Below are 57,671 nucleotides of genomic sequence, written 5' to 3' on the forward strand. Positions count from 1 at the left end.
GCGGATCACTTCTATCCCAACCATGAAGCGGTTGATTTCTATCACAGGTACAAAGAAGACATCGCGCTGTTTGCCGAAATGGGCTTCAAATGCTTCCGGACTTCCATTGCCTGGACACGCATTTTTCCCAATGGCGATGAAAAAGAGCCCAATGAAGCCGGGCTGCAGTTCTATGACGATATGTTTGATGAGTTGCTCAAAAACGGCATCGAACCTGTGATCACCCTTTCTCATTTTGAGATGCCGAACCACCTGGTGAAACACTACGGCAGCTGGCTGAACCGTGAGGTTGCGGACTTCTTCGTAACCTTCAGCCAGGTCGTGATGGAGCGTTATAAACACAAGGTGAAATACTGGATCACCTTCAACGAAATCAATAACCAGCGCAACTGGAAACTGCCTATCTGGGGTTACTGCAACTCAGGCATGATCTACAGCGATCATGGCAATCCGGAACAAGTGATGTATCAGGTGTTACACCACCAGTTTCTGGCCAGTGCACAAGTGGTAAAACTGGGCCATGCCATCAACCCGGATTTCAAAATCGGCAGCATGATTCACATGATGCCGCTCTATCCGGCCACCTGTCATCCTGATGACGTGCTGCTGGCGCAAGAGCTGATGCGTCAGAAATACCTGTTCAGTGACGTTCAGATAAGGGGCTATTATCCCAGCTACCTGCGCAAAGAGTGGGAACGCAAAGGCATCGCGGTTGAAATGCAGCCCGGTGATGAGGCCATTTTACGTGAAGGTTGCGCCGACTATCTGGCCATCAGCTATTACATGACCAACATAGTGTCGGCGAAGAAAGACCCAGACGGCGAAACCACTTCCCTGTTTGAAGACAGTAAGCTGAACCCTTACCTTCCGGCCTCTGACTGGGGCTGGCAGATTGATCCCGATGGCCTGCGCGTTGCGCTGTCTGATCTGTACGAACGCTACCAGAAACCTATCTTCATCGTCGAAAACGGTTTTGGCGCCATTGATCAGGTCGAAGATGATGGTTCGATCAATGACGACTACCGGATTGATTACCTGAGTGCGCATATCCGGGCGGTTAAAGAAGCTATAACGATTGAGGGCGTTGATGTCATGGGATACACCCCGTGGGGCTGCATCGACTGCGTGTCTTTCACTACCGGGGAATACCGGAAACGCTACGGCTTCATTTATGTCGATAAACACGATGACGGCAGTGGCACCATGGCACGGTCGAAGAAAAAGAGTTTCTTCTGGTATCAAAACGTCATCGCCACCAAGGGTGAAAGCCTGTAACGACGGATAAAGCATTCTAACAACAGCTAAAGTTCGCTACACTCGCCATCCGGCCGCGGCTTACTGCCCGTGGCCGGATGATAAAGAGGACAGGCAATGGCAACCATAAACGATGTGTGTAAAGCAACAGGCTATTCCAAGGCCACAGTGTCACGTGTTTTAAATGGCACCGGGCAGGTAAAAGCCGCCACCCGCGATGCTGTGCTTTCTGCCATGCAAGCTCTCGGCTATCAGCCCAATGCACTGGCGCAGGCGCTGGCAACCAATACTTCGAATACGATTGGCCTGGTCCTGCCCCACTTTCAGAGCAGCTATTTTGGCAGCATTCTGCACCATGCCGAGCAAAGCACTCAGCAGGCCGGTAAAAAGCTGTTAGTGGTCAACAGCCACAACACAGCAGACGGTGAACAGGAAGCCGTTGCCACCTTAGCCAATCAGCGCTGCGACACGATATTGCTCTACAGCCGCCATCTCAGCGTTTCAGATCTGGCTGCTCTGCAGCAGAGTGTGCTGCCGCCTTTGATCATCCTGAACCGTCAGCTTGAAGATAACACCCTGCACAGTTTTGGTTTGGATCAACGCCAGCTGGCAGAAATTGCGATGCAACATTTGCTGTCTCTCGGTCATCGCCACATTGCTTGCATTACTTCCCCACTGGCAAGCGAAACCGGTCAGATCCGCTATGCGGTGTATCAGCAAATGCTGGAGCAACAGCAGATAACCATGCAGCCCGGCTGGGTTCATGAAGGGACAAATACCCTGGCAAGCGGTTATCAGGCCGTGGAACAGCTCCTCAGCAGCCAGCAGAGCGTCAGTGCCATTTTTGCCTGTAACGATGACATGGCAATCGGTGCCATTCGTGCCTTGTTCGATCATGGTCTGCGCGTGCCACAGGATGTCTCTGTGATGGGTATTGATAACGAACCTGCAGCCGCTTACGCCATTCCCAGCCTGACCACCGTCTCCTTGCCGATTGTTCAGCTCACTCAGGATGCCATGACACTGGCGATAGCCTTAGCCAATAAACAGCACACCCCAACGCGGCACCAGACCTATAGCGGGGAACTGGTACTGCGTGAATCGACGCAGGCCCTGACATCGGCGAGCTAATCGTACTGAGTGCGACATCTGGTTTAACCGTCTTTCTTTAGCAAAGCAAATTCTGTAGCCAAGCTGATTCTGTAACCAAGCAGGGCAGATATCCTGCTTGCTGGGGCCCAGTATCGAGTTAAGGCTGAATGTTAAACGTGGAAATCACCGGCAGGAAGATGGCGAACCCAATCGTCCAAAACCAGCCAAATGGCTTATGCCAGACCTTTAAGTTGCAGATGACACTATCGTCTGTGTTTTTTGTTATTTTCATCTCGTCTGCCATACGTCAAACATCATTGCGCTGTTCTGCCGATGCCGTTTCATCTCTCATTTGACTGGACGTCAGTGTGTATCGCTTTATTTCATAATAATCGGGGCGCTTATCTGTAGCAGGCAATGCACCTTCAAAAGAGGCACGTGATGGATCAATGCCAAGTGCTGTTTTGATAGCCCTATATCTTTCCTCATCCAAATCTTCCAATCCGAAGACGATTCGGACATCCAGATTGCTGGCACGGTAGACCTCAATAATTTGTTTCATCATCTCCGTTAATTCAGGCGCTTTGGCATCCTGATCGAATTTTTTTAATCGATATTGAGCGCCAGTTTGATATTCAGACTGACTATCCAGATCAAACCGACTGGCTTGTGGTTCGAACTCAAGCTCAAACCAGCCGTATTGAGTCATTGTCGTGCCATCTCTTTCTTCCTCAACAGGCTTTTCGTAATACAAAATCACTGCATCGCGATCTGTCATCGGGTGGCTGGTCTGGCGCCACAGAAAAAATCGCCGAACTCGAAAAGACCACTGACGCTCCCTTTTTCGCCATACCATTTCTTTCTTTCGTAATACGGACCAAAGGCTCAGTAAAGCGGTCAGGTACTGAACCGGAAAATAAGGAAACAGCACAATCAATACAACAGATGCCAGGAAAAAGACCAAACCAACTGGCCTGTGCCAGACACTCAAGTTACAGGTGACGATATCGTCGTATTTATTTTTTTGCATTGCTATACCAACCCCACAATTCAAAAGACAGCGTCACTTTCGCTGCACTGCCGATGCGATTCAACTTTTCCAGCGCTTCACCGTGACACTTGGTACGCTGAATAATGACTTGAAATAACCCACTCAGAAAACCACTTTCAGGAAGCTTAATCAAAATGAAGGCGACTGGATGAAGCCATTCATTGATTCATATTCCTCAATACGAACGATATTCAGATGCGACATCTTCTTTTAACTGCCTCAGATGCGTCCGATAAACAAATACGCTCGTGAGAACCGACTGGGTTTGACTTGTTCCCACAGGCGATTTGAAACCGTTCTATGGCTTTCCATTGAACAGGCAAGCATAGAACGCACTCAGATCCAGCAATTCTGCTGTCCCGCTTTCGTTTTCACTGACACTTTCGTTTCACTGAAAAAGCAGGGCAAATGCCCTGCTTGCCAAGATCCAGTAGTCGTTAAGGCTGGATATTAAACGCGGAAATCACCGGCAGGTACATGGCATTAGCAATGTATTTATGGGTTGCCGTAGTGGGATGCGTCACTCCCCAGAACACATACTTATCCGAACCATGATACGCACATTCATCGGTAAAGCTGTGGCTGTACAGATAGTCCGCCGCGGAATTGCGATTGATATCCAGACAGGCATCTTTGGCATTGGTAAAACCGTGTGATGCAGGATTTGTAGTGATCTGGTCAAACAGTTGGTGCGCATCAAACAACACCACCTTTACGCCTTGGTCCTGATAACGTTTTGCCTCGGCCTTTATGAAAGCGTTAAAGGCCAGAATTTTCGCCTGCACCTTGTCGATCTCTTCCTGCGTCGCGTACTTAAACTGCGGCGCACGGGTGGCATCCGGTAAGGTCATCAACAGAATATTGCTCGCACCAGATGCCGTTAAACGTTGCATAGCCGTGCTGTAATCTGCTTTGGCCTCTTCCACCGTGCGGTCGTAATTCATGAAATCATTCAGCCCGAACTCCAGCGTAAACAGGGTATTGGCCGGATGGTAATTCTGAACAAGCTGCATGTACGTCAGATACGAGCTCACCTGCTCAGTGACTCCCGTAAGCGCGACATACTGATTAGAACCGGCTGCACCGCCCACTGCCCAGTTGTACAGCGGCAGATTCAGGCTTTCTGCCAGATATTCCGTCCAGACAAAGCCGTTAGAAAAATGGCCGAGGAACCAGGAATTGCGGTTCGGGAACACCCACTGCGATGCATTGAACAGGTTGCCGGTATCCGACAAACTATCACCAAACGCGACCACTTTGTTGATGCCCATCGAGATACCCAGATCGTTGGTCCAGATAGAATGGTTATAAGACAGGCTGTTATCGGCAGCAAAATAGGTCATGTCAGCCGTTTCATGACTGACCCCCAGGGTTTCCGCACAGCGCGCTTTGATCTCAGACTGCGGGGTATGGGTATAGAACATGTTCTTAAACGATAAGGATGACCACCAGTAACCCTTGAGCTGGTAATACTCGCCCTTTTCATCTAACGCCCACTCCCAGCTTGTGGCAGGATCATCGTGAGTCTGCGCCGGACGATACCAGCAACGGACATAAGTATAAGTGTTGCTGCCCTGAACCTGCTCAATCTGCGCCGTCGACAAAGGCTGAGCATAAAGATGGTGTGAGGCAGGCGCTTCTCCACTTTGCGCAGCAGCGGTAAAGGGTAACAGCATGAGGAGTAATAATTTTTTCATAATGAGCCATACGTTATTGGTAAGAGGTATGACCTATAGTTAACGGTATCGGAATCTGTCAAAGTTGCACTGAAACTACGAGCAATAAAATGGAACCCGGTTCAAACCGAGGTGAATTTGTAAACGATTTCTGGCGCCAGGCTTAATGGGTGCCAGCACTGGAAAATGTTAACTGACTGATTTATTTACACTTACCTTTATCATCATGAATAGTTAAATGTAACCATATCGAAAGCGCATTGAAATTCACTCAAACATTCACTTTCGCAGTCGATAGCTTCAAATTTTTCTATCATTGGTGCTGTAGCAGTCACATATGTAAATGTTGTCACTGTTTTCCCAATCAATGCATTTAGTCCTACCACACACATCAAAATCCCAATGTGTCCAGTTTCACTTTGTTTTACATATCCTTGTACTGTTCTCATCTCTCTCAGTAAGTACGTTTTTAAATATTCCAGCTTTGGACCTGGCTCTTGCAGGACATCCTGAAAGAACTGCAAGTTTACCGAAGCGGGAGAGCCGGAATAGGAAGGTGTTTTATTTTGTGACGAAGTCTGCCCCATTCCTTTTATCGTATTCATGGCTCGTACCATTTCAGGACCGCTAACCAGATACGCCCCGCCAAGATAATTTGTTTTTCCCAGAGTTTGTTGAATCTCTGAAAACAGCCTCTGCGCTTGTTCGAAAGCAGAAAAGACTGCAGATTCATTATCAGGAGAAGTTCCTTCAGGTAAAAATGCCAGTAACAAATTTTCGAAGCATGAGTGTAACCAGACCCCGCTATTAGCCGGAGTAACACAATGTGCTATTGATGTATTCATTGTTCTACCTTTTTAACCCACAATATGAGGTGGCTTTATTATGGTTTGATGTATTGCAGAGAGTAAGCATCATGATAAAATTCCAATTTATCTCTCGCAATGCAAGCACAAATACGCTTTATACAAATAAGCATGGCTTGACCAGATAAAGACTATGCGCTCAGATACAGCAGAATAAAGAGCGCACAATTAATCCGAAATAAAATTTAACACGATTTAAAAATCGTACCACCACTCTTTTCAAAAAAGCTTAAGGTTGATATAAATAACCCACTTTTGTGTAATTGACATTATAACTAAATTTCTGCTCATCACTTTTACATTTATGCTTAATTAAAACTGAGGCAGATTTCGCTTCGGTATAAGCGTAAATAACCGTTGTAACAGGAATATCTAAACCAGGAGTCAGAGCAAGAAGAGTAATCGTCGTACCAAAATTTTTCGCTTTATTATCATTTCCTGCCGCAGCCTGAGTGCCAGCCATTGCATTGTTCAGGTAATCCATCATGGGGTTGACACTACCACCCACACCAGATAGAACACTCTGAAAAAAGCTCTCATTGGCATCTCTGATAGTCCCGTTACCAGAAAGATTTGCAAGGTTTGAACTCGTTTGGGCCATGCCGTTCACATTGTTCATTGCTTTTGTCATCGCAGCTTCGTCTTGAGTATACAAACCGTCCAGTACTGATTGTCCGCTCGTATCTTTCACTGCCTGTTTTATCTTATTTGGCAGGCTTAATGCACTCAAGAATGCGTTTGCCATAATTTTATTCTGCGTGTCTGTCCATGAATTAAATTTAAAATAAAAAATGTAATCACTACCTTCAGTGTGAATCCAAGAACCGTCGCTTGAAGCAGGCGTTTCTAAGAATTTTATACCATCAATGGTTTTTATAGCAGTCATGTTCTTCTCCAATTTAATGTCGTAATCTGTTCGAACTGTCAATAGCTTTTTCAATCCAGCGTCCTAAAAAAACAAGCTCAACAGAATCATAAAAATGATTCAAACAAGCCTTGCTAGGACTCTTGCAACAACAATACCTATACAGTCGCATAACAAACATAGTGCATGAACTTATTATGTCCAGATCAATCACAATATTAGATGTGAATATTTTCACCGACATATTTACTGCTATTCTGTTAAGTTACCATTACTCTCTAATTTAATTGGTTATTTCCGCCTTTAATCATTATTAAAACAAGAACAACCATGAAAAACTTTTAATCTTTCATAAATACCATGACATGAAACACAAAATAGCCAAGAAACTGAAAACAAAGGAAATTTAATATTAACATCAAATTTCACATACTGACCTAGAATAATAAATACGGCATTCAATAAGACAGCATCTGAAAGTTACATCCTATTTCAGTAAATTATACAGTACAGATCACAGCATATACATTGGCTGAGGTAGTAGTTGGTTTGGCAGCACTACGGAAATTTCGATCTCGTTAGTCGCTATCAATTTAGTTGTGGCAAAACGGATTGAGTGGCGAAACTGAACAATGAGTATGCCTTTTTCGGTTTGTGTTCAAATACTCCGACCATAAAAAAACGGCAGTTTTCACTGCCGTTCTGATTAATGCGCACCTATTGTGCAGCCCAACATCATCATTCAAGCGTTTTCTGCAAGGCCACTTTCAGCTCTTGTTCGGCTTTCGCAATCACTTTTTCGGCCTGTTCACGTTGCTGGCGGCCTTCTTTGACGCGGGATAACGTGTTGTTCAGCGTTTCTATTGTCAATTGGTTAACCGCCTGCAGGGATTCGAGATCCAGGATACCGCGCTGATAGTTTTCAGCAATTTGCTCTTCCAGCACTTTCAGGTGTTCAGCGTTTTTCACGTACTGTTTGTTGGTGTAATCCTTCACAGTGCGGGTGACTCTCAACGCCTTTTCTTTCTCGTAGTTGGAAATCGCAATCAGGAACTGGCGCTTCCACAAAGGAAAGGTGTTATGAACGATATCCTGGATATCTTCCATCAACATTTTATTGCCTTCCTGCGACAAACGGATCTGCGGCGCGGTTTGCACTGCAGCAAGCCGGGTGAGCTCCAGATTATGAACCCGTTTTTCCAGTCGCGCGACGGCCTGACTGGCATCACGGTATTTCTGCGCTTCCAGCGCATCGCCGGATTGAACAGAGGCCGCGTGCAAGGCTGGTAATATATCCACGTTCAACTGATTGAGTTTGTATTTACCCGCGGCAATGAAGTGCTCCAGGCCTTTGAGCAACTCAAGGTTGTTATCGTACAGGCCATCCAATTGCGTGATATCGTGCGCCAGTTTCACTTCCTGCGCTTCCAACTGCTGCGATAGCTGCTCAAGCTGCTGTTTGACTGAATCAAAGCTGCGGGAGAACTTCTTGAAGGAATCAAACAGTTCGCCAATCAGCGGCAGGTTCGCCAGAAAGCTATTGCCTTTGAGGCGGTCAAACGCGGCGCTGTCCATCGACTCCACCATAGATTGCAGGATTTCTCCGGCATCCCCGGTATCACGGACCCGAACTTGTTCAAGCACGTTATCGGAAAACGCGGTGATTTTTTCCAGCGCTTCTTTACCAAAAGTGATGGTTGCAACAGCGTCGAAAGGATCAAAGCTGTCAGACAAGGCAACGATTTCAGGTGTCACTTCCAACTCCAGCAAGTCGGCTGGATTAGCTGAGCGGACAGGCTGCGGCTCCGGGTTCACAATGTCATTCATGTTTGCTCTCCTTAACTCGGCTGATGACAAGGAAAACGCTGCCACAGCTCTTCAAACTGTTGCTCGAACGCTGTCAGAAAACGGCGGTCATCCGTCAGCGTAATGTCTTCCTGATTGTATCTGGACGCACTGCGTGTCCAGTTGAAACTGCCGTTGATGAGCCGGGTGCCATCAAACACGGCAAACTTATGATGCATATGATAAGCCGTGGTATCAATTTTCACGGCGACGCCTTTACGTGCCAGATAATCAATATCACTGCCAGCGTCATTGAGCTTGTCGTTATCGGTGATCACCCGCACTTGCACGCCACGTTCATGCGCTGCCAGAATGTGTTTGGTCAGTTCATCATCCGCAATCGTAAAGACACAAATATCCACTTTACTGCGCACCTGTCGCAGTTGCTCAATGATGCCGCCCGCACAGGCACGCCCCGGTGAAAACCAACTGGTCGCGACTTGTGCAATGGCAGAGCTGCGGGTGTTATCAAGCACTTTCACTACCCGTTCCAGCCAGCGAAGTACAGCAAGGGGCTCTGCCCCTTGCTGTATGGCTTGTTGCGCCAGTTTGAAGCTCTGGTTGCGCAAAAAAGAACGCTCATCATCCGATAAACCCACTTCCACCAGTGAAACCTGTAATTCACGCCGCTCGCTGTCGTCCAGCCGGCCATCTTCAAGCGACGCTGTCAGCCAGTCGAGCCACTGTTGCTGATTCATTGCAAATCCTCCAGTTTTACAGGTTGAGCGAACCGCGCAACATGCTGATTCAGCATCGCTAATTGCTGAACGACTTGTCCGGCACGGTCACTTTCATCACCCATCATTTGCTTGCGCTGATAGGCCTGTTTGATGTCTTCCCAGCGGGCTTGCTGTTCAGCGCTCATGTTGCCGCGCAGTTCTGCCAGCTTGAGCAGGTTTTCTTCTGTGCCATTGGCCAGCGTCTGCGCTTCGCCCTGATAGTGATCCTGAAGCAAGGTATTGAGCTCATCATCCGTCATCACCGAAGCGATTTTCTCAGCCAGCTTATTCATGTTCCGGTAAGAACCCTGCAACTTAAATGGCGGCTCAACACGGTAATCGTCTGCCGTTGCTGCCGACAGAATGTACTGCTGATTCACCTTCAGAACCGTCTGCTGAACCAGCATCAGTTTCTGCAGCGTCGCCACAATTTCGTTGGCTTCGGTTGATGAATACGAGTGCGACATATCGCTCAGCGCAACGCCATCCCCTTGTGCCATTTTGACAAAACGATACAGATCGTTCAGATCGCGGGTTGCCAGTGGCGCCAGAACCGGATTAGAGGTGAGTGAGTTCTCAATAAAGCTCAGCTCAAACGCATATTGCTGATCCGACAGCATGTCACCCAGGTTATAGATATCGGCCCGGTTGGCCAGCATGTCCGGAATCCGGAACGCTTCACCGGTTTCGGTATACGGGTTCCCGGCCATGACCACAGCGAACTTCTTGCCGCGCATATCATAGGTTTTGGTTTTCCCCTGCCAGGTTCCTTCAATCCGTCGGGTACCGTCACAGAGTGAGATGAATTTCTGCAGCAGTTCCGGGCTGGTGTGCTGAATATCATCCAGATACAACAACACATTGTTGCCCATTTCGAAGGCCAGATTGATCTTCTCGATTTCACGCGCTGAGTTCTGATCCGGCGCATCGGCCGGATCCAGCGAGGTGACCTGATGGCCAATCGACGGGCCGTTGACCTTCATGAAGACCAGTCCCAGCTTATGCGCCACGTATTCGATCAGGGTTGTTTTACCGTAGCCCGGCGGAGAAATCAGCAGCAGCATCCCCATCAGGTCCGTCCGCTTCTTGTCGCCGACTGTGCCCATCTGCTTGGCAAAATTGTCGCCAATCAGGTGCAGGTAGCTGTCGCTGATCAGCTTGTTACGGACGAAAGAGGTCAGCGGCCGCGGTTTGAACTCGCTCAGCCTGAATTGATCTTTGGCCTGATTCAGTAATGCCGTCCGCTGACTCAGATAAGCCTCAAACTGAGGAAACACTTCGCTGCGATGATGTTCACAACGCTGGATGAAATCATCCAGTACCAGGGTTAATGTGCCGCCTTCAACCCGATCGTGCTCGCCCAGCAGTCCCTGCACAGGACAAGCCAGTGAGAAGTCCACCGGACTCAACAGCCGATCGGAATGCGTTTTACACACCGCAATCGCGGCGGCTTCCACCACAAACGGCTGACCGTATGATTTCTGGGCCGTATAAGCCATCAGCCATTGCTGATGATCGGCAAAGGCAACATCCAGCGCCAGTTGCTCGCCGTTCCAGCCCAGACTGCGACGAAATTGCAGGTAATCTTCACTCAGTTCAAAGCCATCCTGACTGACTTCAATCCGCACATCCGTACCCGCCAGTAACCGAATCAGGTAATCGCTGCTTTCCATAGCAGCCTGACCCTGCACCGACTCGGCCAGAGTGTGCTGCAGCGACAAGAATGCATCCGCAGAATTCAGGTGCTCTTTCAGCAGCTGTGCATTTTTCGCTTTTTCCTGCCAGCGATGCAGTTCCGTTTCCTTCTGCATCATCAGCCACAACAACGCATTGGCCCGCGCACGCTGGCTGAATCGCAGCAATCCGGCCTGTTCAAAGGTCGGCAGCACATCCTGCAAAATCAGAGCGGCATCGTGATCGTGGATCCCTTTGACATACCCTTCTTTGTAGCGCGGCGCAGAAAAATGCTGAACCAACTGCAACAAGGATTTGTCACGGCTAGCCTGATAAAGCTGAGCAAGCGACAGATCATCAGCTTTGTTCATGGCACTGTGCAGCATCAGGTACGCCAGGTATTCACCGCGATAAACCGCCTCACTTTCAGACGACACATCAAGGCGCGCGATTTGCTGCAGAGACAGGAAATTTTCATCTGCAATAGGCTGATAAAAATCGGTACCGGAAATATGCGTACAAAGCTGTTTGTTATGCTCCACCAGGCTCAGATCAAGCGCCTGTTGGTTGACACTGAACTTATGACGACCCAACCGCAGTACTTTGCCGCCATCTTCGAAGATATCCTGATTATCACGAAGCGAACGCAGCGACTGGTCTTGCAGCGATTTGAGCTTAGCATCCAGACTGTCTGCCTTGACGCTGTCGCCCAGATCACGAATCGACTGCGACAGCTGATGCAGTTTGAGCACCATGGCGTCGGTGGCGAAATAACTGTTCAGCGCTTTCACATCATCAAAGCGGGACACCCGTTTTTCGACGCTGCCCATGGTGACATTGGCAGCCTGCATCAGGTTCTGTACCCGGCGCTGCTGCGCTGCAATCAGCTGTTGCTTGTGATTGTCCAGCGTCGACTGAATCTCATCGCGCTTGGCGTAAATCTCCACCAGAAACTGATCGAAATCTGCAAAACGGGACTCCAGTTTGTCCAACTGACCAACCAGTTTCGCCAATTGTGTATCACACTCATCCGGCGTGGTCGCCTGCTCCATCGCACTGCTGACCGACTGGCCCAGCAGTTTGAACTGGGCACTGAACTCGGCCTGAGCCTCGTTACTTTGCAGGCTCTGTGATTTGTTTCTCAGCCTGGCCGAGACCGCATTCAGCAACGACGAGACTTCGGTGGTTAAGTCCAGAATCCGGGTCGACTGGGTCGGATCATCGGTTTCAATGTCTGTGACTTCTTCAGACACCAGCTGCAAGTCTGCACGCAGCGTGTCCACCTGCTGCTGAAGCGCCTGAATGTCTGCGGTCTTGCTGACATCCGCCAGCGAAGTTTCTATCTCGTGAATCTGTTGCTTAAACGGCTGATACGCCTTTTCTTCCTGTAACAATGCCAGCAGCTGCTGGTTCAACAGCTCACGGTGCTGCTGCAGGTTATCAAGTAAAGCATCAACACTGCCGGTATCCATATAATGCTGCTGACGCAGCGCCATGGTGGCACCCACCTGCGCTTTCAGCTCTGACAGCAGGGACAGCAGGACATTTGCCTGCTCTTTGGGGGCCAGTTTGATCTTCGCAATCAGGTTGGTTACGACCTGCTGATGCTCAGCCAGGCTCTCTTCAGCGTGACGCTGCATCTGAAGAACTTTGGCAAACTCATCAATGATCTTGTTTGCCGTGTCCATCAGACTGTTAATCACTTCCCCCATGCCCAGCGCATAATGATGATTGAGCCAGTGATAGTGATCCAGCGTGGTCTGACACTCTTTCAGCAGCACTTCAAAAGCAGCCTGAGTGACTTCTTCTGTTTGAGCCAGCTGGCAGATAGACAACACGGACGACAGCGCACGAACCAGTTCGGCATTACCCAGGTTAAACAGCGGGCTGGTGTTGTCAGCACTGGCATTCTGCGCGGCATAGTGTTCCGGGGTAGAAAACGGCGTATCCCAGATTCGCAGCGGGTGAATGGTTGACGCTTCCGCATTTTCAGACAACTGGAATACCAGCATCCGGCCATCGGGATAGAGGCTGAATCCGTGGCTCTCCATAGGTGCCGCAAACTTCTTCTCAATCATGTTATAGGTGAAGCCAACGTAATGGCCTTCGAGCATGTTGAAAAAGAAATACAGGATATCTTCACCGTTGGGTGAGGCAATTTTCTGGAAGAACTTCAGGTGCTGCCACGGCATGTCAAACTGCTTGCTTTCGCCGTTTGCCAGCACAAAGCCGTGAGAATAAAGCACACCATGATCTTCCGGCAGTGCTTTGGCACTCAGCCCTAACGCATCAGCCCGGGCAACTGACTGGTTGATCGGGTTATAAATAAAATAGCGCGAGTGCTTCTCACGGTGCGGTTTGATTTTTAACGCGATCAGCTCACCAATAAAGGCATATTCAATGAAAGCATCGGCGACACTCTGGTGCGGATCGTCGACCGATTCGCTGTAGATCCCTCTACCGTCATCCGTGTTGTCTTCCACCTTGATGGTCAGATCGCCGCCAATGCATTCGACAAACAACTTGTCGCGGATCGACACATGCGGATGAGCTCCGGCAACCTGATCGTCACGAGTTGTGGCAATCCACTCAAAGTCATGCTGCTGAACGTTTTCCAGCTGTTTGTTACCCAGCGAATCAATATATTCAATTGAGTTTGCATTGAGCTGGAAACGGAAGACTTTGCGGTCTTCAGGACGCATCCCAATCTGGAAGGCAATGTACAGAATGCTTTCCTGACGCGAGATCTGTGTCAGGCGGGCATCGCTGTAGTAAGTAAAAAGTTCGGTGAATTCGTGCAGAAAACGGGCATCCGTCAGAAAACTGTTTTCCAGCGGCAAAGGTTCGATGCGGAACGTGCCGTCCTGCTCGTGTAATTGATATAAACCAAAGACATCCTCTAGGGCCGGAGATGATTTCAGGCCGACATGTACCTGATAACCGAAGAGAAGTTGCTGATTGACCTGCGCCATATCGATGGGAATGGAGCGGGCTTGTGTCTGGACATTCGCTTTACCGACCAGTTGGCTTTCTTGACCGCCAAAGATTGTCTGACGATTCTGATTAAAGGCTTGAGACAGGGACTTGAGCTGTTTACCTTGCTGAAATAGACGGGATTTCAGTATTTCGTACGCCCCACCCTCGCTCACCGCTTGTTGAGTTGTTTCGGACATGCAATTACCTAATAAATCCCGCCTCCTAAGAGGCGGGAAGCGTGGGATGATTGACGTAAATTACAGTTTGTCTTCTGAGTGAGAGCTCAGTGTACTTTGAATTTTATTCAGTAATTCTGATGCACCACCCTGTGAATTCAGCAGACCGGCCAGCGCCACGTTACTCAGATCACTGCTTTTCAGATCTGTGTTTTCCAGGATGTCTTTGATATCCTGAGGCATGCTGCGCAGACCTTCAACATATTCAGAAACCAGTGGATTCAGTACTTTAGACTCGGCAAACTTCGCATCCATTGAAGCGGCATCCATAATGGTACGACGGATTTGCTCCATGCCTTCGCCACCGAACAGCTTGATGTCCGCCTGAGACAGGGCCTGGGCCAGCGCTTTCGCGTTCTCACCCACCACAGATTTCTGCGCGTCGATACGGGCGATTTCCAGCTCTTTATCCTGTTGCAGCTTCATCACCCACTTATCATGCTCACGTGTGTGCTCATCGTACTGCTGAGCCGCTTCGAAGCGAGCAGTCTGCGCTTCAGCTTCCGCCAGACCTTTCGCACGCAGTGCCTGCGCTTCCGCTTCGCCCGCACTCTGCAGTGCGAAAGCTTCCGCTTCACCCACTTCACGAATCGCCAGCGCACGCTCGCGTTCCACTTCAATTTCAGCCAGACCCGTTGAGCTGATCACTTCTTTCTCAGCTTTCGCCATACGCTCTTTCGCTGCGGCTTCACGCTCTTTCGCGATAAATTCAGCTTCAGCACGTTTGGTCGCTACGATCTGGTCAGCTTCTGCTTCACGGGTCTTCACAGCCAGTGCGTTTTCAGCATCACGGGTCTTAACCTTCAGCGCAGCGTCATTTTCAATCAGCAGACGTTCCGCTTTCTCGCGGGCAGCGTCTTTCTCTGCACGGGCAGCAACCAGCAGCTCCAGCTGTTTCGCTTCTGCAATCGCTTCGGCTTCAGTCAGAGTGACACGTTTCTGACGGTTCACTTGTTCGTGAACACGCAGGTTCTCCGTTTCTTCCTCTTCGCGAGCAATCTTACGTTCAATTTCAACACGTTGAGAACGCATTTCCGCCACAGCTTTGAGCGATTCTTCCACTGTGGTCTCTTTGTGCATTTCTTTCTCTGCCACTTCCGTTGCAGTACGGACTTTCTCGGTTTCAACGGAACGGTTCAGCTCTTCCTGCTGGATTGCCACCTGACGCTGATTGGTAATGCGCGTCATTTCGACTTCCATCTGAACACTTTCGCGTTTCTTGGCAACTTCTTCTTCAGTTTCCAGTTTCGCCAGTTGCGTCACGCGTTCATATTCTTCACGCTTCTCGGAAGACAAAGCTTCTTCCTGCGCTTTGATAATATCAATTTCACGTTTCGCACGAGCAATGCTTTCCTGCTCCTGCTTATCCAGTTGCAAACGGTTGGCTTCCGCTTCAACATTTTTCTTCTTGATGGTTGTGCGCTCGTCCTGACGAATCGCATTGGTTTCGGTATTCTTATGCGCAGTGATCATGGAAATCTTGCGAATACCTTCAACGTCCAGGATGTTGTCCGGGCTGTGCGCGTCCAAAGAAGTCTGATCAATTTTATCGATTACAACGTCATAGATTTTAAAGCCATCCATTTCGCTGCCGATCACTTCAACCACAGCATCACGGAAAGTACGGCGATTAGTCAGCAGTTCTTCAAATTCAAACTGTTTGACGGCCGTTTTCAGTGCTTCAGAAAACTTGGGCTGGAAATGTTCTTTCAGGCGTTCAATATTCGATGCTTCATGGGCAGTAAACAGCTTGGCAACACGAACGATATCTTCTTCTTCGTGGTTCACACCGATATAGAAATCCACTTTCAGGTCGGCACGGATATTATCGCGGCAGTGCAGACCTTCGTACTCTTCGCCTTCCTGATCTTTACGACCGCTGCGAATCACAGAAATCTTCTTACGCGTGATATCCATATATTCGTGCTGGTTAATGACCGGCCAGACAAAGGTACCGGTCAGAGAAGCACGGGTGGCATGCAGACCATTGACGATCAGTGCATCACCTTCCCCTCGGACTTTTTTATATCTGGATGTGAGAAAAATTAAAATCAGTAAAAATATACCGACTCCAGCACTAATAAAGATAACGCTTGGAGAGATTTGCATAGCCAACTCCTTATGCTTAGCTATTTTTCGCTACTATATAATGATTTGTTGTTTTATCTTGAGAAACGATGATCACTTCATCGCCATATTCCATTGATATCTCCGGCTCGATCACCCGGACATCAAGTAAGAATTCACTGCCGTTATGCTGCACGACAACTTCACCCCGGTTCTGGTTCACCAAACTGCTGTGAACCCGGCCTTTCAGGCCAATAAAATCAACCTTGGCAAAGCTTCTCTTTTTATCAAACAATGGTGCCAAAGGTTTGAGCAACCAGGCGGCAATGAAAAGAGCCAGATAAGCCGTAAATGGAATTGACACGACTTCGACAACCATCATCCAACTGGCTTCTGAGACTGCATTCAGCGCTTGCACCAGATAAAAAGAGACAATGGTTCCGACAAAGAAACTGACACACAAAGCCACCATTAATGGCACTTTCGACAGAATCGGCGGCAGAATCAAACCCGCACCCGGAATATTCTCTGCATCAAACAGATCAACATCCGGTGCGACACTTTCAACAATGTTGAATACCAGATCCACCAGCATGATGACCAAAAAGATGACAAAAGGAACGAAAAAGACATTCGTTGGAAAAGAGAGCAATATCGAGATCATTTCTTGAATGGTCATGCATACCAACTAATTTATAGAGTTATCAATTTAAATTTATTTCAGGAAACCAGTCACATCTTGCGACCGTATATAAGGAAACGTTAAACAAGGTTTCTGGAATTTATCATCCCCTTTCTTTGCCGACAATGAGTTTTCCCCAATAAGGATGAATTGAAACATGAAGTCGTGAATATGAATAATTCACAACACCATCGGGCATTGTCAGAAAACAGGCTTATTTCTCACTTTTGTTGCTGTTAATTTCACGCTATAGACTGTGATTCTGACAGGCTGGTTACTCCTTCAGATCCGTATCAAAATTTCCCTGTTTGAACCCGAATCTGAAATTCACTTTTCCGTCAGAAAAAATATCTTTCCTCAAATCTCGTTGCTGCAAAACTGCGCAGGAACTGGAGGTGTAATTTAAAAATGAGGGGTATATATGAAAATCATGAAACTGATAAATTTGTTATTTTCTTAGTGCACCGCTCTATGTTATGTCGGACCAGGATTATAGCAACAGAGCGAAAAGGCGGTCATTTCAGCAAAAATCGAAGGCTGAAGTCAGCACACTAGTCAATCGTAGGAAAGGTTCGATACTCATCAACTAGACCATTTTTGATGAAAAATACGAGTAAGTATCCTTCACCATACTGGCTGTGAACATTTCCGCCAATGAAATAAGCCAGATCATGATCGTACTCATGATACCCGGTTGGCTCACCAAGCAAATCAATCAAGGTTTCGCTTTTCATTCCGGTAACGCTATATTCTTTGAGAAAAGAATAAACCATCGTCCCTCTGGTTGATTCATCTGCTTCGCTCCAGGCACTCTGGCTGAACGCTTGATCACCTAAGGTTAAAAATGCGTCATTACTTTGCTGCTCAGAGCATGCTGAAAGAACCAGTGCTGCCGTTAGAAGGTAAATTTTTTTCCACATATAACTACCTATTGAATAATCATCAGTTCGCCACCTTGAAGAGCAGCCATACATGCATTGGAAAGAGAGCTATCACTTCCACCTCTTGCTCCGATACGCAGCCCGACATCGTTGTTATGAAGATCCATTTTCTTCTCCATAAAGGGGTTATCCGGGCTGGATTCATGAGCATTTGTGAATCGCTGCGCATTCATATATCCCAGATCGCGAGCCATAAGAGCAGACCAGAAGCAATGTCTGAATGCATCCGACGCATCGTTTCTGCCATTCTTTCTTACCAAATTCTCGATTTGCTTGAGGCGCAAGGCTATCAGTAAAGGGTTTAGTGACACTTTAATCATAATAGCCAATCACTTATCAAGAATTAACATCGGGGTTTTGGTAACAGGAGTCAAACATAGCTGATTAGTAAGATATGGAGAAACTTTAGGGGGCTAATGATTTTTTGCACCAAGTGATTTAAGGCTATTTCGAGTTAAAAATAAATAATATCGTATATATTATTACATCAATTGATCGTGAGCAATAAATTATCTATAACAAACCACGCCAAAAAGCTTTCAGCTCAATTTCTAATCCGTCTATATCGATTCCGTGATTACCTTTACTCATCGCTGTGATCAAGCCATCTTGATGGTTATCACGGATGTCTATAAGAATTTCCTTAGATTTCTCTTTCAAGATATCACGCATATCAAAGCCAAGCAGAAATGCTGTTACGAATTCGACTTTATATCCCAAATCACTTGGGATGTAGTCTTCCCACATCCGATCAATGTGGATAAGCTGATATTTACTGAGTAACAGATAAAAATCACTGGCATCTTTTGGGTTCTCATTACCCCGCTCCCACCAGGCTATCAATTTCATTAGTGCAATTCCTGGTAACGAGGCTACATGAAAAAGAAGATCATCGTATTTTACTTGAATAGAGGATTCATATGCTTCACTGAATCCAACGACCGACATTGTTTCAACATGTTTTGGTGGCCACTGTATGCGCCTTTCAGAATCTTCCAACGTACCAAAAGGCAGAATGTCTACAGGCAATCCTGATTGCGGTTCGGTAAGCCGATGTGCAATATCCGTTGCAATCAGGCCAGATGCAATTAGCTTTCCTCTCATTTCCTCATACTGAGACCAACTATCAACAAATATCGCTGTATCAATATCTCGTGTTGCCCGACCAGGTGTGTGACCAAAAATGCCGTGCAATACAATATCTCTGGCTGTAGCACCAGCAATAAAGTAAGGGATACTCAAAGCATCCGCTGCTTTAACGACAGTGGACAAAGCTTTTAAAAAATCATTATTGAGGGAGTACTTTAATTCGTAAATATCGTTCATTGATTAACTCCGCAACTTCTCGGTTTCTGCCATCATGTGAAGCTAGCAAGTCTCCGATGGTTAACAACGCATGACCTTTCTCGCTTATCTCAAGCTCATTTCCCCAAAAAGGTTTAGTCACATACAGCATTGGTGAATCCTTCGTACCTAATGGATACCTTTGCATCGCTTCTGAGCTATATAACAACAACTCTTGAGGATTTAGGTACTCAGTAAGTTGCAAAGCCGCAACTTCTCCTCCCCATAACTGGCTATCTTTCAATGTGATTTCATTCCAACTTGAAGGCGGTGGATATGGAATGGTGACTCTCTTAGGAATAATCGTTTTTCTGTAACTAATTAGCCATTCATACAATAACTGGTCAGCATCGAGCAAACGGCGTGACTTTTTGGCCTGTGGCATGTACCGGTTGTTTATTAAATACTGTATTGCCTTGTTGACCATGCCTAAAGAAACCCCTGCCTTTAACGCAATTTCCTGATACGTTGCGTACAAGAGGTTTGGTTCAGAGTACAGCGCAAATACACACTTTACGATTCCAATACTCATGGTATTGCTATGCGTTGATACCTCAGCTTTGTTACCTAGTCTCTCGATCAATACGTATAGATTATCTTGAACGATCCTTACGCTCCCACTGCCATCGATATAGTTAATACCTAACTTATCGCATTCGCCTTTGAGAAATTGAGACAAAGTATTGGTAATCAACATCCCCGTTTGAGCAGACTGTTCGGAGTAGGTATACAGTGACTCTTTACGATGTACCTGCTTGATCTTCACAGGAAAATATCGCGTATTATCACCAAATTTGAGTGTTAACGTGCCGTCTATGTCATCGTAAGAATATGCCGTGTACTGTGGTTCCCAACTTTCAGGAAGTTGCTTTAAAATTTGATCAATGGTGATTTCAACACTTTTCATAAACCTGACCACTTTCACGATTATCAAATATTTCATGATTCATGAAAATAACTATAATCGTGAAAATAAACCATGTAAAGCACTCAACTGCATTGGTGTGAGAATCGCTACCTATCTCAAACGAATTAACTTATTGGATGTTCATCAGCTAGCTTACAGCAGAGGTAAGCATTGCTGATAAGGAGCCCAAGCAGAAAGACTGATTTATATTCGGAAAAGAAAAACGGCTTACAAGCGTTAGCCTGTAAGCCGTTGATTTTGATGGTGCCCCGGGCCGGACTTGAACCGGCACAACGCGAACGTCGAGGGATTTTAAATCCCTTGTGTCTACCAATTTCACCACCAGGGCACGCAATTCTGGATTGCGATGGGTTAGACACCATCTTTAGTACCGGCAGCTTGCCGTTACTATAAAATTTGGAGCGACACACGAGGTTCGAACTCGTGACCTCAACCTTGGCAAGGTTGCGCTCTACCAACTGAGCTAGTGTCGCAAATGGAGGCGCGTCCCGGAGTCGAACCGAGGTACACGGATTTGCAATCCGCTGCATAGCCACTCTGCCAACGCGCCTTAAACTGATGAACCGATTCGGTTATCGTTTATTACCATGACCGCTTCGTCGTTAGCCTCCGTTGCGGTACGGGATGCATTCTACGCAATGGAGAGATCGAGTCAACTGCAAAATTCATCATTTTGAACTGAGTGATTATTTTGCGTTCAAAACCTGTCTTTCTTCTCGTTTTTTGCCCGTTACGGTATGAGCGTTTGTTGGGTTTTCAGCGCTATAAGAGGGAGTTAGCCCCCTCTGCTGATGAAAACAGCCACCCGACTTTTTTCAATTTACCGATTTTACTGCCACCCGCTCTTACACCATGTCACCTGGCCTCTTGTCATTTCCTTGCAAAAAGCAGAAAATAGCGACCCAGATCACATTCCGATATTGTTATGCGCCGTTTCATCCTTTGCCTTTTTCTTCTGATGGGTTCCTTGCTGGCAGGCTGCACGCCCAGCCTGCAGGATAGCGCTCATCTGCAGGTTCGCTTTCTGACTCAGTTGCCGCCTTCGCCAAGTCAGGCTGATCTTGATCATGTCACCCTGCCCAGCCGTGATGGCATCACCTTTTATTCTGCGCAAAATCCGAATGTGGAACGTCAGCCGTTTTCCTATATCACAGCCATTACTTCTGAAGTACGGGAATACAAAGATTCGGTGAACCTGCTGCCACAGGCGAATTATCCGGTATTGGCGAGCAACATTGATTTTGGGCTGAAGCAGAGTGAGACAGGTGTTTATGCCTATAACCGCTATAAAGGCCGGGCGGACGCGCTGATTCGCTGGTATGGCAATACGCAGGTGGCGTATCTGGCGTTAATCAATCCGTATCATGATCAAACTGACAGCTTGCAGGAACAGGATCTTGAGTTACTGCGCAACAGCGTCGACCGTCTGCAAGTCAAAGGTATCAAAAACATCGTGTTATTAAGCCAGTATCCGGCCAGCGTTTCACCTGTCTTGCTGCAAGCCATTCAGGGCGTTGATGTGGTCATCAGTACTGGCGAACACAGCCAGACACAATTGGCCAAAAACACTTGTATGGCTCAGTTCTCCCAGAATCGGACAGATAACTTAGCCCTGGTGTTTGATACCAAAGGGCATCTGACACAGTGCCGCTTCGATTCATCAGGTTCGGCAACATAACAAAAAATGCCACCCCGTTCACGGAGTGGCACACAACTCAAACAAGAATGAAAGTCGTGACTTAGTCGCGAACCAGCTCGACGGCTTCGCGCACCAGACGACCGATCTCATCCCAGTCGCCGTTGTCGATCAGTGCCGGTGACACCATCCAGGTCCCGCCGCAACAAAGCACACGATCAACGGCCAGGTAATCGCGAACGTTCGCTTTGCTGATCCCGCCGGTTGGCATCAGGCTGACGTCAACATAAGGTGCCAGCAGGGATTTCACCATGTTGATACCACCAGACGCTTCTGCCGGGAAGAATTTCAGAAAGTTCAGACCCAGCTCCAGCGCCTGTTCAATCTGGCTTGGGTTATTCACGCCCGGCACCACAGCAATGCCTTTTTCCTGACAATAGCGAACCGTGTTCGGGTTCAGGCCCGGTGCCACAATAAACTCTGCACCGGCAGCTTGTGCGCGATCAACCTGCTCGGCATTCAACACAGTGCCGGCACCAATACACAGCGACGGATACGCTTCATGCATCAGACGGATCGCTTCCGCCGCAGCGTCGGTACGGAAAGTCACTTCGGCGACAGGCAGGCCATTTTCAACCAGGGTTTTCGCCAGAGGAACGGCCTGTTCAACACTGTTGATCTGAATAACAGGAATGACTTTAAATTGTTTCAGTTTTTCAATCAGGGATTGAGACATTAACTTCTAGCTCCTTACATAATGTCTGTCATAGCTTCAGACGGAATAATCGCGCCTGGGTGTTGAATAACGATTGCGGCCAGTTGATGGCCCAGCTCAGCGGCAACACTGGCGGTTTGCCCGCTTAAGCGTCCCGCCAGGTATCCGGCAGCGAATGAGTCGCCGGCAGCACAGGTATCCACCACATTGCCGACCGGATTGGCCGCTACTTCGCAGGCTTCGGATTGATGGTTTTGCAAACCGGTCACCACCACGCAGGGTGCAGCGCCGCGTTTGATAACCACCTCATTGCAGCCCAGATCGCGGCACCGTTCGATCACGTCACTCTGGCCCCACACTTTGTGATCGTCGTCTTCTGTGATCAGAGCAATATCAACAAATGGCAGCACCTGTTTGTACCAGTATTGTGCCTGTTTCGCCGTCCACAGTTGCGGACGGAAGTTATTATCGAAGACGACTTTGCCACCGTTGACTTTGTGCTTTTCCAGTAAGGTGATCAGAATGGCTTTGGCTTCTTCAGCCAGAATGGCCAGACTGATACCACTGATATAAAACACATCAAACTCTTTGTTTACAATTGACTTTTCCAATGGCGTGACGTCAGAAGCGAAATAAAACTTCGCCGCACTGTCATTGCGCCAGTAATGAAAATGACGCTCGCCATTAGGTTCGGTTTCAACCAGATACAAACCGGGTAACTTGTCTTCCAGACGTCGAACCAGCCGCGTATCTATATATTCTTCCTGCCAGGCAGACAACATATCCTGACTGATATTGTCTTTTCCGAGCGCTGTCGCATAGCTGACATCCAGTCGGCGGGAACGCCCTAAACGCGACAGATACAGCGCCGTATTTAAGGTGTCTCCCCCAAACGTACGACGCAGTGGCTGGCCGCTTAACTCGACCATACATTCACCAAAAAATGCGATTTTCACACTGGTACCCTTCAATGAGATTGAACACTAGAGCCAGCAAACCTTCTGCGTTGAGGACTGCTTACCGACACCAACAGCACAGGTTAACCGCTTCTAATTAAAGCCTAATTCATGATGCAGGCCTTGGTTCATCACAAAGACCTGCATTTTTACAAGTTTCAGCTAATTATTTCGCACAAGCTGCTTGAGTACCGATGTCCTTCTGAACAGTGTTTTCCATCGCTTCACGTTCTGCATCCAGAATGGCTTTCGCCTGAGCTGGCGTTACCTTGTTGGCAGGTGTGACCAGGCTGACGACAACACCGGCTGCCAGCGCGGTGATCACAGAAGGGATACAGGGGTTACCCCAGTAAGCACCCCACTCGGCATTCAGGATAATGGCAAAGGAGGCCGCCGATGCACCAGCCAGTGTCGCCAGCGCGCCCTGCCAGGTGTAACGTTGCCAGAAGCGTCCCAGCATGCCGCAGACAAACATGCCTGACATCACGGTCGAAATCATTTTGGTGATATAGCCGATAATGTCATTGGAGGTCAGGGCAAACAGCAGCGCCATGCCAATCACGATCACCAGCGACAGGCGTGAGTACAGCACCATTTTGTCTTTGGAAGGCACTTTGCCGGTGAACAGGATGAAGACATCGCGCAGCAAGATAGACACCCCGGCGATGGCATCCGAGCTGGCGCTGGACATAGTGGCTGACAGACCGGCAATCAGCACGACCATGCCAATACCGACTGGCAATACCGTTGCTGCAATGTACGGGAAGGCATAATTGGCGTTATTCAGCTCGGGATTGATCGCATGGGCTGACATACCAATGATGGCCGGAATGATAGAGAAAAACAGATACAGCACACCGGACATCACGAAAGAACGCCGGATAGTAGACACATTCTTGCCGGAATAAATACGCTGGCGGAAGGACGGCGTGGCTAAGATACCCACACCCACCACAGTGGCCAGAGACAGTGCAGGCAGACCGCCCAGTTTATCAATACCCAACAGGCTGACAGCGGCAGGGTCCATGGCTGCGTACAGATTTTCCAGCCCACCGATTTGATTGACTGACAGCACCGCCATCAGGATAAAACCGGCAAACAGAATGACGGCCTGGATAGTATCTGTCCACACCACAGCGGTATACCCACCTATCACCACATAAATTGTAAAGGCGGCAGCGATAATGATTTTGGCGGTGTTCAGGTCGATATCGGCTATCCAGGCCAGATACAGACCACCACCCAGAATATGGGTGCCGAGCCAGCCGATACAAGCGATGAAGATCAGCAATCCGACCACGTTTTTGACCGCTTTGTTAGCGCCCACGTAATAAGCCAGTTCTTCGCTCATGGTCATGAAGTTCAGCTTACGCACCGGCGCAAACCACCAGGCGAGCAGCAGGATACCCAACGCACCGCCAATACCGTAAAGCGCACCGGCCCAGCCATTGTTATAGCCGAAACCCACAGCCCCCATACTGGAACCGGTACCGACCATAGTCGCCACTGTTGTCCCTAACATCAGGAATAAAGGGAGACCGCGTCCGCCCAGCAGGAAATCTTCACCCGATTTCTGCGAGCGGGACACAAACCATCCCAACCAGATCATAAACACCACATATGCACCGAATCCGGTGAGAAAGAGTGTACTGTTCATTCCATACCTCTTATAATCCGTCATTGCTTTTATTTGCTTGGGGATAAACCTGCTTGGTTATCCCATGTATTACTGAATTGAGCTTTCATTTCAGTAATTTGCTTTTTACGGGCTGGTGCATTGCCAGCCCTTTTTCTTTGTCTCTGTCTGATATATTCCAGCTCAGAGTGATTGTTTTTGCGATATTTCAGGCTTCAGCGTTTCCGATAAAGCTCAGCCAATTAACGGCGATCTTCACGGTAGCAAGTCACATCCACTTCGACTTTCACATCGACAACCAGATCGCACACCATGCAGATACGCGCCGGCGGATGCTCGCCAAAAAACTCTTTGAAGACTTTATTGAAAGACTGGAAATAGCGTGAATCGGTCAGCACCACTTTCACATGCACCACATCTTCCAGGCCGTAACCGGCTTCAGCCATGATATCGACACAGTTCTGAATCGCCAGACGCGACTGATCAACAATGCCGCCTTCAACCACTTCGCCGTCTGTCATCGGCGTCTGCCCGGACACATACAAAAATCCGCCCGCCTGAGTTGCACGTGCAAAAGGCAAATGCTGACCGCCGGTTCCTGTTCCGCCTTCTACGCCATAACGAATGATCGCCATATTTCTTCTCCAATAATGTTCACTGCTAAAAATTCGGTGTGAGTCAGGATTGTTGTCTGGTCAGAAAACGACCATGACGTTGCGGGCTGACCCGGCCCTGCCGGTAACTTATCTGTCCGTTCACCATCACCAGCTCAATGCCTTCTGCGGCGGCAATCGGGTTTTCGAAACTGGCTGCATCCTTAATGGTGTCCGGGTTAAACAGCACCAGATCAGCATGCGCGCCTTGCGCAATCACGCCACGGTCTTGCAGGCCGAAACGCTTTGCCGACATACCTGTCATTTTGTGTACCGCCTGCTCAAGAGAGAACAGCTTGCGCTCTCTGCTGTAATAACCCAGCACGCGGGGGAATGCGCCCCACAACCGCGGATGCGGGTGCGGATCATTGGGCAGACCGTCTGAACCCACCATGGTCAGGCGATACTTCAGTACACGCTCAACATCGGCTTCATCCATACAGTGATACACGGCACCGGCAGGTTGCAGGGCTTTGGCCGCCTCCATCAGCGGCAGGCCCATGTCATTGGCAATGTCTTTAAGCATGGTGCCCGCGTATTGCGGGTGCTTTTCAGTCCAGGTGATAAAGATGTCGATGTCGTCTGTGACCTGATTCAGATCCAGAGTTGATGAACTGGCGGAATACGGATAGCAATCACAGGCAACATCCTGGCGCTGAGCGGCCGATTCCATTCGCTCCAGCACTTCGACCGTCCGTCCCCAGTTGCCGGCACCGGCACATTTAAGATGAGAAATCACCACAGGCACTTTGGCGTGCTGGCCGGTACGAAACGCTTCATCCATGGCATCAAGGATCTGTTCAAACTCAGTGCGCATGTGGGTGGTATAGATACCACCGAATGCCGCCAGTTCTTCCGCCAGCGCCATCACTTCCTGCGTTGGCGCCTGTTTAGCCGAGGCATAAGCCAGACCGGAGCTCAACCCTAACGCACCGTCTGCCATCGCCTGCTTTAACTGCGCTTTCATTGCAGAGATTTCCTGCTTGCTGGCAGCACGGTACAAGTCATCCATCACGTTATTACGCAAAGTGGTATGGCCGACCAGCGCCGCGACATTGACCGCCGGCTGCGCCTGACGTACGGCGTCTGCGTAAGCGGCAAATGTCGGGTACTTGAAGTCCTGTTGTTTGCCCAACAGGTTCATGGGATCTGGCGGATCCCCGGCCAGAGTCGCAGGAGAAGCACTGATACCACAGTTACCGACAATCACAGTGGTGACACCCTGGCTGATCTTCGGCTGGCAGTCGGGAAAACGAATGACATTGGTGTCGTCATGGGTATGGACATCAATGAAACCCGGAGACAGGGCCAGATGCTGACCATCAATGATCTGAGTTGCCTCACACCCAGCCAGATCACCAATGGCGGCAATGCGGCCATCCTTGATGGCCAGATCAGCCTGATACGCCTCGGCACCTGTGCCATCAACAATGGTGACATGGCGGAATGCGGTCTCAAAATGCATGCGTTTTCCTTCTCTTTGTATGCTTGGATACCACCATGCCGGGATACATCAGGCTGGCGGGCTAGTCTCCCAACGGCTGGCGATCATCGCCGCCCCTGTGGCTGTCTAACGCCAGTTTCAGCCGGCGCAGCCTGTCGCGGGAGCGACGCTTCTGGCTCAGTGCCAGTTCAGTCGACAGCACATCAATCAGTGCCATCATGGCGTACCGCGAGGCCGAGGGCTTATAAATGAAGTCGGTTTCATCCGTGACCAGCGGCAGCACCACATCACTGACCTTTGCCAGCGGTGAATCCGGTGCGGTTATGGCGATCACCTTCAGCCCGTACTGCTTGGCAATAGACGCCGGTTCAACCACTTCAGACGTATAACCTGTGACTGACAGTGCAACCATCACATCTTTGCTGTCGGCCGTTGAGGCCACCATCCTGGCTAACAGACCATCGTTGTAAGCACTGACGGCAAAGCCAATGCGGAACAAGCGAAACTGCAACTCCTGAGACAGGATGGTAGAGCCGCCCCCCATCCCGATTGACAACACCTGACGGGCATTAAGCAGCATTTCAACGGCTCGGGCGACATCCGCCTCGTTCACTATTTTGCGGTTGATGTTGATGACGTTCTTAATCGACTCATACACCCCCTGGATCCCCGATTCATCCGGGCTCTCATGGATGAATCTCTGTCCTACCGCCAGTGACTGGGCCAACTTCATTTTCAGGTCGCGCACATTTTTACAGCCCACCGCTTTGGCAAAGCGGGTGATAGTGGCTTCACTGACGCCGGCTTCTTCAGCCAGCTCTGTGATGCTGGCAGACGCTGCACCACTTAAATCGTCCATCACCAGGCGGGCGACTTTTTTTTCTGCTTCTCTTAATTGAGGGAAGCACTCTGTAATTCTGGACACTATGTCCACTTCAATGGTCACGGCTGCCTTTCCTCTATGGGGTGAATACTAGTAAGACGGGCGGTAACAAACAGTGAGAAACCGCACAATTCATCTCGCATTGTTTGATAGTTTCTAACATCAGGCATACTATCATTACGCCACAAGTCATACGTGGCAAGGCCTAAAGGCTATGTTAGGAGAATAACCAATGCCTCAAGCAAACAAAAAGCATGTTAGTAAATACCAAGAATTCGATCACAAAAACTTTCCTACAGGCACCAAAGGTGTGTGGGTAGATGAAAAAAGTGACGGTCAATACAGCCTGATTAACGAGGAAATCTGCCTTCCTGCTGCCGTGATCCGGAAATCGGCTATCCACAATAACCTGAACTGGATGCAGCAGTTCGCCAATCATCATCAGGTGAAATTGTCGCCGCACGGTAAAACCACAATGACACCGGCGCTGTTTTCAGAGCAGCTGGAAGCCGGTGCCTGGGGAATTACTGTAGCCACTCCCGCTCAGGCCGAGACAGCGGCAATGGCGGGCGCCAGACATATTCTGATGGCCAATCAGTTAGTCGGCAAAGCCAACATGGCACTGATTGCTCGGCTGATGCGCCAGCACGGCGCACAATTCTATTGCTGTGTCGACTCCTGTGAAAACGCCGCTCAGCTGAGCCACTTCTTTTCAGATGCGTCTCTCACGCTGAATGTGCTGATTGAATACGGTGTACCTGGCGGGCGGTGCGGGTGCCGTAATCACGAAGAAGTGGAGACACTGGCCGGCTTCATTCAAGCCGCCAAAGGTCTGACTTTGCACGGGCTGGAGGTTTACGAAGGTGTAATCCACGGCGCGGATGCTGAAGATAAGATCCGGTTATTTCTGCGCGATGCCGTGATGCTGGTCGAGCAACTGGCCGAGAAAAAACTGATCACAGTCGACAGCCCGATTGTCACAGGGGCAGGTTCTGCCTGGTACGACATTGTGGCAGATGAGTTTTCATCCCATCCGCACTTAAATGCCATCATACGTCCGGGTTGTTATCTGATCCACGACACAGGCATTTATCAGGATGCTCAGCAGCAGGTCATGTCCCGGGCGAAACACAATCAGGGCTACGCCTGTGAACTGGGCGGCGATCTGGAGTCTGCCCTTGAACTGTGGGCCTATGTATTGTCTGTGCCTGAAGCCTGCAAAGCCGTGATCGGCATGGGTAAACGGGATGTGGCTTTTGATGCCGGGCTGCCCCTTGTCGAGCGCGGATTCCGCGACGGCCAGCCGCTGAATGTGCAGGGACTGGAAGCCACCGCGATCATGGATCAGCATACCTTTGTTAATGTGCCGGCCGATTGCGATCTGAAAGTCGGAGATATTCTGGTGTTCTCGACCTCACACCCCTGCCTGACCTTCGACAAATGGCGTTATATCTGTGTGGCTGACGACACAGATTGCGTCACTCACTTAGTCGATACCCGCTTCTGATTTCTGTTTCTTATGCCTGCCTCAGGTTATAACGCCACAGCCATCCTCAGGATGGCTGTTTTTACGTCACACCTGCGCCGATGCCATGCTGTGTCGATGCCATGTATCGAAAATAGAAGACGCGTCAGCAAGCACTCAGCGACCTAATTTACCCACAATATAGTCGGCAAACAGGCTGACTTTAGCCGGAATATGGCGCGTTGCCGGGTACAGCATCCACAAATCACCTGTGTAAGCGGTTTCAAATTCCCAATCCGGCAAGACCTGTATGATGCTGCCATTGGCGATGCCAGCTTCTGCCACAAACACCGGCAGACTGGCTATGCCTATACTCTGCTCCGCCGCTTCCAGCCGCACACGGGAATGGTTGGCCCGGTAGCGGCCGGTAACAGGCACGGTCAAGCGGCTTTCGCCCTGCCTGAAGCGCCATTTTGAGTCTGCATCGTTTTCGCCCAGCGAAATACAGCTGTGCTGCGCCAGCGTTTTGGGGTGGGTCGGCGTCCCTCTGCGACTCAGATAATCCGGTGACGCGCAAAGCACATGATCAATCGGCATCAGGCTGCGCCCTATCAGTCCCTGTGGCGGCTGGCGGGTTATTCTGAACAGGATATCAATCTCCTGCTCAATCAGATCCAGCGCCTGATCATCCAGCACCAGATGCACATCTATGTCCGGATACAGACTGAGAAATTCCGCGACATAAGGATGAATCAGCGAATGCGCAACGGCTTTGGGCGCGGCCACTTTCACCACACCGCGGGCAGAGCTGTCCTGGCTTTCGCAAAGTGCTAACACCTCTCTTGCGGTGTCATCCAGTTGCAGACAACGCTCGTACACTGTCCGGCCGGTTTCACTCAACCGCAGTTTGCGTGTGGTGCGCTGCAACAAGCACACCCCCAGTTGCTGCTCCAGCTGCTTGATGGAGCGACTGACCGCAGAAGGCGACACGCCCAGCAACCTGGCGGACTCGGAAAAGCTGCCGGTTTTCACCACAGACACAAAAATCGCCATATCCTGCATTAAGCCAATGTGTTTGTTACCGCTCATGCCGCCTCTGATTAATGCGCTCTGCGCAAAAGTTATTTGAATTGATGATGGATTATCATGTAGTACAGCCACTATTACAATGGATGACAGACAAGCGGACAGGGAAGCACAACATGACAACACAAGCCTTATACCTGGATTCACATGCCCTTCACTGTGAGGCCGAGTTACTCGCCTGCTATCAGGAAGGCGAACACTGGATTGCCGTGCTGGACAAAACCGTCTTTCATCCGCAAGGCGGTGGCCAGCCCGGCGACACAGGCCGCATTACCACCCATTGCGGTGAACGGGCACAGGTACTGCACACCAAAAAAGCAGATGACATTATCCAGCATGTGATCAGCCAGCCGCTGCCAACCGGCACAGTCACTATTGCTATGGATAAAGAACCCAGAAATACCCACAGCATACTGCACAGTCTGGGTCACCTGATTGGCAATATCGGGCAGCAGAATGGCTGGCAGCCCGAAAAAGCACATCACTGGCCTAACGAGTGCCGGGTCGAATTCTCGCCCCGTGATCATGTGGTCGAGCTGGACGAACACACCCTATTACAGCACCTGACCCGCCTGATTGCGGCCGATCTGCCCATGCGCTCGCACACAAAACCGGATGGTACACGTTGGGTTGCCTTCGGTGATCTGATGGCATGGCCCTGCGGCGGCACCCATGTCGCGACCACCAGCGAGATCCCGGCGAATATCCAGGTTTCAACCAAGCTGAAAAAAGGTAAGCTTCAGGTTCGCTATCAGATTGCTGATAGGGGCTGAGTCTAACAAGCATAAGGATATTGCTGATGTTAAGTGAATACTGGCCTGAATTTATTTCTCTGGCGCTGATCCATTTTATGGCCGTTGTCGCCCCCGGTCCCGACTTTGTCATGACAGTACGCCAGAGCCTCAGGTTTGGCCGCCGACACGGTATAGTGACCGCCTTCGGCATTGGCGCGGGGCTTTCCGTTCACGTGCTCTATACCTTGCTTGGCGTCAGCGCCATTATGCACACCTCAGAGTGGCTATTGATCGCCGCCAAACTGCTGGGCGCCGCGTACCTTGTGTATCTCGGTGTGCAATTAAGCCGCAGCAAACCGGCCACCAGTGACGCCCCGGCAGTCGATGCAACACCAGAATCCGGCCATCAGACCCTGCGTCGCGCGTTTGGCATAGGTTTTCTGACCAATGCCACCAACCCGAAAGCCACGCTGTTTTTTCTGGCCATTATCACCAATGTGGTCAGCCTGGATACGCCACTGACTATTCAGATTTTCTATGGTGTCTGGATGTGTGCCATTACCGCCTTGTGGTTTGTTCTGGTCAGCCTGTTGTTTTCCGCCGAAAAAGCCCGGCTGTGGTTTCACCGCCAGATGCACATCATTGAGCGTACTTTAGGCGTGGTCCTGATTGCCTTCGCGGCAAGACTGGCCTTCGTGTAAAAAGCGGCAGACAAACAATCCCTTAGTATTTAACCCCTGATTACATCCTCCGGGATTACACTCGCGGTCAGAAGGTGTATCATTCGCCCCGAAATAACGACCAATCCGGCTAATATGCCGGTTGGTATTAGACGTGCAGTTCGTCCGTTACTGGCTGTCAGCCGGGAAGGCCAACAACAAGCATGCATACACCTTGGGCTCATAAAAGAGGATTGATATGGCGTTTATTGATTTCGTCCAGGCAGGTCTGTTCAGTCTGGGCGTGCTGGCCGTTGCTCTGGCGGGAGGCTGTTTATTCAGCATGCTGACCGTTCAAAAAGAAGAAGTAGATTGTATCGTTGAAAAGCGCGTCGAATACGGCGTTTTTGGCGGGGCTTGTATTATTTTTGCCAGCCTGATTGGCTATGCCCTGTCGTAATCATCTGCAAACTGCGTGACAAGACAACGGGCTACCTGCGTAGCCCGTGCTTAAGCACTGAAAAACACCCCTTCACTCGCCTTGATACAGCTCTAGCGGCAAACCATCCGGATCACTGAAAAACGTAAAGGCTTTTCCTGTCAGTTCGTCAATACGAACCGGTTCAGTCGCAATGCCCTGCTCATTGAGCCATAGTGCCACAGCCTCTACCGATTCAACGGCAAACGCAAGGTGCCTGAGCCCCTGAGCTTCAGGATAACTCGGCCTGGGCGGAGCGTCGGGAAAAGAGAACAGCTCAATCTGACTGCCGTCCGGCAGGGCTAAGTCGAGCTTCCAGGACTGACGGGCTTCACGGTAATGTTCAGAGACGATATCCAGCCCGAGCAGATCAACGTAAAACGCTTTCGATCTGGCATAGTCAGAACAGATGATCGCTGTATGATGGATCCCTTTCAACATCAGCCCGCTCCGTTGAGGCGGAAATGCCAGTTTTCAAGCTCACCGGTATTCAGGCGTTTCTCAACCGTGTTGCGCCAGCTGACCGACAGCGCCTCACACTCTAGCAGCATGCGCAGTTTGTCCAGATTCATCGGGTCATTAAAATACCAATCCAGCACGCGTTTCACCGTGAACCTGTCTTCTCCTTGCTTGATCAGCACCAAAGGTTCATCGCTGCTGACATATCCCGGTGTGATCACCCGGTACAGCCAGCCGCAACGTCCTGTCTGCTGCATAACTTCAGAGAACTCCGGCAATTCCCAGCGACGGCTGAGCTTAAAGCAAGGAGAGCGGGGCTGGCTGATTTCTATCACCGCCTCGCCCCACTGATAGCGATCACCCAGCCGCACATTCTCTTCCGTCATTCCCTGGGTGCTGATGTTCTCTCCCACCCCGGGCGCCGGCCAGTCACGGTCCGGGAACTGCTGCTGCCAGAACGCATAATGTTCCAGCGGATACTGATGCAGTGCTCTTTCTGTGCCGCCATGAAATTTGGGCTCTGCGCATTCATCCCCGTCCAGTCCGGTTGCTGAGAGGTACAGTTTGCCGCTGACCGCCTGCTTGGCCATTGCGGTCCTGATGCCGTATCTCTGCGCCACATTACCGCTGTACAGGCCTGCCAGTGATATGGCCGTATCGAGCTGAATCAATGACTGAACTCCTTTCCATTCAGCCGGACTGTGGTATTCAGGCTGTTAGCAATAAAACAGTTGTCGTGCGCTTTCTGGTGCATTTTTTCCAGCACCTCAGGTGATACCTCTGCGCCATCCACAAATGTGATGACAGGATTGAGATCGATAGCGGCCACTTTGGTTTTTCCGGCGTCGTTCTTACCCAGTTCAGCCGTGACATTGTCCTGATAGCTGGCAACTGGCAATCGTTTGAGGTGAGCAATGGCCAGGAAAGTCAGCATGTGGCAGGAAGACAAAGCCGCCATCAGGCCTTCTTCCGGGTTGACTTTATCGGCACTGCCTTTGAAATCCGGCGCCGACGAAGCATTGAGAGATTGCCCGCTGCCAAACTGGATCTGATGATCCCGGCTGAATTCTTCACCCGGCTGACTGTTACCCTGCCAGGCGACTTTGACGTTAAAACTCATACCGACCTCCTACTGAATGGTTAATCAATAAAGAAAAGGCCCCCAACGGGAGCCTTACCTATCACAATTCGAAATCACCAAGCGCATCGGCTTCAACCTGCCGCTCTAAAAAAGCGACCAGATCATCGTGACCCCCGATATATTTACCGTCCAGGATGATTTGCGGCACAGTGCGTACTGTGGTATTCGCCACTTGCTCGATAAAAGCAATCATCTCGGTTTTTTCCAAATTCTGCCCCAGTACCAGAGTTGTGTAGTCAGTACCGCGATCATCCAGGATAGCTTTTGCTCTCACACAGTAAGGACAGTTTGGTTGGGTAATGACCAGATTCTGAAACTGGTGTAATTCTTCAATAGTCATGCGGACGTTCTCTGTTTGGTACCGGGAAAAACGGTAAGATAATGCAAAGCGGCACAGGAGTAAAATCTCACTGCCCGGCTTGCTGATTTTATCCGCTTTCAGGCACGAATTTGGATTGGAATCCTTCTGCGACCAAAGCTGCCATGGTAAGCCGTAAACCGTCCTGCCAGATGAAAACCGCAATGCTGGCAGCAGCCGTTCTCGGTCAGGGAGTAATCGCCCAGAGCATACCAGTTGCGTGAAATCACCCGCTGTCCGCAACCCGGGCAATAGGTGCTGTCACCAGCCTGATCGAAAATATTACCGACATAGACATAACGAAGACCAGCCTCCAGCGCAATCCGTCTGGCCAGCAGGACAGTGGCAGGCGGTGTCGGCGGCGTATCCATCATTTTAAAATCAGGATGAAAGGCGCTGAAGTGTAAAGGCACATCCGGGCCAAGGTTGTCCATCAGCCAGCGGGACATCGCTGTAATTTCGGCCGGGCTGTCATTCTCGCCCGGAATCAGCAAAGTGGTAATTTCAAACCACACACGGGTTTCGTGGCGAAGGTATAACAGAGTATCGAGCACAGGGGCCAGATGGCCGCTACAGATTTTATGATAAAAGTGCTCAGTGAAGGCTTTCAGATCGATATTCGCGGCATCCATCTGGCGGTAGAACGCCTGCCGGGGGGCATCGCAAATATAGCCCGCACTCACCGCCACGCTGTGGATACCATGAGCATGGCAGGCTTGCGCGCAATCCATGGCGTACTCCATGAAAATAACAGGATCGTTGTAGGTGAAGGCTATAGAATCACAGCCGTACGCCTTGGCCGCCCGTGCAATCTGCTCCGGCATGGCCGTTGCGCCTAAAGTATCGATTTCACGCGATTTGCTGATGCTCCAGTTCTGACAAAATTTACAGCCCAGGTTGCAGCCCGCCGTACCGAATGACAACACTGAGCTGCCGGGATAGAAATGATTCAGCGGCTTTTTCTCAATAGGATCGATACAAAAACCGCTCGAACGCCCATAACTGGTCAGCACTATCTGACCATGTTCCGCCATGCGTACAAAGCAGGCGCCGCGCTTACCCTCGCGCAACCGGCAGTGCCGCGGGCAAACGTCACACACCACCCGGCCATCATCCAGCTGATGCCAGAATTCGGTTGGCCAGCTTTCAGCTGAGCCGTTTCCTTTTACAATCTGCACTGTCGGTGCCGGTGTTCGTTGTGCCATGGCGGTGATTTCTGTCCGGTTGGGTTGCTGACAATGGTCCGGTTGGGTTGCTGACAATGGTCCGGTAGCTGTTCTGGTAACAGTTCTGGTAACAGTTCTGGTAACAGTCCGGTCATTATTCCTTCCTATACTTAACTATAGTTGGTGGCGCTCTGTTCTTGCCTGCAAGCAGTGCGTTGCCTTGTTGCAGTAATTACCAAGACAAAGGCCAGACAATGACCATTCGCGCTCCCGCCGTGGCTGGACGGTTTTATCAGGCTTCACCGCTCGGGCTAAGGAAACAGATTCAGCAATGGTTTGCTGAACCCTGTGACGCTGAGCTGATGCCAAGGGCGCTGATCGTGCCGCACGCGGGCTATATGTTCTCCGGAAAAGTGGCGGCCAGTGCTTTTCTCTGGCTGAAAAAAACGCACAGCCCGTATCGCAAAGTCATTTTGATTGGCCCCAGTCATCATTATGCGTTTGACGGTTGTGCCCTGCCTGCTGACCAGTATTTCGCCACACCGTTAGGTGAAGTCAAAATCGACTTACAAGGTGTTGAAAAGCTGTCGCATTTGAATGATATTGAGTTATCAGATCACATACACGAACTGGAGCATTGCCTGGAAGTACAGCTACCCTTCCTGCAAAGCTGCCTTTCTGCGTTTACCCTGCTGCCTATTCTGACCAGCCGCATTGCACCATCCCGGCTGGCACAGATTATCGATCCCCTGTGGCAGGACGACACCCTGCTGGTGATCAGCAGTGATCTGAGCCATTACCACCCCTATGCAGATGCACAGGATATCGATCATCGCACACTGAAAGTGATCGAAACGTTCGACCCCAGTCTGACACCGCAACAAGCCTGCGGCTCGACCGGGATCAACACCTTGTTATTACTGGCGAAGCAAAGAGGCTATTTCTTAACACAAATAGAATACAAAAACTCCGGCGATACAGAAGCCGGAGATAAGGAGAGAGTCGTTGGATATGTCAGTTACCTCGTGTCCGCCACCACCAAAACCGGCCCTGAATAAAGGGGAAATGACCCAACTGCTGGATATTGCCAGAGAGGCCATTCGCAGCCATTTCTCTGAAGCACTGCCGCGACCACCACAACTGGATTTATACAACCGCAAATTGCTCGCCAATGGCGCATGTTTTGTCACCCTGGAAGTCGACGGCGAACTGCAGGGCTGCCTGGGGACAGTGACCGCCAATGAGCCTCTGGTACTTGAAGTGCATAATAAAGCCAGAGACAGCGCCTATCAGGACAGACGCTTCATGCCGCTGACCGAAGAGCAGCTCAGCAGCCTGACCATAGAGATTTCTGTGCTTTCCGATCCTAAACTGCTGCAGGTCGATTCCGAAGAAGCGCTCATCGCCTATCTTGAAGAGCACAAAGTGGGGGTGATCCTGACTGAGCACCATTCGCAGGCGGTCTTTTTACCCCAGGTATGGGATAAACTGGCCTCACCGGCTGCCTTTATCAAAGCACTGAAGCAAAAAGCAGGCTGGCCGATCAACCACTGGTCACCCAATGTCAGAGTGAAAACCTTCACCACGACACAAATCAAAGGGAAGTATTTTTCCCAGTTCGTATAAACGGCCCTTGCCAAACGGATACCACGCCCGATGCTGGCACATACCAGCATCGGGTTTATCTGGAACTGATTTACCTGGCAATATTTTACCTGATTATAATTTCTGGCTACGGCCTACTGACCAAACTGGTAACTCAGTGTCAATGTGACCTGGCTGACATCGTTGATATCAATGAAATAACGATTGAATTTCCCTCCGACCCGCCATGCCGGAGTGATGCGATAATCCAACCCGGCGGTCAGATACGGATCGACTCCCCAGTCAGATGAGCTGATTGTCTGCCCCTGAAACGTACTGCTGTAATCTGCTTCCCAGCGGTAAACACCGCCACCGATTAAAAACCGAAAATCATTATCAGACACCACAGGATAACGTATGTCCAGCGCCACCCCCGAGGTCAGCACAGGCGTAGCCTTAACCACACTCTGATGATAGCCATCAGACACAGCACTAGCTGGTTTGAGTGTGGCCTTGCCGTCCCCCTGATCCAAATAACGGGCCGTCAGTAACCAGTGATGACGGGTTTCATAGCCCACACCCAGTGACACAGCCGTATCACTGTCATCTTGTGAAACAAGGGTATCCGCAGGCTGAGTATGTCGCTCGCTGGCTTCACTCACGCCCAACTCAGCATCGACAAACCAGGCTGCCTGGCTGTTAAAGCTGATCAGCGCCAATACCAGCGCAAGCAGCCGTCCGCCCCAGCGCCGCATGACTCCCAGACCGCCGAGTAATACCAGCATCAGGGCAGTGACAGTCCCTCCTGCCCGGTTTTTCACCACCATGCCTTCACTGAGTGTTGTGGTAACGCGTGCCTGAGCGCTGGCCTCCAGGCCGGTCGCATCCTGAATGTGATAGGTAATGATACTCTCTCCTTCATAACCTGCTTCGGGCGTAAATGTCAGGCTCTGATCTGTGTTTATCGTCACCGATCCTCGGTTTGCCACTGCAGCCACCACTGTCAGACTGTCACCGTCTGCATCTGTGTCATTATCCAGCACAGCAATGACCACGGCCGTTTTATCATCAGTCTGAACAATATCGTTCACCGCAACCGGGTAATCACTGTTCAGCACTGTCACTTTAGCTTGTGCAATAGCTGTACCGCCTGTCCCGTCTGAAATGCTGTAACTGATGGTCGCGACACCGTAAAAACCATCGGGGGCGGCATAGTGGATCTGATTAGACGTCAGATTCACAACGCCAAAATCCACCGACGCTGCCATCACAGACAAGGGATCATTGTTGGCATCTGTATCATTGGCCAGCACATCTATCATTGTGTTCCCGTTCCGATTAAGCAATACAGCGTCATCCACCGCCGATGGCGACAGATTAGCACTCAGCGGTACGCCAACACCGCCCGGATCCATGACACTGCCATTGGCCAGGCCGTCATCATCATTCGGGCCACCGTCTTGTATGGTTAGCTGCACGCACCAGTGCCCTTCCTGTAATCCTGCCCGCCACTGGCTATCACCCGGAGGCGGACAGTAACCCGCTTCCCCCTGAGCAGATGACACAAAGTTTTGCGCATCTGTGACAAAATTTTTCCAGCCCTGACTCTCTGTGAATTTACGATAAACCGCGTTTGCCGGTATGGGTAAGCGTTGCGGCAGTACCACCTGATAACTCTGACCAACTATCGGTAAACCATGAGCAATAAAGTCAAACACACCGCCAGTATTTTTGACCTCGGCATCTGGCGGGATTTCACTGTCCAACAGCTGTACGCCTCCCATCTGATTAGCTGCAACCGTCGCGCCTTTGCGCAAACACACTCCTGGGTCGCCTTCCAGCAGATAGCGGCCAGATACCAAGGCCTGCTCTTGTATGACGTTACAGTCTGCCGCCATATCCAGATAATCCGGGATGCCGTCGTTATCAGAGTCAATGTAGCCTTCCAGGTCGTCAGGCAGCAGATCGCCATCGCTGTCCTCACCGCCTAACTGCGGCAACTGAGCAACGGCCTCCAGATAAATATGTTCAATCACAGACTGAACAGGTGTACCGTTATCCGTAACAGTCAGTTTAAGGCTGTACACACCCTGCGACAGCGCACCCGGCACAAAGATAAAGTGTTCATCATCTGTGCTGATATTGGCTATCGCACTGTCACTGGCTTCCCACAAATAGTTATGGTTGTCTGCACTGTTCACATCTGTGACTTGTGCACTCACAGTAACCTGACCGCCAGAGATAGACACAATGTGCCGGGAGTCACCATCCTGAGTAATCTCAGTGCTCACCCTCGGTGCTAAATTCTCTTCAGAGATAGTCAGTGTGTAATCTGACTTACTGCCAAGATTCAGCGTGGGTGGTAAAGTGACTTCCAGTGTCTCCGGCCCTTCGGGCATACCATCGTTCAGCACATCGAACTCAATCGTAGCACTAGTGCCTTGCTCAATCTCAATCACACCGTCAAGCAAGGTGTGATCACCCGCATCACTGCTGCCTGACACAGTATAAGGAATAGTTACCGGGTAATCAGGCGCAGGACCGTTGAGGTGAACGCTGATACTATGCGTCGTCCCTTCTGTGGTGTGGTCATCTTTAGAGAGTGTGATCAATGGATGCAGAACAACCTGCTGGCTGGCCTGGGTCTCATTGCCTTGCGCATCCACCGCCCGCCAGTAAACTGTATGTCTTCCCGGCTTAAAGACAGGTGCCTGATCAACCAGAGAGACAGCCAGTGGCCTGCCTTGGCTGTCTTTGGCTTTGGCTACGCCCAGGTTCACTCTGGTAAACAGACCGGTTGCGTTCAGCTCAATATCAACTGGCGGTTGAATCGTCGGAGGCTGGCTGACCGCCGACTCAATAACCACTGTCACCTGACCAATGTGCTGGCCCCCTCCACCATCACTGACTCCATATTTCAGAGAAAACGTGCCCTGCTGTGTAGTGGTCAGAACTGCCTGACCATTTTGTATGGTGGCTGTCCCTTTCACCGCCGTCACCCAGAGCAGGTTCAGCAGATCCTGATCGATATCCGTGTCGTTACTCAGCACATCCAGTACATAACGGCCCGACGCGCTGGCTTTAAAGTGATACGAATCAGAAACAATCACTGGCTGATCATTCACCGGTGTCACAGCAAGCGAAACAGTATAAATACCGGATAGCGCTTCGCCGTCTGTAACCTGATAACTGAAGCTGTCGACACCGTTAAAGTCGGCATGTGGTGTATACAACCAGCTGCTGCCCTGCGCACTCAGGTTACCGTGCTGCGGCGGATTACCCACCAGCAGACCCAGTGCTGTGCTGTCGACATCTGTCATGGCCGGGGCAATACTCAGGCTGGTATCTTCGGCCAGAGTAAGCGTCAGGTTTTCCCCTTGCGGTGCATCGTTGACATTAATCACACTGATACTGAAGGCTGCCAGAGAGGCCGATTCACTGCCGTCGCTGACGCTGATAACAATGCCGCTGCTGCTGCCGACATGGCTGTTATCCGGTATGCCGGACAGCTCACCTGTCTGCGTATTAAAGCTGGCCCAAACCGGCTTGTTCTCAATGCTGAAGGTCAGCGTATCCGCATCCATATCGGAAGCTTGAGGAGTAAAGCTGTACTGAGTGTCTTCAGACACCTGATCCTGAGGCTGCCCGCTGATAACTGGCGCATCGTTAACGTTGTTGACTGTCAGGGTGAACGGCGGCAGCGCTGCGGTTTTATCGCCATCAGTAACGCTGATCACTATGTTGCTGACACTACCGACGGCGCCATTATCTGGTACGCCATACAAACGTCCGGTCTGGGTATCGAAACTCGCCCAGTCAGGCAGATTAGTAATACTGAAGATCAGACCATCGCTTTCTACGTCCGCAGCCACCGGCTGGAACTCGTAGTTCTGGTCCTGATCGACGTTAAGCACTGGCGTACCGCTGATGGTCGGCGCATCATTGACCGTCTCGATCGTCACCGACACAGTGGCTGTATTGGAAACGTCAGCCTCGTTATCAGAAATGGTGTAGCTGAAACTGTCAGTGCCGGATTGATCCGTATCCGGGGTATAGCGCAAGCTACCGTTCCCCAGATCCAGCACCTGACCCAGCTGAGGCGGCGTCAGCACCTGAATGGAGCTCAGATCCAGCGTCCCGTCCAGATCGCTGTCATTACCGCTGACCGCGATATCAACCGGGGTGTCCTCCTGCGTCGTCGCCTGATCGGCATTGGCCACCGGCGCATCATTCACGGCCTGTACCGTCATGGTCACAGTCGCAATATTGGATTCAGCACCCAGATCGTCGCTCACTTTATAAGTGAACTGATCCTCACCGCTGAAATTCGCTGCCGGGGTATAGACCACCGCACCATTGCTTTCAACGGTCACGCTGCCCTCGCCAGGTTGGGTGTCAATCGTCAGTGTTCCGGCCTGAATCGTGCCGTCAATATCCTGATCATTCCCCAGCACATTCACCGTATGAGGCGTATCTTCCAGCAGCGTCGCGGTATCATCCGCGACCACAGGCGCATCGTTGACGCTGGACACCGTGACAGACACCGTTGCTGGCTGGGAGGTCGCCCCCAGGTCGTCCTGCACCACATAGGTGAAGCTGTCGCTGCCGAAGTAATTCGCGTTAGGGGTATAGGTCACCCGTCCATTCGCATCAATGCTGGTCTGCCCGTGCTGGGGCTGAGTGATCACCTGGAGCGTACTGGCATTGAGTGAACCGTCGATATCACTGTCATTGGCCAGCACATCAATCACACCACTTTCATCCTCATTCGTTGCCAGACCATCCGCCACCGTGATCGGGGCATCATTCACCCCTGCCACGTTCACCGTCACCTGAGCGGTATTGGACACCAGCCCAGTGCTGTCCTGTACGGTGTAACTCAGGGTATCCGTACCCACATAATTCGCGCCCGGCTGATAGTGAATCTTGCCGTTCTCAACCGTCGTGGCACCATGGGTCGGCTGTGTTACCACAGTCAGAGAAGCTGCGTTCAGCGTATCCCCTGTATCCACATCGCTGTCGTTCGCCAGCACATCCAGCACCACCAATGTATCTTCATCTGTGCTGCCGACATCAGCCGTTGCCACCGGCGCATCAGCGACAGGTGTCACTGTCACGGTGACTGTCGCCGGAGAAGAGACAGCGCCGTAGATATCCTGAACCTGATAGGTCAAGGTGTCTGTCCCGGCGAAATTCGCATCCGGCGTATACGTTATGGTGCCTGTCCCGGTATTGATGCTGGTGGCACCATGCAAAGGTGCTGTCACGACGGTGACACTGGCTGCATTCAGGCTACTGTCTGCATCGCTGTCGTTCGATAGCACATCAATCGCAATCAGGTTATCTTCCGAAACAGAGACCACATCGTCGGCTGCAACCGGTGCGGCGTTGGCAATGGTGAAGTTATAGACCGAATCACCGCTGATACCGGCAAAGGCATTGCCCGCCATATCGGTTAACGCATCGTTCGTCATGGTGACGTAGTAAGCATGTGTCGGTGTGAAAGTGGTACTCGGATCCACCACCAGCTGATTGCCAGAAATGCTCACCTCGGAATCAGACATCGCGTATGTCACCAGCGTTGTTGCATCCGTGGCATCAATAAGACTCAGTGTGCCTGAGGAATGTCCTATCTGTATGTCTTCGCTGAACGTCAGTGTCAGACTGGTATTTCGGCTGACATCTGTGGCATCATCAGCCGGGCTGAGTGCGCTGATATACGGCGCGATGCCGTCATAGCTCACCGCCAACTGAATCGCAGCCAGATTTCCGTTGCCATTCGGATCGGTAAATTGGCCACTGGCGATATCCAGCGTGATATTCCCGTCGGTGACCGGCGTCAGAGTCGCGCTAAAGCTGCTCCCACTTCCGTTAAAACCCGACAAGGTCCCGCCACTGACCGCAATATCCGTCGCTTCAAAATCTGTACTCTCTTCGGTCAATGTAAAGGTGATGTTCGCAGTTTCACCCTGCTTCAGCACGGATTTGTCCGAGTTGATGGTCACACTTGGCAGAACAGTATCCACACTGATTGCCAACTGAGAAGCGGCTGTGTTCGCGTTCCCTGCGGCGTCGGTAAAGACACCCGCGGCCACATTCACCGTCGCGCCAGCCGTACTATTCGCGTCAGGTGTAAAGGTCGCACTGTAGCTGGCGCCACTGCCGGTGAAATTCGTCAGCGCCCCCCCGGAAACAATCACATCTCCGGCAGCAAAATCGCTGCTGCTTTCGCTCAGCGTAAAGGTCAGAGTCGCGGTTTCACCCTGCTTCAAAGCGGTTTTGTTGCTGGAGATATTCACCGTTGGCTGAACCGTATCTACCGCAATACTGAGTTGCGTTGCCGCTGTATTGCCGTTCCCTGCGGCGTCGGTAAACTGGTTGGCAGATACATTGATGGTTCCGCTGGTGGCATTCACGGCGGGTGTGTAAGTCGCGGTATAGACCATGCCGCTGCCGCTAAAGCTTGACAGGGTGCCTCCGGCGGTTGTGACATCAGCGACAGCAAAGTCAGTACTGCTTTCACTCAATGTGAAAGTCAGCGTCGCGCTTTCTCCGGCTTTCAGGGCAGGCTTATCGCTACTAATCGCCACTGTTGGCCGCGCGGTATCAACCGTAATCGACACTTGCGTGGCCGCTGTATTGGCGTTCCCTGCAGCATCGGTAAAGATACCGGCAGGTAAATCCAGGGTTGCTGTGGTTTCTGTGTCCGGATCGGGCGTAAAGATCGCAGAGTAATTCAGTCCAACGCCTGTGAAATTAGACAGAGAACCACCGGAAACAACAAAATCAGTCCCAATAAAATTAGAACTGATCTCACTGAGCGTGACTGATATCAGTGACGTTTCTCCGGATCTCAATGTGTTTTTGCTGCTGGTAAAACCTGAGATGCCGGGCTGAAGCGTATCCAGCGTTGCAGTATCCGTCACGGCTGAAGCCGTATTCCCTGCGCTATCCGAGAGCGTGGCAGATAACGTCAGCAAACCGTCGGACAAACCACTCAGATTCAGTCCCGTGACAGACTGGGCTGCATTGCTGATCGACCCCGATCCGGTCACGTTCGATCCGCCACCACTGGAACTGATGGTATAAGCGAAATCGGTGCCTACCTCCGCAGAGGCAAAGGTAAAAGATGCCGCAGCCACATCGGCACTGGTGTAAAACAGCTGACCAAAGACGACGCTTTGCCCGGTCGGCGCAACCTGATCAATGGTGACATTCAGGGCGGAAGATGCCGGACTGTCATTGATCCCATCCGTCGCCGTGGCCGTGAATGCATGCGTGACATTCGATGCCAGAGCGCTGGTGGTGATGCTCCAGTTCCCCCCTATAGCAGTCGCGGAGCCGATCTCTGTTCCCCCTGACTGGTTACTGAAAAGCTTCACTGTACTGCCGGCTTCCGCAGTACCAGTAAAGGTCAGCGTGGTGAGATTCGTGAGGTTATCACTGTTGGAAGTACCGCTGTCTGATCCCGAGGACAAATCCGGTGTGGAAGGTGCCGGAGGTGCGACATCATCTGCCACGGTAACCGGGAAGGTTTTTTGAAAGGTCGTAGTGCCATCGTGAGTCTGTATACAAACGTTGTAGTTCCCTGCCGACAAAGCACTCCCGGTTTCCAGTGTCGCACTATTGATTTGAAACTGGCTGTTCGCTGCATCTGAGGTACAACTGCCGGACGCACTGTTCCCTTGCGAAACCAGCGAATAACTGTGGGTGTCCCCGCTGTCTGCATCTGTCGTCGACAAGGTGCCCACATCGGTGCCAAATGCCGTCACAGACTGATTGATGCTGGTTGACGTCAGGCTGATATTTGTCGGCGCACTGTTGGATGGCCCTCCATTACAATCCGCATCCGTTGAACAGGAGTGGCCGTTTGAAATCGGACCATCGTAACAATACCCAAAATAACATTCCCAGGCTGCTGTCATGGCTTCACCGCTGCGACCATCCGCTCGGCTTACCGGCCCGGCTGACAAGGGGGAGAGTTCCCCAACAACCCGCTTCGCAGTCTGAACGCCGTTTTTGAGGTGTTGGGTTTGTGCCAGAAAACTATCCAGATCAAAATTCTGTTCGTCTGAGTGCTGAGACTCAGGCTGTGCATCATCCGGTGCAGGATTTGGGAACTCGCGTGATAACGTCTGAATTTTCGATGGCATTCCGGATACGTCGGTTCCGGCATAGACTGGCATGAAAATCAAGGGACTGGCAGCCAACCCGATCGCCAGGGAAACCACCCAGCGGGTGGGCTCTTTTTTTACCGACGCAATCGAATCACAGAATGGGAGCACTTCATCCGTCCGTGTGAAGTGCTGACGCGTCGCACGGGCTAATCGCGACAAGATCAGGTCGTTCGTCATACTCTGCCTGCAAGTTTATGATGCAAAAGGTGCGGTTCACCCGGCGGCTTCCCGACACCGGATAAAACCTTCACACAAAAAATAAAAAAATTAATGCAACTCGTAGCAATTGAAACAGAGCTTTGACAATGTGCAAGCAGATGCTCTCAAAAATATGACATATAAGAATATTTTACTATGCAATAAACTGCTATTGCTTTCATTCAGAGTATAAATAGATCCGACAATTCCACTGATTCAGCATCCACAATCCATGGCGTCGTGCTGCCTTTCAGCACTTCGACATCATAAATCTGATTTAAATCGCCGGAAAACGTGAGGTTTGCGATCACTTCACCACTTCGCAGATCCAGCACCACCACACCCGAAGACAAGGGTTCCCGCAACTGATGTAAGGGCATGTCTGCATGCCGCGCTGAGCCATCTTTCGGGCGACGCACCACAGACAAACCGACGAAGGCCACATCCCCCATCAGCGATAATCCCCGCGTGAACCCATTCAGTTCCGCCACCAGCTCCAGATCCGTCCGAGAGGCCGGAAGCCGATCTTCCAGGCAGCGCCACAACCGTCCGGTACCGGATTCACAAAAGTACAGATAACCGTCATGAATACGGGGAGAATGCGGCAGACACAAGCCGGTCACCACAGGCTGATGCGTCGTAACAGACATAATTTCTCCGCTAAAACTGCTCGCTTGGCGCCAGCTGTAAGGGCTGTTTACTTGCGAGAAATACGACACATATGCCGGACGTCCATCTTTCATTGCCAGTCCATTCAAATGGCACCGATCTTCAGGCACCAATTCAGAAATAAAAGGTGGCATCCAGACCACCTCAAAACTTTTTCCGTCGGTCGGTTTGGCAATGCAATTAAAACGGGTATTCACCATGTACAGACCATCCGTGCCCCAGGCCATATCATGCGTATTCAGATGCCCGGTAACGGTCGAGCCGCAAGGCGAATAGACAGCATCTTTCCCGGCAACAATGTGCGTTGACTCACCCACAAGAGCGGCGGGGTCAACCCGCCGGTAATCCCAGATTTGCTGATACGACGCCAGCGATAAGCGTTGCTGATCGTCACTCAGTGCAATCCCCAGTAATCTGGGCTGGCGGACATGTTCAACGACAAGCGACTCTCCGCACCCTCGGATGACAAACAGGCAGTCAAGATTATGCGCACTCACCAGCAGGCTACAGCGCATTGCATTCAGCAGCAGTGGAAACCGCGCACAGCTGCTCATCACATAATTCAAGGTATTATCGTCACTCGCATTCATGGATAACTTCCGCAGAGAAACACAGGATCACGTCGGCATACCGGCATACAGCGGCTGGACACTGGGCGGATACCAGATCATCCGCTCATAAGGCGGTTCAATCCGGGTGACACTAAATCCCAGCCGGAGGTAAAGTTGCCGGGCATGCTGATTGATTTGCTGAACCGACAATGTCATCGGCGCTTTCAACTGGTTCGCGGAATACATAAAGGAACGGATCACCGCTTCTCCCAGCCCGTGCCCTCTGGCCTGTCGGGTAAACACGATATCGATCAGATGAACCTGATCCTGCGAGAAGTCCAGCACAGCGCGGCCAACCGGCGACTGATGATATTCAATGATAAAGTACAGCGCGTTGGGGAACTGTTCCCCGTAGCCCTGATTCATCGCCTGAAACTGCATGTCGATTAAGGATTCGATGAAATCTTGCTCGCCCTCGATCAGTCGCAAGTCATCCCGGCGCTCTCGATGGAGCTTTTCGAGAAAGATCCGATCCGTCGCCGACGAATTGGATGGGCGAACATGCAACCCGCCCGGTAATTTCAAATCCTGTTTGTCCATCTTGTTCACATCCTTGTTATCGAAACCGGATCAATGCTGTGCAGAACGCTGAAAGTGCTGCATCAGGCCTTGCGCATCAAACACAGGCTGGCTGTATTGACGCACAAGCCGGTGTAAGTCCGCGGCGGTCAGTGCAGGCTGCTCACTCAGTACCGCGGCCAGAACGCCGGCTACGGCAGTGGCCGCCGCCGATGTGTTCGAAAATGTCAGACTGTACCGGCCTGTCTCCTGTGAAAAAGTCAGATAAGGCACGGGAACCTGAGTCGCGATCGGTTCGCCGATCACAGGCCAGACGGTGCCCTGACTTTCGGCATTGACTGTCAGAACCTGTGGCTGAGCTGCCAGTGAGAAGCTCTGATTCAGGTTCTCTCTGAAATTTCCTGCCGCAGCAATCAGAAGCGTTCCTTTCCCTTGTCGGCCATTTTCAGCCACAAACGTCAGTGCATCAGACAAGGCCTGCTGGGTCAGAGGTAAAGTCCACGCGGCCAATATCAAGTCAGCCTGGCTGAGATAGGCCAATTGCAAAGCAACCAGAATATCTGACGTCCAGTTAGTATCCCGGCGCAGCAGCCGCAAAGGCCAGTCCTTGAGTGTCCGGGTGCCTTGACCAAAGGGTCGCCAGTGTTGCATCACCATGGAACGAATCATAGCCATTCACTGCAATTTCACTGGGTTCCAGCGGCAAAGGGCGACGTTGATCAATATCGTAATGCAGTTTTGGTAAAAAAGGCTGCAAAGCCGGATCAGCCAGGCCGAATGCACTGTCGATCACAGCGAGAGTCACCTCTGCACCCGGTGTTGCGGGCCATTGTTCAATGCTCAGCTGCTGACGGACAGGTTTCGGAGGGGGCATGGGTAACCGCCCTGTTTCACCGCCCTGCGTCCCCAGACGAATTTGCAGCAGATCCGGTTCAGCCATCACAATCCCTGGTAAGCTTTGTAATTGCTGCACCAGCGCAAGCGATGCCAGTGGACTTTGTGTCTCCACCACAGACCAATAATACGCCTCCAACTCGAACACAACCGCCGAACTGACAATCAGATGGTGACGTAAGTTGGCCAACTTCAGCGCTTTTTCATGCTTTACTAACACCCGCGTCCCGACTTGCAGAGCTTTGGTTCCCAACCATGGATGAATGTATACCGGAGCACCGGTCGCTTGTGGAAGGAAGCGAAATTGGACGTTTTTCTCCTGCACCCGAAGGGTTAAAGATTCCGGCCAAACCTGGGCCTGCGCCAACGCAGTAAAGGTCAGCGCAATGACATAGAACATCAGCTTCATGAACAACCTGAATCACTGAAATTGCTGTTCAGGCACCGACAACCCAACAGTGCCTGATACATTACGACCTTGACGGAAAAATACCGTCCATACAAATACAAAAGTTCACGCCCAGATAAGGCTGCATATTCTCATGGGATTGCGATCCGCCAGAAACTGCCATTGCCTGAGCACTTAGCAGATTATCCGGTTCGCCTGTGTAATACCGAGCCTCGGCAACACCGCTTGCATTCAGAATCCCCACCCCTGCGTTCTGACCACTTTCAGCATCCGCACTGTTATTCACCGCTTGCATCGCATGGTTGTGTAACGGAATTTCCGTGACGTCCAGTGTAATCATATCTTCGCCAGACCTTTCTGCCAGGACTCTGGGCGTCAGTCCTGGCCCATTGCCCGTCCCCATAGGTGCGCGGGCACGCAGGTCAGGTAATTGAAATGTACTCGGGCTGGAGCGACCAAAGCTATATTCAATCACAGCAAACAGCACTTGGTTTTGCTGAATGTTGAGTGTTTGTCCGTTACAAAATGCCCAAAATCGTGGTGCAAACGTATAAGGCATCATCATAATTTCGCCGTAAAAAGCTTCACTCATCTGATTTTCCTCAGCTTCTTTGCGGGTAAATACCTGCGGTGCAAATAATAAAGTTCAATGCCAGTGAAGGCGCGACATTCAAATGACGCTCTCCACCTCCGGTGGTATTCACTGCATCTTGCTGTAACGCAACCCAATCAGTTGCAACAGGGGAAGCAACGAACTGACTGGCCTTACCCACCACCAGGTTTGATGCAGGCTCAGAAGACGTCGCCGGGGTATCGGCAGCCATCAGTGAATGCCGGTGTTCAGGCAATTGATTCAGCGTCAGGGTAACGTATTCCTGCCCCATTCTTTGACCGAGATTGCGGGGTGTCAGTCCATTACCGCCCCCTCGCCCCACCGGTACACGGCCTCTCAGATCCGGTAAACTAAATGTTGTTCTGCCGTCACCGCCATACAGGGTCCCAAGCAGTGAATACAAAGCTTCATTGGATGAAACCGGTAATAAAGAGCCCGCACAGTAAGCCCAACGTTGCGGTGCATAACTCCCTGCGAAAAGGGTAATTTCAGATAAATAACGTTCAGACATTCCTGATCTCCTAATCTCTTTCCGGGAAGATACCGGTCAGGGCTATACAAAAATTGATAACAGCTGAAGGCTGCATATTTTCATGCCCGGCCCCATGACCTGCTGCGCCCACCGCTTCAGGATTCATCGCTTCAAGATTCTGCGGCACAGCGTAAACCGGTGTATCTCCGGCGGCGGCAGCAAGGACTGTCGCTTTTTGCTGCCTGAGCAAATAAGGACGGAATGAATCGCCAGATTGGGATGAAACTGCGATGCCATGGGTGTGTGCTGGCATTTCGGCTTCCGTCAACGCGACTTGCTCCAAGCCACCCGTTTTCGCCTGCGTGATGGGCCGTTGAGAAGGGAAAGCAACACCTGGCTGAACCGGCATTCTGCCGCGAAAATCTGGCAACTTGAAATCCGTCTGACCATTACCGCCAAACTGATTTCCAACTAATGCAAACAAAGCCCCGTTCTGGCTGACCGGCAGCACCTGCCCGTCACAAAAGGCATAACCTCTCGGTGCAAAGTTTGCACCGAACATTTGAATATTACCGATATAAGGTTCCATGTTGACCTCTGATGGTTATGAGTGAGTAACCTTGCGGGAAAAAATCACTTCCAGTTCTTTTTCAGAATTAGGCGAAACAAACAAAGGAGCTTCACCTAAGCTTTCGTGACCGAAAAGATAAGTGCCTTGTTCAACTGCGCCATTCAGACCACTGCAATCGAGGTACAATGCAAAAGACTCCCATGTGTTACTGTGAGTGCCAGTTCGTTTTACCCCGGTAATTTCCACTTCGCAGGATGCCCCTTTATCAAGAGTCATCGACATTTTATCGCCAACTAATTTTTCCAACTTTTCAAATGTAAACTGCTCCATACCTGCTTCCTTAAATAGGGGTAATTCCCTTTATCCATCTATTTCCCACTCGTAAGGTTTATAGCATTGGGCTGACACGAACAAATAACAGACTGAAAACTTGATGATTGATCATAAAAATAATTTAAATTTATTTTCACGACATTGCGAAGGCAAAACAAACACACAACAATAATGACATATTTGTTATTAGTGTATTTTTAGCTACGCCCGAGACAGCTAGATCACTTTACAGGGATAGCCGTTGTTACGGGCATATTCTTCAAATTCGCTGACTTTATAAGGGTCAATAATGTAGCGTAAAAAACAAGTCACCATGATTCATTCCTTTGTTGTGGTTCAATCGTTTGATGCAGAGAAACCAGCTGGCTGTTATGCCAGCGAGACAGCATGAGCGTCGCGCACAGCGCTCCGACTAATGCGAATGCCATATCAGACTGGGTATCCCAGACATAACCCTGTGTACCCAAAAAAGCCTCTGCGTTTTCACCTGTCGCCAGCGCCACCCACCATTCAATCAATTCATAGAATGCGCTGAATGCCAGGCAAATCGATACGGCGATCACGCCAACCCAAATACGACCATTGACGATGTGCTTCCGGATTAAAATTTCCCGAGCCAGAATAGCCGGAACAAATCCCTGAAAAAAATGGCCGACTTTATCGTAGTTATTTCTTTGCGCCCCGAACAGATTGTCGAATAAAGGGACTTCTGCATAGGTGTAATGGCCACCCACCATTAACACAATACAATGCAGTAAAATCAGTCCATACAGTAGCGGGGTGAGCCTGAAGGTATTGTAAGTAAGCGCAATCAGCACAAGGCCAATCAGCGCAGGCAACACTTCAAGAAACCAGGTAAAAGTATCTTTCGGCTCAATGCCAGACCAGAGAAGAACCGCCGTAAAAACAGATAGCCAGATATATTTCAAATGCTTGTCCTTTTATACATCTTATTCGTTACGTTGCCTTTCCCGCCCGAGCTCATTAATCAACTTGTACGGGCAAGTTCGGGTTTTCAAAATGCTCGAACATCATGACGATATCTTCGGTAAGTACCCGGCTTTGTGACAAAGGCGGAATAGTGTCTCGAGCAAAAAAATCAATCGCTGAAATTTCGATATTCTCTTTTGGCTCGCCGGACACAAAGTGGCAGAGAAAGAAGAGTTTATAAATGTGGTAGGGATAGTCGGGCTGGTAGGGGTGAACCGCTCGGTCTTTTATCGCAATCAGTTTGGGCTGACTGACGACCAAACCGGACTCTTCCAACACTTCGCGGACAATACCCTCAGAAGGGGTTTCACAGACATCGGCCCACCCTCCGGGCAATGTCCAGCCGCCATCCTCACGTTCTTTGACCAGCAGAATTTTATTATCGCGAATCACTCCGGCTCGCAGATCAACTTTCGGTGTGGGATAACCCTCTTCGGGTATAAACAGATGCTGCACTTTACTGAGTGGCTGACCACTGAGCTGCGCAAACATTTGATACGAAATGTCGGTAATCTGATCAAAACGTTCAAGATCGTATGGATCGTGACTATAAGCTTTACCGGCTTGTGCAATAGCCTGAAGTTGCCTGGCCCATGTTAATCCGTCTTTCATCGTAGTGCAGTTCTCATTCAGGGAATCATATTCACTCACCCTATATAAACCAATACACATAATCAATCAGGTTTCATTGGCCTAATGCCGTGGCACCAAACCATAAGGCAAGCTCTCAAACATGGCCGGTTGGTTGATGACTGTCGGGGCGGCATGTACGCCACGCCAGTCCAGTAACATGATAGCCAGCGTGTTGCGATGCTCACCGTCATACAGCTCGCTTTCACCTTTTACCGACGGCACCATACCCGCTTGCCGGTCGATCGATGTCTGGATGAACTGGCGCGTTTTTTCTACCACAGGGTCATCCGATAAGCCGGCCAGCAGGAAGCTGATACCGACTTCGGCCACCACATCTTCCTTGGTATGCAGCAGAATGTCGTCGATATGGCGGCGAAAGTGATCATAAATCCACTGAAAATCGCTTTCCTTGAGCTGATACTGATAATACGAGGATGCCGCAAAGATAATATGGGTCATGCCGTATATCTTATTCATGTACTGCTGCTCGCTGAGCTGCTTATCCTGGCTGTCAGGATAAGTTGCCCGGAAAGCGGCAATAAAAGGCTCAACCACATCCTGCTCGCCGAGCTGACGCAACCAGTAAACCTGATTGGCAAGCTGTGCTGCCCAGGCGCGAATCATTTCAGGGTCAGTGGCATAACGGGCAAAGTCATAGCGGCGGATGATGTCGCGCAATTTGTGATCTTCCCTGTGTTTAAGTCCGTACTCATTGGCGCGCGCCATAGAGCCAAGCAAATCGACGCCCAAAAAGTAATACTCAGGGTAATCACGGGTGGCCAGATAACGTAAATCGCTGCGGGCATCATCTTTGCGCTGATATCTGGCTTCACGGGCGGCCGAATAGGCTTTTATCTGTGCCGGTGTGTAAATCTCTGTCGTCACGGCATTGAGCCGGCTGGCCACACGTGCCAAATCTGACCACACGGCCGCCCGGTATTTGGGATCCATCGTCTGGCGATACATCCTCAGGCCATAATGGCCCATTTTAAATGCCGGTAATGTAAACAGCTGGGTTTCAAAGGTTTGCCGAATCAACGCGGCATCATCCGCATAGGATGGCAATACCTGTTGCTGTACAGTCGGTTCCGCAGGTCTGGGCGAAATTTGCATCGCCGCCCAGCCAGGCAGTGAAAGAAGAGTAATCAGAAGATAAACAACAAAACGACGAATGTTCATAGCAACCCCGCAACCATTTAACAACACAATCATAGCAAAGGCGTCGCTGTACACGTCAGCCTGTTGTCATTTAAGCCAGTGGAATATCAGCATTTTTAATTCTGCGGTGCTAAGCAGTTACGTATTAATCCACCGATAAGTCAGATTAATACGTTCATTAAGAGGCTGAGATGTTTTTGGCACGCTGTGCACCCAGTGCGACTGGGTCTGCCCTGCCATGATGAGCAGAGAGCCGTGACTGAGCTGAAAATCAATTTTCTGCCCGGTGTGGCGATGTTTCAGCAAAAAACGCCGGGGATCGCCCAATGTCACCGATGCAATCACCGGCTCCGGGCCGAGTTCGGGCTCGTTATCCTGATGCCAGCCCATACTGTCCTGCCCGTTACGGTACAGGTTGGCCAGCACCGAATTAAAACGCGTATTAGCCACTTGCTCGCAGGCGGACTTGATCTGCTGTAAGGCTGACGTCCACGGGTCCGGCTGCATGGTCAGCCCTGAGTAGGTATAGGATGCCTCACCGCACCATGCCTGCAAACGCGGTTGTATAACCCGACGGCCATACAGTGTGATGGCTTCCTGCTGCCAGTCGAGCGACTGACGCAGCTCACTGAAATAACGGTCTGAGTCGGAAACGGTAAAGAAAGCCGGCGCCCAGAACAGCAAACCGTCATCAATAGCGAGCCACTCGCCCGGCCCGCTCGCTTCACCGAATAAGTCGAAATTGTGCATAACTTTGACTAGTCCTTCACCGCTGGCAAACGTATATCGACCCATACCAGCCGGTGATCAGAGCTGATATCGGCCCGCTCTTTGCCGTCTTCGCCAGTAACCAGTCTGCGCAGTGGATCTTTTTTATCCGGCCAGAACACGCCGCTGTTGAGGACATCAAAATCAGCAGAGGGCAGCACGTAATCCAGTCGCAGTCCGCTCAGGTGTGTCCATTCCGAACTTCTGCCCCGGCGCAATTTCCAGGGCCGGAAAAAACGCCCGCCAAGGCTTTTCGGGGTCAGTTTGCCTTCACTGACAGCCCGGTGAACACGAGGGTGATACAGCAGGTGCCGCAGTGCCAGTACCATGCCTTCGCCGTCATGCAAATCGGCATTGAGATCCCCCAGCAACACAAAAGGCGCGTTTTTAGCCAGACCGCCCGAATTGCCCTGATCATCCATCAGATACGCTTCGTCATTGATGATATCCGTCAAAAGGCGCAACTCATCATGGTTACGGCGGGCATTACGCCGTTCAGGTCCGTCAAACACAGGCGGCGTCGGGTGGGCGCAAAGCAGCTGAAATCGCTGATGACCGACCTGTACCGGCAGTAAAAGATGATTTTTCGAAGAGACCCTGAGCTGTGCCATCGCTTCCGGGCTGTAATAGCCTTCAGGCATATGGTTATCCGGCATCTGCTGCCACAACAGGGTCTGCCAGCTGCGGATATCCTCTTCAATCAGCGGATAACGCGACAGCACCACGAAGCTGAAATGACCATGATGAAACCCATAGCCCTGGCCATCCTGCGGCAGGGTTCGTTCGCCGTCCCCGTCCAGATCTGCCTCGCACAGCAAGCCGGTATTCGTAGGGGGACAATAACGGTAAGGGTAATCAATCGCGACCTGGCCATGTTGCGGCTCGGCCAGATAATAGCGGCAAAAGTCAGTCAGGCCGCCGTCATCGCCTCCCTCGCCGGGGTGATCAAACTCGCACAGTAACAGGACATCAGGCTGCACATGCTGAATCATGGCTGCCAGCCGGGCAATTCTGGCGTGGCCCGGCTCCGACAGCTTCTGCCGTATCCGGCCGGGAACAGGATCGGACAAGGCGATATTAAATACCGCAACTCTTAAGGTAGGTGTTGGCACAACGCACTCCCAACAGACTGAAATTCAATAGCCTGTATTGATTGTACGCTGTGTTGTTCAGTTGCTCCAGCGCCTGTCGTCAGCCAGGAATATTCACCAGACTGCTGATAGCCTGATAAATCTGCCTGGCGTCATGCATGGCTCTGTGCCTTGCCGGGCCGAGCTCTTCCAGCGCACGCTGAAACCGGGCTCTTTCTATGCCGTTCTCCTGCTGCAGCCAATGGCCGATTTCTGTCAGTGTAAAGGATGGCCGCATATGGGCAGCATGATAAAGCCGCCCCAGCCAGAACAAGTCCCACTGGCTGTCACAAAACACATAATCCAGCTGCCCCAGCACGCTGTTCAAATGCTGGCAGACTTCCAGCACCTGCATACCATGCTGTTCCAGTTCAGAGCGGGGGATCCGGTGAATACGTTGCTCGGCGTAGCTGTCCCAAAACTGCCAGACATCGCCGGCGGTCAGCGGATTGATCAGGATACTTTGCCCACTGCCGTCAGGAAGTACATAACCCACTTCTATGGGGTAGGATTGATCCGATAAACCTGACGCTTCAAAATCTAATGTTGCCCACATTGCACTCTCCCTGATGCTTATGTCGTCCACGGCTCAGCCATTCTGGTTCCTTCCTTACCGGCAAATCCAGACTGCCGGTAAGCTGAGCCGGACATCTCTCAGTGCGCACAGCATAGCTGCAGACAACTCTCATACCCTGAGAACACATCTGCACTGTGTCACTGGCTACCTTCTCATTAACTGTAGACCCGGGATAATACTTTACCCCCTATTTCATCTGCTTGACGCAGGATTGATACACTTAATCAGACCGCAGCAAACTGTGATAAATGTCGGCATCTTCCTGACTGAAGCAGACAAAGTACACTTTGTCTGGCGAGCTTTGTCCTTCCAGAGACTGGCGGACTGTCTGCACGGCAATACCGGCCGCCTGCTGTGCCGGGAAACCGAATACCCCGGTGCTGATGCAGGGGAAAGCAATCGTTCTGGCGCCTACTTCATCCGCCAGCGCCAGACAGTGCCGGTAACAACCCGCGAGCAATTCGGCCTCATTACGCGCACCGTCCTGCCACACCGGCCCCACAGTGTGAATCACCCAGCGGGCCGGCAGTCGGTATCCGGGAGTGATTTTTGCTTCCCCTGTCGGGCAGCCCTGCAAGCGCCGGCACTCTTCCAGCAACTGCGGGCCCGCCGCTTTGTGAATGGCACCATCCACACCGCCGCCGCCCAATAAGCTGTTGTTCGCGGCGTTGACTATCGCATCCACATTCAAGGTTGTTATGTCGCCCTGCCATACTAATAAATCTGCCATCTCGCTCTCCGGTTTGATCTGACACAGCAAAACGCCAGGGTCCCGGCCAAGGTACTGTGTCGGCACTGACTATCATGTTATTTTAGTGCCAATCTTCCATTAACAGACCAAAGACTGACTATGGCACCCGTTATCGGTTTCGCTGGTTTCAGCGGCTCAGGAAAAACCACATTAATTGAGCAGGTTATCCCGTATTTAAAGCAACACGGGTTACGTGTTGGCCTGCTGAAACACAGTCATCATGATGTTGAGCCGGATACACCGGGAAAAGACAGCTATCGTCTGCGCCATGCCGGCAGCGATCAGCTCTTGCTGGCAACGCCGCATCGGCACATTCTGTTTTTTGAATACCCGGACGATGAAGATCGTGAACCGGCGCTGGAAGATTGCCTGAAGCAGTTGGATCACAGCCGTCTGGACATAGTGCTGGTAGAAGGGTTTCGCGACCAGCCAATCACCAAAATTGAGATTCACAGGCCGGATTACGGCAAACCTTTGCTGTATCGCAAAGATACCAGCATAGTGGCGATAGCCACCAGCGAACCGGGCGACACTCACCCGATTCCTGTGCTGGATTTAAACCAGCCTGCCAGTGTGGCGGCGTTTATTTTGACGTGGCTTGAAAACGCCGAACCGGCGCGGAACTGACAGCAACTATCGGTTTTGACCACAAAGAGATAACAGTCACTGCAGTCGGCATTATTCAGAACATCAGGCGTTTGCGGCCGGTCTGTTGATCGGCATCTTTGCCAATCGTTGCAGACTTACCTGCATTGGCCTTCTTCTTAGCGGCTTTGCTCGCCGACTGATTTTTAGCTGACGGCTTTTTACCCGACTTAGCCGGGCTATGGCTCGCCTGCTGTTCTTTTTTCGGTTTCGCGACTGTAGGTTTGGCAACAGGCTCACTGACCGCTTCTGTCACTGGCTGATCACAGAGCACAACATAAAAC

At 50.7% G+C, this 57,671-nt stretch carries 52 protein-coding genes and 3 tRNA genes (2 of these 55 running past the window's edge); 10 read left to right on the forward strand and 45 right to left on the reverse strand.

The features are described 5' to 3' along the window. On the forward strand, positions 1 to 1,275 hold the 3' portion of the coding sequence (locus tag L6J37_RS04345; RefSeq protein WP_237794263.1) for a 6-phospho-beta-glucosidase. Its footprint begins 162 nt before the window's first position; the window shows 1,275 of its 1,437 coding nt (coding positions 163-1,437); its start codon lies beyond the left edge, outside the window; its stop codon occupies positions 1,273 to 1,275. A 96-nt stretch (positions 1,276 to 1,371) separates the two neighbouring features. Further along, the gene (locus L6J37_RS04350; protein ID WP_237794265.1) at positions 1,372 to 2,385 is read left to right on the forward strand and encodes a LacI family DNA-binding transcriptional regulator; all 1,014 of its coding nucleotides are present in this window, start codon (positions 1,372 to 1,374) and stop codon (positions 2,383 to 2,385) included. A gap of 268 nt (positions 2,386 to 2,653) precedes the next feature. Here L6J37_RS04350 and L6J37_RS04355 read toward each other — a convergent pair whose 3' ends face one another. The 16 genes from L6J37_RS04355 to L6J37_RS04430 all read right to left on the reverse strand — a co-directional run bounded on the left by L6J37_RS04355 (position 2,654) and on the right by L6J37_RS04430 (position 20,766). Beyond that, a complete protein-coding gene (locus tag L6J37_RS04355; RefSeq protein WP_237794267.1) occupies positions 2,654 to 3,376 on the reverse strand; it encodes a hypothetical protein in 723 nt (240 codons plus the stop codon). 458 nt (positions 3,377 to 3,834) lie between these two features. Next, the gene (locus L6J37_RS04360; protein WP_269093356.1) at positions 3,835 to 5,094 is read right to left on the reverse strand and encodes an SGNH/GDSL hydrolase family protein; all 1,260 of its coding nucleotides are present in this window, start codon (positions 5,092 to 5,094) and stop codon (positions 3,835 to 3,837) included. A gap of 203 nt (positions 5,095 to 5,297) precedes the next feature. Continuing rightward, a complete protein-coding gene (locus tag L6J37_RS04365; RefSeq protein ID WP_237794269.1) occupies positions 5,298 to 5,918 on the reverse strand; it encodes a hypothetical protein in 621 nt (206 codons plus the stop codon). 250 nt (positions 5,919 to 6,168) lie between these two features. After that, a complete protein-coding gene (locus tag L6J37_RS04370; RefSeq protein ID WP_237794270.1) occupies positions 6,169 to 6,825 on the reverse strand; it encodes a hypothetical protein in 657 nt (218 codons plus the stop codon). Between the two features lie 717 nt (positions 6,826 to 7,542). Then, positions 7,543 to 8,631 (reverse strand): toxic anion resistance protein, encoded by a 1,089-nt coding sequence (locus L6J37_RS04375; RefSeq protein WP_237794271.1) that lies wholly within the window; start codon positions 8,629 to 8,631, stop codon positions 7,543 to 7,545. 11 nt (positions 8,632 to 8,642) lie between these two features. Next, the gene (locus L6J37_RS04380; RefSeq protein ID WP_237794272.1) at positions 8,643 to 9,347 is read right to left on the reverse strand and encodes a phospholipase D-like domain-containing protein; all 705 of its coding nucleotides are present in this window, start codon (positions 9,345 to 9,347) and stop codon (positions 8,643 to 8,645) included. Beyond that, positions 9,344 to 14,215 carry a DNA repair ATPase gene (locus L6J37_RS04385; RefSeq protein WP_237794273.1) on the reverse strand — a complete coding sequence of 1,624 codons (4,872 nt, stop codon included), beginning with the start codon at positions 14,213 to 14,215 and terminating at the stop codon, positions 9,344 to 9,346. Before L6J37_RS04385 ends, L6J37_RS04380 begins: the two co-directional genes overlap by 4 nt. Positions 14,216 to 14,275: 60 nt before the next feature. Further along, entirely contained in the window at positions 14,276 to 16,363 is a 2,088-nt protein-coding gene (locus L6J37_RS04390) for a peptidase (RefSeq protein ID WP_237794274.1), read from the reverse strand. 16 nt (positions 16,364 to 16,379) lie between these two features. Next, positions 16,380 to 17,000, reverse strand: coding sequence for a DUF1449 domain-containing protein (locus L6J37_RS04395; protein ID WP_237794276.1), 621 nt, complete (start codon positions 16,998 to 17,000; stop codon positions 16,380 to 16,382). Between the two features lie 554 nt (positions 17,001 to 17,554). Continuing rightward, entirely contained in the window at positions 17,555 to 17,923 is a 369-nt protein-coding gene (locus tag L6J37_RS04400) for a hypothetical protein (protein WP_218384062.1), read from the reverse strand. An 8-nt stretch (positions 17,924 to 17,931) separates the two neighbouring features. Beyond that, positions 17,932 to 18,264 carry a DUF6973 domain-containing protein gene (locus tag L6J37_RS04405; protein WP_192014899.1) on the reverse strand — a complete coding sequence of 111 codons (333 nt, stop codon included), beginning with the start codon at positions 18,262 to 18,264 and terminating at the stop codon, positions 17,932 to 17,934. Positions 18,265 to 18,457: 193 nt separating this feature from the next. Further along, entirely contained in the window at positions 18,458 to 19,270 is an 813-nt protein-coding gene (locus L6J37_RS04410) for a nucleotidyl transferase AbiEii/AbiGii toxin family protein (protein ID WP_192014898.1), read from the reverse strand. After that, entirely contained in the window at positions 19,233 to 20,195 is a 963-nt protein-coding gene (locus L6J37_RS04415) for a type IV toxin-antitoxin system AbiEi family antitoxin (protein ID WP_237794278.1), read from the reverse strand. Before L6J37_RS04415 ends, L6J37_RS04410 begins: the two co-directional genes overlap by 38 nt. A 262-nt stretch (positions 20,196 to 20,457) precedes the next feature. Further along, a tRNA-Leu gene (locus L6J37_RS04420) sits at positions 20,458 to 20,544 on the reverse strand. 69 nt (positions 20,545 to 20,613) lie between these two features. Continuing rightward, positions 20,614 to 20,689, reverse strand: a tRNA-Gly gene (locus L6J37_RS04425). A 3-nt stretch (positions 20,690 to 20,692) separates the two neighbouring features. Next, a tRNA-Cys gene (locus tag L6J37_RS04430) sits at positions 20,693 to 20,766 on the reverse strand. Between the two features lie 375 nt (positions 20,767 to 21,141). Here L6J37_RS04430 and L6J37_RS04435 point away from each other — a divergent pair. Continuing rightward, the gene (locus L6J37_RS04435) at positions 21,142 to 21,894 is read left to right on the forward strand and encodes a hypothetical protein (RefSeq protein ID WP_218384064.1); all 753 of its coding nucleotides are present in this window, start codon (positions 21,142 to 21,144) and stop codon (positions 21,892 to 21,894) included. A gap of 61 nt (positions 21,895 to 21,955) precedes the next feature. Here L6J37_RS04435 and L6J37_RS04440 read toward each other — a convergent pair whose 3' ends face one another. The 6 genes from L6J37_RS04440 to L6J37_RS04465 form a co-directional block, all read right to left on the reverse strand. Next, positions 21,956 to 22,588, reverse strand: coding sequence for a bifunctional 4-hydroxy-2-oxoglutarate aldolase/2-dehydro-3-deoxy-phosphogluconate aldolase (locus L6J37_RS04440; RefSeq protein WP_046219344.1), 633 nt, complete (start codon positions 22,586 to 22,588; stop codon positions 21,956 to 21,958). 14 nt (positions 22,589 to 22,602) lie between these two features. After that, positions 22,603 to 23,496: a sugar kinase gene (locus L6J37_RS04445; protein ID WP_237794400.1), complete on the reverse strand. Its 894-nt coding sequence runs from the start codon at positions 23,494 to 23,496 to the stop codon at positions 22,603 to 22,605. A 193-nt stretch (positions 23,497 to 23,689) separates the two neighbouring features. Beyond that, positions 23,690 to 25,180: a sodium:solute symporter family protein gene (locus tag L6J37_RS04450; RefSeq protein WP_237794280.1), complete on the reverse strand. Its 1,491-nt coding sequence runs from the start codon at positions 25,178 to 25,180 to the stop codon at positions 23,690 to 23,692. A gap of 221 nt (positions 25,181 to 25,401) precedes the next feature. Continuing rightward, positions 25,402 to 25,794, reverse strand: a complete 393-nt coding sequence (locus L6J37_RS04455; protein WP_192014893.1) for a RidA family protein — start codon at positions 25,792 to 25,794, stop codon at positions 25,402 to 25,404. A 43-nt stretch (positions 25,795 to 25,837) separates the two neighbouring features. After that, the gene (locus L6J37_RS04460; protein ID WP_218384066.1) at positions 25,838 to 27,277 is read right to left on the reverse strand and encodes an N-acyl-D-amino-acid deacylase family protein; all 1,440 of its coding nucleotides are present in this window, start codon (positions 27,275 to 27,277) and stop codon (positions 25,838 to 25,840) included. 61 nt (positions 27,278 to 27,338) lie between these two features. Further along, on the reverse strand, positions 27,339 to 28,202 hold the full coding sequence (locus L6J37_RS04465; protein WP_237794283.1) for a MurR/RpiR family transcriptional regulator: 864 nt from the start codon (positions 28,200 to 28,202) through the stop codon (positions 27,339 to 27,341). 169 nt (positions 28,203 to 28,371) lie between these two features. Here L6J37_RS04465 and L6J37_RS04470 point away from each other — a divergent pair, with 169 nt between their 5' ends. After that, positions 28,372 to 29,646, forward strand: coding sequence for an amino acid deaminase (locus tag L6J37_RS04470; RefSeq protein ID WP_237794285.1), 1,275 nt, complete (start codon positions 28,372 to 28,374; stop codon positions 29,644 to 29,646). 135 nt (positions 29,647 to 29,781) lie between these two features. Here the strand turns inward: L6J37_RS04470 and L6J37_RS04475 are convergent, their stop codons facing one another. Then, entirely contained in the window at positions 29,782 to 30,693 is a 912-nt protein-coding gene (locus L6J37_RS04475; protein WP_237794287.1) for a LysR family transcriptional regulator, read from the reverse strand. A gap of 113 nt (positions 30,694 to 30,806) precedes the next feature. Here L6J37_RS04475 and L6J37_RS04480 point away from each other — a divergent pair, with 113 nt between their 5' ends. The 3 genes from L6J37_RS04480 to L6J37_RS04490 all read left to right on the forward strand — a co-directional run bounded on the left by L6J37_RS04480 (position 30,807) and on the right by L6J37_RS04490 (position 32,543). Beyond that, positions 30,807 to 31,463, forward strand: coding sequence for an alanine--tRNA ligase-related protein (locus L6J37_RS04480; protein ID WP_192014888.1), 657 nt, complete (start codon positions 30,807 to 30,809; stop codon positions 31,461 to 31,463). A 26-nt stretch (positions 31,464 to 31,489) separates the two neighbouring features. Continuing rightward, a complete protein-coding gene (locus L6J37_RS04485) occupies positions 31,490 to 32,125 on the forward strand; it encodes a LysE family translocator (protein WP_237794289.1) in 636 nt (211 codons plus the stop codon). Positions 32,126 to 32,342: 217 nt separating this feature from the next. Beyond that, entirely contained in the window at positions 32,343 to 32,543 is a 201-nt protein-coding gene (locus L6J37_RS04490; RefSeq protein ID WP_027252583.1) for a hypothetical protein, read from the forward strand. Positions 32,544 to 32,615: 72 nt separating this feature from the next. On the opposite strand, the gene gloA2 is transcribed toward L6J37_RS04490, so the two are convergent. The 5 genes from gloA2 to amrS all read right to left on the reverse strand — a co-directional run bounded on the left by gloA2 (position 32,616) and on the right by amrS (position 35,724). Continuing rightward, positions 32,616 to 33,002, reverse strand: a complete 387-nt coding sequence (gloA2, locus tag L6J37_RS04495) for an SMU1112c/YaeR family gloxylase I-like metalloprotein (RefSeq protein ID WP_218384073.1) — start codon at positions 33,000 to 33,002, stop codon at positions 32,616 to 32,618. After that, positions 33,002 to 33,691 (reverse strand): MOSC domain-containing protein, encoded by a 690-nt coding sequence (locus L6J37_RS04500; RefSeq protein ID WP_237794291.1) that lies wholly within the window; start codon positions 33,689 to 33,691, stop codon positions 33,002 to 33,004. Before L6J37_RS04500 ends, gloA2 begins: the two co-directional genes overlap by 1 nt. Further along, on the reverse strand, positions 33,688 to 34,140 hold the full coding sequence (locus L6J37_RS04505; RefSeq protein WP_218384074.1) for an OsmC family protein: 453 nt from the start codon (positions 34,138 to 34,140) through the stop codon (positions 33,688 to 33,690). The genes L6J37_RS04500 and L6J37_RS04505 overlap by 4 nt, the downstream gene beginning before the upstream one ends. A gap of 61 nt (positions 34,141 to 34,201) precedes the next feature. Then, positions 34,202 to 34,501 carry a glutaredoxin domain-containing protein gene (locus L6J37_RS04510; protein WP_192014885.1) on the reverse strand — a complete coding sequence of 100 codons (300 nt, stop codon included), beginning with the start codon at positions 34,499 to 34,501 and terminating at the stop codon, positions 34,202 to 34,204. Between the two features lie 98 nt (positions 34,502 to 34,599). Then, on the reverse strand, positions 34,600 to 35,724 hold the full coding sequence (gene amrS, locus L6J37_RS04515) for an AmmeMemoRadiSam system radical SAM enzyme (RefSeq protein ID WP_237794293.1): 1,125 nt from the start codon (positions 35,722 to 35,724) through the stop codon (positions 34,600 to 34,602). Positions 35,725 to 35,939: 215 nt separating this feature from the next. Here amrS and amrB point away from each other — a divergent pair, with 215 nt between their 5' ends. Both amrB and amrA read left to right on the forward strand, forming a co-directional pair. Continuing rightward, positions 35,940 to 36,743, forward strand: coding sequence for an AmmeMemoRadiSam system protein B (gene amrB, locus L6J37_RS04520; protein ID WP_237794295.1), 804 nt, complete (start codon positions 35,940 to 35,942; stop codon positions 36,741 to 36,743). Then, positions 36,697 to 37,311 carry an AmmeMemoRadiSam system protein A gene (gene amrA / locus L6J37_RS04525; protein WP_120510459.1) on the forward strand — a complete coding sequence of 205 codons (615 nt, stop codon included), beginning with the start codon at positions 36,697 to 36,699 and terminating at the stop codon, positions 37,309 to 37,311. Before amrB ends, amrA begins: the two co-directional genes overlap by 47 nt. Before the next feature lie 113 nt (positions 37,312 to 37,424). Here amrA and L6J37_RS04530 read toward each other — a convergent pair whose 3' ends face one another. The 16 genes from L6J37_RS04530 to L6J37_RS04605 all read right to left on the reverse strand — a co-directional run bounded on the left by L6J37_RS04530 (position 37,425) and on the right by L6J37_RS04605 (position 56,721). Then, positions 37,425 to 45,623, reverse strand: coding sequence for a tandem-95 repeat protein (locus L6J37_RS04530; RefSeq protein ID WP_237794297.1), 8,199 nt, complete (start codon positions 45,621 to 45,623; stop codon positions 37,425 to 37,427). 203 nt (positions 45,624 to 45,826) lie between these two features. After that, positions 45,827 to 46,903 carry a TIGR03032 family protein gene (locus tag L6J37_RS04535; RefSeq protein WP_218384078.1) on the reverse strand — a complete coding sequence of 359 codons (1,077 nt, stop codon included), beginning with the start codon at positions 46,901 to 46,903 and terminating at the stop codon, positions 45,827 to 45,829. A 27-nt stretch (positions 46,904 to 46,930) separates the two neighbouring features. Next, positions 46,931 to 47,464: a GNAT family N-acetyltransferase gene (locus L6J37_RS04540; RefSeq protein ID WP_192014881.1), complete on the reverse strand. Its 534-nt coding sequence runs from the start codon at positions 47,462 to 47,464 to the stop codon at positions 46,931 to 46,933. Between the two features lie 30 nt (positions 47,465 to 47,494). Beyond that, complete coding sequence (locus L6J37_RS04545; protein WP_237794300.1) at positions 47,495 to 48,040, reverse strand: S8 family serine peptidase; 546 nt, start codon at positions 48,038 to 48,040, stop codon at positions 47,495 to 47,497. After that, a complete protein-coding gene (locus tag L6J37_RS04550; protein WP_237794302.1) occupies positions 48,015 to 48,746 on the reverse strand; it encodes a hypothetical protein in 732 nt (243 codons plus the stop codon). Before L6J37_RS04550 ends, L6J37_RS04545 begins: the two co-directional genes overlap by 26 nt. Positions 48,747 to 48,807: 61 nt before the next feature. Then, entirely contained in the window at positions 48,808 to 49,338 is a 531-nt protein-coding gene (locus L6J37_RS04555; protein ID WP_237794304.1) for a phage tail protein, read from the reverse strand. A gap of 10 nt (positions 49,339 to 49,348) precedes the next feature. Beyond that, on the reverse strand, positions 49,349 to 49,870 hold the full coding sequence (locus L6J37_RS04560) for a phage tail protein (protein WP_192014878.1): 522 nt from the start codon (positions 49,868 to 49,870) through the stop codon (positions 49,349 to 49,351). A 10-nt stretch (positions 49,871 to 49,880) separates the two neighbouring features. Next, positions 49,881 to 50,420 (reverse strand): phage tail protein, encoded by a 540-nt coding sequence (locus tag L6J37_RS04565; protein ID WP_192014877.1) that lies wholly within the window; start codon positions 50,418 to 50,420, stop codon positions 49,881 to 49,883. Positions 50,421 to 50,435: 15 nt separating this feature from the next. Then, positions 50,436 to 50,732, reverse strand: a complete 297-nt coding sequence (locus L6J37_RS04570; RefSeq protein WP_237794306.1) for a DUF6916 family protein — start codon at positions 50,730 to 50,732, stop codon at positions 50,436 to 50,438. Between the two features lie 311 nt (positions 50,733 to 51,043). Then, on the reverse strand, positions 51,044 to 51,664 hold the full coding sequence (locus tag L6J37_RS04575) for a DUF2238 domain-containing protein (RefSeq protein ID WP_218384085.1): 621 nt from the start codon (positions 51,662 to 51,664) through the stop codon (positions 51,044 to 51,046). Between the two features lie 55 nt (positions 51,665 to 51,719). Beyond that, positions 51,720 to 52,337, reverse strand: coding sequence for an NUDIX hydrolase (locus L6J37_RS04580; protein ID WP_192014874.1), 618 nt, complete (start codon positions 52,335 to 52,337; stop codon positions 51,720 to 51,722). 81 nt (positions 52,338 to 52,418) lie between these two features. Beyond that, entirely contained in the window at positions 52,419 to 53,471 is a 1,053-nt protein-coding gene (locus L6J37_RS04585; protein WP_225445082.1) for a DUF3541 domain-containing protein, read from the reverse strand. A 183-nt stretch (positions 53,472 to 53,654) separates the two neighbouring features. After that, positions 53,655 to 54,266: an alpha-ketoglutarate-dependent dioxygenase AlkB family protein gene (locus L6J37_RS04590; RefSeq protein ID WP_237794308.1), complete on the reverse strand. Its 612-nt coding sequence runs from the start codon at positions 54,264 to 54,266 to the stop codon at positions 53,655 to 53,657. An 8-nt stretch (positions 54,267 to 54,274) separates the two neighbouring features. Next, positions 54,275 to 55,396, reverse strand: a complete 1,122-nt coding sequence (locus tag L6J37_RS04595) for an endonuclease/exonuclease/phosphatase family protein (protein WP_237794310.1) — start codon at positions 55,394 to 55,396, stop codon at positions 54,275 to 54,277. 79 nt (positions 55,397 to 55,475) lie between these two features. Beyond that, positions 55,476 to 55,970 carry a hypothetical protein gene (locus tag L6J37_RS04600; RefSeq protein WP_192014871.1) on the reverse strand — a complete coding sequence of 165 codons (495 nt, stop codon included), beginning with the start codon at positions 55,968 to 55,970 and terminating at the stop codon, positions 55,476 to 55,478. A gap of 241 nt (positions 55,971 to 56,211) precedes the next feature. Beyond that, entirely contained in the window at positions 56,212 to 56,721 is a 510-nt protein-coding gene (locus tag L6J37_RS04605; protein WP_192014870.1) for an O-acetyl-ADP-ribose deacetylase, read from the reverse strand. A gap of 120 nt (positions 56,722 to 56,841) precedes the next feature. Between L6J37_RS04605 and mobB the strand changes: the two genes are divergently transcribed. Beyond that, entirely contained in the window at positions 56,842 to 57,369 is a 528-nt protein-coding gene (mobB, locus tag L6J37_RS04610) for a molybdopterin-guanine dinucleotide biosynthesis protein B (protein WP_237794312.1), read from the forward strand. A 55-nt stretch (positions 57,370 to 57,424) separates the two neighbouring features. On the opposite strand, the gene L6J37_RS04615 is transcribed toward mobB, so the two are convergent. After that, a protein-coding gene (locus L6J37_RS04615) for an RNA-binding S4 domain-containing protein (RefSeq protein WP_442957001.1) crosses the window boundary here: on the reverse strand, positions 57,425 to 57,671 show its 3' portion. 218 nt of this gene lie beyond the right edge of the window; the window shows 247 of its 465 coding nt (coding positions 219-465); its start codon lies off the right edge, out of view; it ends in the stop codon at positions 57,425 to 57,427.

It is taken from the genome of Photobacterium sp. WH77 (assembly GCF_022014395.1).
Taxonomy (GTDB): domain Bacteria; phylum Pseudomonadota; class Gammaproteobacteria; order Enterobacterales; family Vibrionaceae; genus Photobacterium; species Photobacterium arenosum.

What these genes read in the sequence shown, in the direction of transcription:
- L6J37_RS04350 (WP_237794265.1), top strand. Translation starts at nt 1,372, where the DNA reads ATGGCAACCATAAACGATGTGTGTAAAGCAACAGGCTATTCCAAGGCC.
- L6J37_RS04355 (WP_237794267.1), bottom strand. Translation starts at nt 3,376, where the DNA reads ATGCAAAAAAATAAATACGACGATATCGTCACCTGTAACTTGAGTGTC.
- L6J37_RS04360 (WP_269093356.1), bottom strand. Translation starts at nt 5,094, where the DNA reads ATGAAAAAATTATTACTCCTCATGCTGTTACCCTTTACCGCTGCTGCG.
- L6J37_RS04365 (WP_237794269.1), bottom strand. Translation starts at nt 5,918, where the DNA reads ATGAATACATCAATAGCACATTGTGTTACTCCGGCTAATAGCGGGGTC.
- L6J37_RS04370 (WP_237794270.1), bottom strand. Translation starts at nt 6,825, where the DNA reads ATGACTGCTATAAAAACCATTGATGGTATAAAATTCTTAGAAACGCCT.
- L6J37_RS04375 (WP_237794271.1), bottom strand. Translation starts at nt 8,631, where the DNA reads ATGAATGACATTGTGAACCCGGAGCCGCAGCCTGTCCGCTCAGCTAAT.
- L6J37_RS04380 (WP_237794272.1), bottom strand. Translation starts at nt 9,347, where the DNA reads ATGAATCAGCAACAGTGGCTCGACTGGCTGACAGCGTCGCTTGAAGAT.
- L6J37_RS04385 (WP_237794273.1), bottom strand. Translation starts at nt 14,215, where the DNA reads ATGTCCGAAACAACTCAACAAGCGGTGAGCGAGGGTGGGGCGTACGAA.
- L6J37_RS04390 (WP_237794274.1), bottom strand. Translation starts at nt 16,363, where the DNA reads ATGCAAATCTCTCCAAGCGTTATCTTTATTAGTGCTGGAGTCGGTATA.
- L6J37_RS04395 (WP_237794276.1), bottom strand. Translation starts at nt 17,000, where the DNA reads ATGACCATTCAAGAAATGATCTCGATATTGCTCTCTTTTCCAACGAAT.
- L6J37_RS04400 (WP_218384062.1), bottom strand. Translation starts at nt 17,923, where the DNA reads ATGTGGAAAAAAATTTACCTTCTAACGGCAGCACTGGTTCTTTCAGCA.
- L6J37_RS04405 (WP_192014899.1), bottom strand. Translation starts at nt 18,264, where the DNA reads ATGATTAAAGTGTCACTAAACCCTTTACTGATAGCCTTGCGCCTCAAG.
- L6J37_RS04410 (WP_192014898.1), bottom strand. Translation starts at nt 19,270, where the DNA reads ATGAACGATATTTACGAATTAAAGTACTCCCTCAATAATGATTTTTTA.
- L6J37_RS04415 (WP_237794278.1), bottom strand. Translation starts at nt 20,195, where the DNA reads ATGAAAAGTGTTGAAATCACCATTGATCAAATTTTAAAGCAACTTCCT.
- L6J37_RS04435 (WP_218384064.1), top strand. Translation starts at nt 21,142, where the DNA reads ATGCGCCGTTTCATCCTTTGCCTTTTTCTTCTGATGGGTTCCTTGCTG.
- L6J37_RS04440 (WP_046219344.1), bottom strand. Translation starts at nt 22,588, where the DNA reads ATGTCTCAATCCCTGATTGAAAAACTGAAACAATTTAAAGTCATTCCT.
- L6J37_RS04445 (WP_237794400.1), bottom strand. Translation starts at nt 23,496, where the DNA reads ATGGTCGAGTTAAGCGGCCAGCCACTGCGTCGTACGTTTGGGGGAGAC.
- L6J37_RS04450 (WP_237794280.1), bottom strand. Translation starts at nt 25,180, where the DNA reads ATGAACAGTACACTCTTTCTCACCGGATTCGGTGCATATGTGGTGTTT.
- L6J37_RS04455 (WP_192014893.1), bottom strand. Translation starts at nt 25,794, where the DNA reads ATGGCGATCATTCGTTATGGCGTAGAAGGCGGAACAGGAACCGGCGGT.
- L6J37_RS04460 (WP_218384066.1), bottom strand. Translation starts at nt 27,277, where the DNA reads ATGCATTTTGAGACCGCATTCCGCCATGTCACCATTGTTGATGGCACA.
- L6J37_RS04470 (WP_237794285.1), top strand. Translation starts at nt 28,372, where the DNA reads ATGCCTCAAGCAAACAAAAAGCATGTTAGTAAATACCAAGAATTCGAT.
- L6J37_RS04475 (WP_237794287.1), bottom strand. Translation starts at nt 30,693, where the DNA reads ATGAGCGGTAACAAACACATTGGCTTAATGCAGGATATGGCGATTTTT.
- L6J37_RS04480 (WP_192014888.1), top strand. Translation starts at nt 30,807, where the DNA reads ATGACAACACAAGCCTTATACCTGGATTCACATGCCCTTCACTGTGAG.
- L6J37_RS04485 (WP_237794289.1), top strand. Translation starts at nt 31,490, where the DNA reads ATGTTAAGTGAATACTGGCCTGAATTTATTTCTCTGGCGCTGATCCAT.
- L6J37_RS04490 (WP_027252583.1), top strand. Translation starts at nt 32,343, where the DNA reads ATGGCGTTTATTGATTTCGTCCAGGCAGGTCTGTTCAGTCTGGGCGTG.
- gloA2 (WP_218384073.1), bottom strand. Translation starts at nt 33,002, where the DNA reads ATGTTGAAAGGGATCCATCATACAGCGATCATCTGTTCTGACTATGCC.
- L6J37_RS04505 (WP_218384074.1), bottom strand. Translation starts at nt 34,140, where the DNA reads ATGAGTTTTAACGTCAAAGTCGCCTGGCAGGGTAACAGTCAGCCGGGT.
- L6J37_RS04510 (WP_192014885.1), bottom strand. Translation starts at nt 34,501, where the DNA reads ATGACTATTGAAGAATTACACCAGTTTCAGAATCTGGTCATTACCCAA.
- amrS (WP_237794293.1), bottom strand. Translation starts at nt 35,724, where the DNA reads ATGGCACAACGAACACCGGCACCGACAGTGCAGATTGTAAAAGGAAAC.
- amrB (WP_237794295.1), top strand. Translation starts at nt 35,940, where the DNA reads ATGACCATTCGCGCTCCCGCCGTGGCTGGACGGTTTTATCAGGCTTCA.
- amrA (WP_120510459.1), top strand. Translation starts at nt 36,697, where the DNA reads ATGTCAGTTACCTCGTGTCCGCCACCACCAAAACCGGCCCTGAATAAA.
- L6J37_RS04530 (WP_237794297.1), bottom strand. Translation starts at nt 45,623, where the DNA reads ATGACGAACGACCTGATCTTGTCGCGATTAGCCCGTGCGACGCGTCAG.
- L6J37_RS04535 (WP_218384078.1), bottom strand. Translation starts at nt 46,903, where the DNA reads ATGAATGCGAGTGACGATAATACCTTGAATTATGTGATGAGCAGCTGT.
- L6J37_RS04540 (WP_192014881.1), bottom strand. Translation starts at nt 47,464, where the DNA reads ATGGACAAACAGGATTTGAAATTACCGGGCGGGTTGCATGTTCGCCCA.
- L6J37_RS04550 (WP_237794302.1), bottom strand. Translation starts at nt 48,746, where the DNA reads ATGAAGCTGATGTTCTATGTCATTGCGCTGACCTTTACTGCGTTGGCG.
- L6J37_RS04555 (WP_237794304.1), bottom strand. Translation starts at nt 49,338, where the DNA reads ATGAGTGAAGCTTTTTACGGCGAAATTATGATGATGCCTTATACGTTT.
- L6J37_RS04560 (WP_192014878.1), bottom strand. Translation starts at nt 49,870, where the DNA reads ATGTCTGAACGTTATTTATCTGAAATTACCCTTTTCGCAGGGAGTTAT.
- L6J37_RS04565 (WP_192014877.1), bottom strand. Translation starts at nt 50,420, where the DNA reads ATGGAACCTTATATCGGTAATATTCAAATGTTCGGTGCAAACTTTGCA.
- L6J37_RS04570 (WP_237794306.1), bottom strand. Translation starts at nt 50,732, where the DNA reads ATGGAGCAGTTTACATTTGAAAAGTTGGAAAAATTAGTTGGCGATAAA.
- L6J37_RS04580 (WP_192014874.1), bottom strand. Translation starts at nt 52,337, where the DNA reads ATGAAAGACGGATTAACATGGGCCAGGCAACTTCAGGCTATTGCACAA.
- L6J37_RS04585 (WP_225445082.1), bottom strand. Translation starts at nt 53,471, where the DNA reads ATGCAAATTTCGCCCAGACCTGCGGAACCGACTGTACAGCAACAGGTA.
- L6J37_RS04590 (WP_237794308.1), bottom strand. Translation starts at nt 54,266, where the DNA reads ATGCACAATTTCGACTTATTCGGTGAAGCGAGCGGGCCGGGCGAGTGG.
- L6J37_RS04600 (WP_192014871.1), bottom strand. Translation starts at nt 55,970, where the DNA reads ATGTGGGCAACATTAGATTTTGAAGCGTCAGGTTTATCGGATCAATCC.
- L6J37_RS04605 (WP_192014870.1), bottom strand. Translation starts at nt 56,721, where the DNA reads ATGGCAGATTTATTAGTATGGCAGGGCGACATAACAACCTTGAATGTG.
- mobB (WP_237794312.1), top strand. Translation starts at nt 56,842, where the DNA reads ATGGCACCCGTTATCGGTTTCGCTGGTTTCAGCGGCTCAGGAAAAACC.